The organism is Stutzerimonas kunmingensis, assembly GCF_014764705.1.
In the GTDB taxonomy this organism is placed as follows: Bacteria; Pseudomonadota; Gammaproteobacteria; order Pseudomonadales; family Pseudomonadaceae; genus Stutzerimonas.
In genome coordinates this window covers 1-55,923 of record NZ_JACXXG010000029.1, presented here as the reverse complement: position 1 = coordinate 55,923, position 55,923 = coordinate 1, and the positions used below count along the sequence as shown (strand labels likewise).

Sequence of the window (55,923 nt, the reverse complement as noted above, 5' to 3'; positions counted from 1 at the left end):
TATAACTGAACAGCTCGTTTTGTTTGAGGTCGAGTCCACGCATCGGCTTGGGCTGGCTTCGGCAGAAGAGGATGGCCGCCATTTTGCCAGAGCCACGCGGGCTCTGGCTTTTTTCAACGGCCTGCTAGTCATAACAACGTCTTTGTTCACGGTCATGGTGTTCTTTGACATGGGACAACGAAAACAGTCGCCGGGGGAGTCCTTGATTGCAATCAAGGGTAGGGATGTAGACGCTCACCTACCATCCGCTTACGCCAACCGTACAAGCAGGTAATTCGATGGCTTCCCGTGAAATCTGGTCGCTGGCCGGTATGTTCAGTACCTGGGTCAAGGGCTTTTTCATTCTGCTGATCCTGAGCGTCTGCGCATCGTCGCTGCAGGCCAAAGAATATGCAGCCGAGCAGCAGCGCCTCGACAAGTTCTTCCCCGGCGCAAGCGTCTCTGCAGCTGAGGGCGACTACCAGGTCCGCACGATCACCAAGGGCGACGAGATCCTTGGCTATGCCTTCCAGTCCATCAACGTGGTGGACATCCCCGCCTATTCCGGCAAACCCATCAACATGCAGGTGCTGCTCGACCCTCAGGGCGTGATCGTCGATGCCTACGTGCTCGAGCACCATGAACCGATCCTGCTGATCGGCATCCCCGAAGAAGAGCTGCACGCCTTCAATGCCAAGTACCAGGGTATCCACGTTGACCAGCGCGTGGTTGTCGGCCGTTCGCGGGACGAGAATGCGGTCACCATCGATGCGGTCACTGGTGCCACCGTCACGGTGATGGTGGTCAACGAGATCGTCATGCGCGCGGCGCATGACGTCGCGGTGTCGCTGGGGCTGGTGGAGAGCAAGGCGGGCGTCGCGCAGAAACCGGCCACCGTCCGCGCGGATTATTACGAGCCGGCAACCTGGAGCGAGCTGACCGGCAACGGCGCGATCCGCCGCCTGCACCTGACCAAGGGCGACATCGACGAGGCGTTCAAGGGCACCGAGGGCGAAGGCATCGACGAGGCGGCGGCAGAGGAGGTGCAGGACACTTTCATCGACCTCTACGCCACGCACCTGAACCCACCGACCATCGGTCGCGCCCTGCTCGGCGACGCGCACTACCGCACGCTGATGGACGAGCTCAAGCCAGGCGAGCATGCGGTCGCGGTGATGGGCAGCGGTGAGTACTCGTTCAAGGGCTCGGGTTATGTCCGCGGCGGCATTTTCGATCGGGTCCAGTTGCGCCAGTTCGGCAATGTCATCAGCTTCCGCGACATGGACTTCCAGCGGCTGGACGACGTCTATGCCGAAGGCATGCCCGACTTCAGGGAAATGGCGATCTTCATCGTCCGCGAGCATGCGGCGTTCGATCCCGGTTCACCCTGGACGCTGGAGCTGCTGGTGCGCCGCCAGACCGGCCCGATCAGCGGCATGTTCACCAGCTTCGAGCTGCCCTATCAGATGCCCGAGCAGTACATCGAGCGCCCGCAGCCGACCGCCGAGGAGCTGGCCGCCATCGAAGAGGCCAACCGGCCGATGTGGGTCAACATCTGGTACCAGAAGAGCTTCCAGATCGGCGTGATCCTCGTCGCGCTGGGCCTGCTGACTGTGATCCTGTTCCTGCAGGACAAGCTGACCAAGCACCCGACCTTCCTCAAGCGGCTGCGTCACGGCTATCTGGTGTTCACCGTGGTGTTCATCGGCTGGTACGCGCTGGGGCAGCTGTCGGTGGTCAACGTGCTGACCTTCGTCCATGCGCTGGTTCAGGACTTCCGCTGGGAGTTGTTCCTCACCGATCCGGTGATCTTCATCCTCTGGGTGTTCACCGCGGCGAGCATCCTGCTCTGGGGGCGCGGTGTGTTCTGTGGCTGGCTGTGCCCGTTCGGCGCCCTGCAGGAGTTGATCAACGAGGCGGCGCGCAAGCTGAAGATTCCGCAGTACGACGTGCCTTTCGCGGTGCACGAGCGGCTTTGGGCGATCAAGTACATCGTCCTGCTGGTGCTGTTCGGTATCTCCCTTGAGTCGATGATGATGGCGGAGAAGGCCGCCGAGGTGGAGCCGTTCAAGACCGCGATCACGCTCAAGTTCGACCGCCAGTGGTGGTTTGTGGCGTACGCGGTGGCGCTGCTGGTGGTGAACATCTTCACCCGCAAGGTCTACTGCCGCTACATCTGCCCGCTGGGCGCGGGGCTGGCGATCACCGGTCGCTTCCGCCTGTTCGACTGGCTCAAGCGGCGCAAGGAGTGCGGCAACCCCTGCCAGATCTGCGCCAATGAATGCGAGGTGCAGGCGATTCATCCGGATGGGCACATCAACCACAACGAGTGCCACTACTGTCTGGACTGCCAGATGACCTACCACAACGAGAACAAGTGTCCTCCGTTGGTGAACAAGAACAAGCGCAAGAAGCGCGAGAAGCCGGCCCCGGCCGACGCCAACCTGATTCCCGTCGTTGAAGTCGTTGAACCCTGAGTGCCCGCCGCCGGCGAGTCGCTCGCAACCAACACACCCCTGTGTTTGTGAGTCAAAAGGAGCAACACCCCATGAGTGACAAGAGCAAGAATCCAGAGACCCTGGAAAAGGGCGGCCTGAGTCGCCGCAGCTTCCTCGGCGCCTCCGCGATGACCGGTGCGGCCGTGGCTGCGACGGCCTTCGGCGGCGCGGTGATGACGCGTGAATCCTTTGCCGCCGCCGCCAAGGAAGCACGTTCCAAGATCGAAGTCGGCCCGGGCGAACTGGACGAGTACTACGGCTTCTGGAGCGGCGGCCACCAGGGCGAAGTGCGCGTACTGGGCGTGCCGTCCATGCGCGAGCTGATGCGTATTCCGGTATTCAACGTCGACTCGGCTACCGGCTGGGGTCTGACCAACGAAAGCCGCGCCATCATGGGCGAAAGCGCCAAGTTCCTGAACGGCGACTGCCACCACCCGCATATCTCCATGACCGACGGCAAGTACGACGGCAAGTACCTGTTCATCAACGACAAGGCCAACAGCCGCGTTGCACGTATCCGTCTGGACATCATGAAGTGCGACAAGATGATCACCGTGCCGAACGTGCAAGCGATCCACGGTCTGCGTCTGCAGAAGGTGCCGCACACCAAGTACGTGTTTGCCAACGCCGAGTTCGTCATCCCGCACCCCAACGATGGCAAGGTCTTCGACCTGCAGGATGAAAACAGCTACACCATGTACAACGCCATTGATGCGGAAAGCATGGAAATGGCCTTCCAGGTGATTGTCGACGGCAACCTCGACAACACCGACGCCGACTACACCGGCCGTTTCGCCGCAGCCACCTGCTACAACTCGGAGAAGGCCTTCGATCTGGGCGGCATGATGCGCAACGAGCGCGACTGGGTGGTGGTGTTCGACATCCACGCCATCGAGAAGGCCATCAAGGCCGGCAAGTTCATTACCCTCGGCGATTCCAAGTCTCCGGTGCTCGATGGTCGCAAGAAGGGCGACAAGGACAGCGAATTCACCCGTTACATCCCGGTGCCGAAGAACCCGCACGGCTGCAACACCTCGTCCGACGGCAAGTACTTCATCGCTGCCGGCAAGCTGTCGCCAACCTGCTCGATGATCGCCATCGACAAGCTGCCCGACCTGTTCGCCGGCAAGCTGGCCGATCCACGTGACGTGGTGGTTGGTGAGCCGGAGCTGGGCCTCGGTCCGCTGCACACCACCTTCGACGGTCGCGGCAACGCTTACACCACGCTGTTCATCGACAGCCAGGTGGTCAAGTGGAACATGGAAGAAGCGGTGCGTGCCTACAAGGGCGAGAAGGTCAACTACATCAAGCAGAAGCTCGACGTGCACTACCAGCCGGGCCACCTGCACGCCTCGCTGTGCGAAACCAGCGAAGCCGACGGCAAATGGCTGGTGGCGCTGTCCAAATTCTCCAAGGACCGCTTCCTGCCAACCGGCCCGCTGCACCCGGAAAACGATCAGCTGATCGACATTTCCGGTGACGAGATGAAGTTGGTGCATGACGGCCCGACCTTCGCTGAACCGCATGACTGCATTATGGCCCGCCGCGACCAGATCAAGACCAAGAAGATCTGGGACCGCAACGATCCGTTCTTCGCGCCGACAGTCAAGATGGCCGAGAAAGATGGCATCAACCTGACAGCCGACAACAAGGTCATCCGCGACGGCAACAAGGTGCGCGTGTACATGACCTCCATGGCGCCGGCGTACGGTGTGCAGGAATTCACCGTCAAGCAGGGCGACGAAGTCACCGTGGTCATCACCAACATCGACCAGATCGAAGACGTGTCCCACGGCTTCGTCATGGTCAACCATGGCGTGAGCATGGAGATCAGCCCGCAGCAGACCTCTTCCATCACTTTTGTCGCTGACAAGCCGGGGCTGCACTGGTACTACTGCAGCTGGTTCTGCCACGCGCTGCACATGGAAATGGTCGGCCGCATGATGGTCGAGCCGGCGTAAGCTGCTCCAGCCATCGCCCGTTTGCGGTCGGGCGATGGCATCGCCATTTCGCGAAGGGTTTCGGCATGATGCCGCGACCCTTCCGGCAGCCGCATTTCGCCTGCAAGCTGAAGAAGGTCAAAACGCAGTGTTCAAAGCTCAGGCTGATTTTTTTTCGCGATACCCCGCAGCAGTCACGCTGTTGCTTTTTTTGAGTGGTGCGGCTCAGGCGGCACCACAATCCATCACAACCCTGCCGCTGCAGCCCGACGGTGAAAATCGCTGGCGCCTGCCTGCTGGGGAATATCAGGGTCAGTTCAGCATCGCGCACTCAATGCAGCTGCGTTGCGAGCCGGGTGCCATCATCCGATCCCAGGGCCAGGGCAGCAGCCTGCTCATCAGTGCGCCCGACGTTGTCGTCGAAGGCTGCACGCTGCGCGACTGGGGTTCCGATCTCACCGCGATGGACTCGGCGGTGTTCGTCCTGCCGGCCGCGCCTCGGGTGCTGATTCGAAACAACCGCATGCAGGGGCCGGGCTTCGGCGTTTTCGTCGATGGCGCCGCCGATGTGCAGGTGATCGGCAACGAGATCGACGGCGAAGTGAACATTCGCTCGCAGGATCGCGGCAACGGCATCCACCTGTTTGCGGTAAAAGGCGCACGCATCGTCGGCAATCACGTGCGCAACTCGCGCGACGGCATCTACATCGATACCTCCAACGGCAATCATCTGGAGGCCAATGTCCTCGAGGATCTGCGTTACGGCGTGCACTACATGTTCGCCAACGACAACAGCGTGATCGACAACATCACCCGCCGTACCCGCACTGGTTACGCGTTGATGCAGAGCCGCAAGCTGATCGTCACGGGGAACCGCTCCGAGCAGGATCAGAACTACGGCATCCTGATGAACTACATCACCTATTCGACCATCACCGGCAACTACGTCAGCGACGTGCAGCGTGGCGATACCGGTGGCGACAGCATGATCAGCGGCGGTGAGGGCAAGGCGCTGTTCATCTACAACTCGCTGTTCAACACCATCGAGAACAACCACTTCGAGAAGAGCTCGCTGGGTATCCACCTGACCGCCGGCTCGGAAGACAACCGCATTTCCGGCAACGCCTTCGTCGGCAACCAGCAGCAGGTCAAGTACGTGGCGACCCGTACTCAGGAATGGTCGGTAGACGGTCGTGGCAACTACTGGAGCGACTACCTGGGCTGGGACCGCAATGACGACGGGCTGGGCGATGTCGCCTACGAACCCAACGACAACGTCGATCGCCTGCTCTGGCTGTATCCGCAGGTGCGCCTGCTGATGAACAGCCCGAGCATCGAAGTGCTGCGCTGGGTGCAGCGAGCCTTCCCGGTGGTCAAGTCGCCGGGCGTACAGGACAGCCATCCGCTGATGAAGCTGCCCACTGAAAAACTCCTTACTGACAAGCAGGAACCAACGTCATGAACGCCGTCGAGATCCAGGGCGTAAGCCAGCGTTACGGCAGCATGACCGTGCTGCACGATCTGAATCTGAACCTCGGTGAAGGTGAGGTGCTGGGGTTGTTCGGCCATAACGGTGCGGGCAAGACCACCAGCATGAAGCTGATTCTCGGCCTGCTCGCGCCGAGCGAGGGCCAGGTGAAAGTCCTGGGCCGTGCGCTGAACGATCCGCAGGTGCGTCGCCAGCTTGGCTACCTGCCGGAGAACGTAACCTTCTATCCGCAGTTGAGCGGCCGCGAAACCCTCCGCCATTTCGCGCGCCTGAAGGGCGCCGCGCTGAGCCAGGTGGATGAGCTGCTCGAGCAGGTCGGCCTGGCCCATGCCGCCGATCGCCGGGTGAAAACCTATTCCAAGGGCATGCGCCAGCGTCTCGGCCTGGCCCAGGCGCTGCTTGGCGAACCGAAGTTGCTGCTGCTCGACGAGCCGACCGTGGGCCTCGATCCGATCGCTACCCAGGACCTCTACCTGCTGATCGACCGCCTGCGTCAGCGCGGCACCAGCATCATTCTCTGTTCCCACGTGCTGCCGGGCGTCGAGGCGCACATCAACCGCGCGGCGATCCTCGCCAAGGGCCGCCTGCAGGCCGTCGGTAGCCTGTCGCAACTGCGTGCCGAGGCCGGGCTGCCGGTGCGCATCCGTGCCAGTGGCGTCAGCGAGCGCGACAGCTGGCTGCAGCGTTGGACCGATGCCGGGCACAGCGCCCGCGGTCTCAGCGAATCGAGTCTGGAAGTGGTTGCGGTCAACGGCCACAAGCTGGTGCTGCTGCGCCAGCTGCTGGGTGAGAGCGAGCCGGAGGACATCGAGATCCACCAGCCGTCGCTGGAAGACCTCTATCGCTATTACATGGAGCGCGCCGGTGATGTGCGCGCCCAGGAGGGTCGCGTATGAACCAGGTCTGGAACATCGCCCGCAAGGAACTCAGCGACGGCCTGCGCAACCGTTGGCTGCTCGCCATCAGCCTGCTCTTCGCGGTGCTCGCGGTGGGTATCGCCTGGCTGGGCGCCGCGGCCTCCGGCCAGCTTGGCTTCACCTCGATTCCGGCGACCATAGCCAGCCTGGCCAGTCTGGCCACCTTTCTCATGCCGCTGATCGCGCTGCTGCTGGCCTATGACGCCATCGTCGGCGAGGACGAGGGCGGCACGCTGATGCTGCTGCTGACCTATCCCTTGGGGCGCGGGCAGATCCTGCTCGGCAAGTTCGTCGGCCACGGGCTGATCCTCGCCCTGGCGGTGCTGATCGGCTTCGGCTGCGCGGCGCTGGCCATCGCCGTGCTGGTCGAAGGCGTCGAGCTCGGCATGCTGTTCTGGGCGTTCGGCCGCTTCATGATCTCCTCGACGCTGCTCGGCTGGGTGTTCCTCGCCTTCGCCTACGTGCTCAGCGGCAAGGTCAATGAGAAGTCCAGCGCCGCCGGGCTGGCGCTCGGGGTGTGGTTTCTCTTCGTGCTGGTGTTCGATCTGGTCCTGCTTGCGCTGCTGGTGCTCAGCGAAGGCAAGTTCAACCCGGAACTGCTGCCCTGGCTGCTGCTGCTAAACCCCACCGACATCTACCGCCTGATCAACCTGTCCGGCTTCGAAGGCAGCGGCAGTGCCATGGGTGTGCTGTCGCTGGGCGCCGATCTGCCGGTGCCGACCTCGGTGCTCTGGCTGTGTCTGCTGGCCTGGATCGGCGTGTCGCTGCTGCTGGCGTACGGCATCTTTCGCCGGCGTCTGACCTGAATTCCATGAATCGAAAAGGAAATCCCTCTATGAACGCACTGCATCGCATCGGCGCCGGAACGCTCCTGGCCATGTTGCTCGCCTTCGGCCTGGCCGGCTGCGGCGAGAAGGAGGAGGTCCAGCAATCGCTCGAGCCGGTGGCCTTCCATGACACCGACGAGTGTCACGTCTGCGGCATGATCATCAGCGACTTCCCCGGGCCCAAGGGTCAGGCGGTGGAGAAGGGCAGCGTGAAGAAGTTCTGTTCCACGGCCGAGATGCTCGGCTGGTGGCTGCAGCCGGAGAACCGTCTGCTCGATGCCAGGCTGTATGTACACGATATGGGCCGTAGCGTTTGGGACAAGCCGGATGACAGTCACCTGATCGACGCAACCAGCGCCTACTATGTGATCGGTACGTCGCTCAAGGGCGCCATGGGTGCGTCGCTGGCGACCTTCGCCGAAGAGCAGGCCGCCATGCGCCTCGCCGAGGAACACGGTGGCCGGGTATTGCGTTTCGAACAGATCGATCAGGCGCTGCTGCAGGAAGCAGCGAGCATGCAGCACGGCGGCATGCACGAGCACATGCCCAGCGATACACACAACACACACCAGGGGCACTGAGGCGTACTCAGTGGCCGCAACCAGTCTTCCGACACATTCGAGGTAAGCACAATGATGGGTATCAGCGTCTGGCAACTTCTGATCATTCTTCTGATCGTCGTCATGCTGTTCGGCACCAAGCGCCTGCGCGGCCTGGGCTCCGACCTGGGCAGCGCGATCAGCGGCTTCCGCAAGTCGGTCAGTGATGGCGACAGCGTCACCCAGGCCGAGACGGTCAAGCAGGAAATCAAGTAAACAAAGCGCCCACTTCGCTCGGCCAGCCTCCCCTAACACGGCGCTTGCGCGCTGCCGGGGAGGCGCATGCCCGTCGCCGTTGAGAGCCGCCCAAGCGGCTCAATGCTCGATAATCGTGGCCGTTTCGCACCGCAACGGTGCGTCTGCAGGCGGTCTCCGGGCGCCGACCGTCACTTTCCCGCCGCCTCCGCGAAAATCTGATCGCAATCAAGTCTGTTGATGGCGCCTACCCTGTAGAAAGTAATCCTGGCTCCTGTAAACGGGAGCGATCATTCGTCCGGCGCGCGTTCGTTGTGCTGTCGGACATAGAAAGTCTGGAGGCCCTTCCGTGCAAGTTATCGATCGGCGAAAAGCCCTGAGTGTTCCGCCTATCTGGCGGCTCGCCTTTCGCCCCTTCTTTCTCGCCGGCAGCCTGTTCGCGCTGCTGGCGATTCCGCTCTGGGTCGCCGCGTGGACCGGGCTCTGGCCGGGCTTTCAGCCCACCGGTGGCTGGCTGGCCTGGCACCGTCACGAAATGCTGTTCGGTTTCGCCATGGCAATCGTCGCCGGCTTTCTGCTCACCGCGGTGCAGACCTGGACCGGCCAGACGGCGCCGTCCGGCAATCGCCTGATGGGGTTGGCGATGCTCTGGCTGGCCGCGCGCCTGGGCTGGCTGTTCGGCCTGCCGGCCGCTTGGCTGGCTCCGCTCGACCTGCTGTTCCTGCTGGCGCTGGTCTGGATGATGGCGCGGATGCTCTGGGCCGTACGGCAGAAGCGTAATTACCCGATCGTGGTGGTACTGACGCTGATGTTTGGTGCGGACGTGCTGATCCTGGTCGGCCTGCTGCAGGACAACGATGCGCTGCAGCGCCAGGGCGTGCTCGCCGGGCTGTGGCTGGTCGCGGCGCTGATGGCGCTGATCGGCGGCCGGGTGATTCCGTTCTTCACTCAGCGCGGCCTGGGCAAGGTCGAGGCGGTCAAGCCCTGGGTCTGGCTGGATGTCGCCCTGCTGGTGGGCACCGGGATCGTCGCGCTGCTGCACGCCTTCGGCGTCGCCCTGCAGCCGCATCCGCTGCTGGGCCTGCTGTTCGTCGCCATCGGCGTCGGCCATCTGCTGCGCCTGGCGCGCTGGTACGACCACGGTATCTGGAAGGTCGGCCTGCTCTGGTCGCTGCACCTGGCGATGCTCTGGCTGGTGGTCGCGGCATTCGGCCTGGCGCTCTGGCATTTCGGTCTGCTGGCGCAGTCCAGCCCTTCGCTGCATGCGCTGAGCGTCGGCTCCATGGGCGGATTGATCCTGGCGATGATCGCCCGCGTGACCCTCGGCCACACCGGCCGGCCGCTGCAGTTGCCGGCGGGCATCATTGGCGCCTTCGTGCTGTTCAATCTGGGCACGGCCGCGCGGGTATTCCTCTCCGTCATCTGGCCGGTCGGCGGTCTGTGGCTAGCGGCGGCCTGCTGGGCGGCGGCCTTCGCCCTGTATGTCTGGCGCTACGCGCCGATGCTGGTCGCACCGCGGGTCGACGGCCATCCGGGCTGAGCACCGAATCGTTTCACCGGGGCAGGTGCCCGTCGCGCCTGCTCGTCAATACCAAGCCTTAGAACCGCTGCCGCGAGGCGGCTTGTGACTCGGCGTGCGCCGAGCTCGGAGATGATGATGAAAAGCGAGTTTCAGGATCGTCTGGCTGTCGTCACCGGCGCCAGTTCCGGAATCGGACTGGCGTTGTGCGCGGCCTTGCTGCAGCGCGGTGCTCGGGTGCTGGCGATGTCACGCAGCATCGGCGGTCTCGAACCGCTGCTGGAAACCCACGCCGACCAGCTGCAGTGGCTGAGCGGCGATGTCACCTCGGCTGAAGATCTGGCCCAGCTGGCGCGCCGTGCCGCGCAGATGGGACCGGTGCACTACCTGGTGCCCAACGCCGGTATCGCCGAGCTGGCCGATGGCCTGGACATGGCCGCCTTCGATCGGCAGTGGGCGGTCAATGGCGCCGGTGCGCTGAACACCTTCGCTGCGTTGCGCACCGAGCTGGCCAAGCCGGCCTCGGTGGTCTTCGTCGGCACCTTCCTGATCCGCTCGACCTTCCCCGGGCTGGCGGCCTACATCGCCAGCAAGGCGGCGTTGGCGGCGCAGGCGCGCACGCTGGCGGTGGAGTTCGCGCCGCTGGATGTACGCATCAACATGGTTTCGCCCGGCCCGACCGCCACCGCCATCTGGGGCTCGCTGGGGCTCAACGACGATCAGCTTGAAGCGGTCGCCGAGGGCGTCACCAAGCGTCTGTTGCCGGGGCATTTTCTCGAGTCGGCGGCGGTGGCCAACGTCATCCTGTTCCAGCTGTCCCAGGGCGCGCGCGGCGTGTTCGGTCAGGACTGGGTGGTGGATAACGGTTACACCGTCAGCTGAGGTGTAGTGCATGTGGTTCAAGTGGAAGAACAGCGCGACGCGCCTGGAGCAGGAGCTGAATGCGCTGCAGGCCAGTCACGCCGAACAGGCGGCGCGCGTCGCCGCGTTGGAGCAGCAGCTGCAGGCGGCAGAGGCTGCCAGCCAGCAGCGCCAGCGACAGCTCGACTATTACCGGGGTGTGTCGGAAAGGCTGATTCGCTTCAGCACCTCCGTGGCCCATCTCGGCGAGTCGTTCGAGTTCCTCACCGGGCAGTTGGGCGATAACAAGGCCCGTGCCGGCGAGGTCGCCGCCGCGGCGCTGAGCAACCAGAAGCATTTCGGCGAGCTGCAGGGCAAGGCCGCCGAGATGGAGGACGGCCTCGGCCTGGCCTCGCGCAAGGTCGATACCCTTGCCGAGCGCTCGCAGGAGATCAACGGCATCGTCGATCTCATCAGCGGCATCGCCAGCCAGACCAATCTGCTGGCGCTGAATGCCGCGATCGAGGCGGCGCGTGCCGGCGAGGCCGGGCGTGGTTTCGCAGTTGTCGCCGGGGAGATTCGCAGCCTGGCGGAAAAGACCGCGCTGGCGACCGATGACATCGTGCGCAAGATTGGCGAAGTGCAGGCCGAAATCCGCAATGTGCATGATTACATCCAGCTGCAGGGCGGCCACGCCAAGGGCTTCAGTCGAACCACCGAGGTGGCGGTCGAGGCGATGCGTACGCTCTATCACCTGGCCGGGGCGATGCGTGGCAGCAGCGCCGCGTCTTCCTTCCGTGCCGGCATCGAGCTGGCCAATCTTGACGAGCTGTCACTGAAGTTCGTGGTGTACAACCACCTGCTGAGCGACCAGGCGCAGCCAATTCCGCAGCTGCCGAGCGAGCGCGACTGTCGTTTCGGCCGCTGGTATTACGGCGAGGGCAACCGCGACATCCAGGCGCTGGACTGCTTCCGGCAGATCGAGCGGCCCCACACGGCGGTGCATGCCCAAGGGCAGGCGGCACTCGATGCATTCGCTCAGGACGCCCTGGAAACCGCGCTGCGCCACCTGGGGCAGATGGAGGAAGCAAACCTGGAGGTGATGCGCATCGTCACCGCCGTGGTCGATCAGTACGAGCAAGGGGCGAGTCGCGCGGCCTGAGGTACAGACGCCCGCGTTTTCGCTCGTGATGTCGTTGGTGCAAAAATATTGCGCTTATCGAGCAATACTATTCGTTAGATAACATTTAAAACGCCGCAGACAATGCGCACGCATTCCGTCTGCGCGGCAATCCACCGCGCTCGATATGAACCGATCCCAGGAGGAGCGGCGAGCGGATGCGGCGTGCCGGTCCGTCGACCATTGCCAGCGCTTGCGCTGGCAGATATCGATGTTCGTTCCCTGGCGCCCGCGTCGGCCGCCTGGCGAGCATGAGCGAACTGCACAACAGTCCCGAACCGATTGCCTACAACTACCACGTGGTGCGCCAGTTCACCCTGATGACGCTGGTCTGGGGTGTGCTCGGCATGGGCCTCGGCGTCTTCATCGCTGCTCAGCTGGTGTGGCCGCAGCTGAACTTCGACCTGCCCTGGACCAGCTTCGGCCGGCTGCGACCGATCCACACCAATCTGGTGATCTTCGCCTTCGGTGGCGGCGCGTTGTTCGCCTCGTCCTTCTACATCGTTCAGCGCACCAGCCATGCCCGGCTGATCTCCGATCGGCTGGCGGCGCTGGTGTTTTGGGGCTGGCAGGCAGCCTGCGTGGCAATGCCGATCAGCTACGCGCTGGGCTACACCACGTCCAAGGAATACGCCGAGATGGAGTGGCCGATCGCACTCTGGGTGACGCTGATCTGGGTGCTCTACGCCTATCTGTTCTTCGGCACCATCGCCCGCCGGCGCATCCGCCACATCTACGTCGGCAACTGGTTTTTCGGCGCCTTCATCATCGTCACCGGCATGGTGCACATCATCAACCACGCGCTGGTACCGGTGGGGCCGCTCAAGTCCTACTCGCTGTATTCGGGCGCCACCGATGCGATGGTGCAGTGGTGGTACGGGCACAGCGTGGTGGGCTTCATCCTCTCGGTCGGCTTTCTCGGGATGATGTACTACTTCGTGCCGAAGCAGGCGGGGCGGCCGATCTACTCGTACCGTCTGTCCATCGTGCATTTCTGGGCGATCATCTCGATCTACATCTGGGCCGGCCCGCATCATCTGCACTACACCGCGCTGCCGGACTGGGCGCAGAGCCTGGGTATGGTGATGTCGATCATCCTCTTGGCGCCGAGCTGGGGCGGCATGATCAACGGCATGATGACCCTCTCCGGTGCCTGGCATAAGTTGCGCACCGACCCGATCCTGCGCTTCCTGGTGGTCTCGCTGGCGTTCTACGGCATGTCGACCTTCGAAGGCCCGATGATGGCAATCAAGACGGTCAACGCCCTGTCGCACTACACCGACTGGACCATCGGGCACGTACACGCCGGGGCGCTGGGCTGGGTGGCGATGATCTCCATCGGCTCGCTGTACCACCTGATTCCGCGGCTGTGGGGGCGCGAGCAGATGCACAGCATCGGCCTGATCAATGCGCACTTCTGGCTGGCGACCATCGGCACGGTGCTCTACATCGCCTCGATGTGGGTCAACGGCATCACCCAGGGCCTGATGTGGCGGGCGATCAACGAAGACGGCACGCTGACCTATTCCTTCGTCGAGGCGCTGGAAGCCAGCCATCCTGGCTACATCGTGCGCATGGCCGGCGGCGCCATCTTCGCCAGCGGCATGCTGCTGATGGCGCTGAACACCTGGCTGACCGTGCGCACCCGCCGCGCCGAGCGCCTGCCGCAGGCAGCGCCGCTGCTGGCCAGCTGAACGCCCGGGCAGCTATCTCGCTCAAAACAGGTCCAGGGACGGACCGCTCCACCGCCCGTCGGGCGGCCTCTCCGATTTCGACACAAGCAGGACCAATGCACGACTCTTTCGCCCTCTGGATTCGCTCGTTCCTTCCCGCCCCGCTGAATGCTTCGCCGAAGGAGTGGTTGCGCGCCGCCCTCGGCGTCGCCATCGTCATGCCGCTGGTGTTCTGCAGCGGCTACATGCTGGTCGGCAGTTCGTTGACCCTGCAGATCATGGGGCCAGCCGGCGCCTCGGCGGTGCTGGTGTTCGTCGCCTCGTCCAGCCCGTTCGCCCAGCCATGGGCGGTTCTGGTTGGCAATCTGCTGGCGGCGCTGATCGGCATCAGTCTGGGCATGAGCGGCTTGCCCAGTATCGCCTCGCTGGCGCTGGCGGCTTGCCTGTCGCTGCTCTGTCTGTTCTATCTGCGCTGCCTGCATCCGCCGAGCATCGCGCTGGCGCTGGTGGCGGCGGTGGGCAGCCCGGAGCTGCATCAGCTGGGTTACGCGCTGGTCGGGCCAGTGCTGTTCTATTCGGCGCTCTTGGTGACGGTCGCGCTGGTCTACAACAACCTGACCGGGCATCCCTATCCGAAGCCGCGGCTGAGCCGCGAGAACAGTCATCACACCCGCGACCTGCCGCCGGGCCAGCGCATGAGCTTCACCCATGACGACGTTGACCGGGCGCTGCAGGAATTCGGCGAGTATGTCGACGTCACCCGTGACGACCTCGAACGACTGATCAAGCAGACCGAGAAGCACGCCCTGCGGCGCAGCATGGGCGAGATCACCGCGGCGCACGTGATGTCACGCGATCTGTACTGGCACACGCCGGATACCTTCATCGAGCAGGCCTGGCAGACCCTGCAGGTGCACCGGCTGCGCTCGCTGCCGGTGGTGCAGGGCGACGACCATCGGCTGGTCGGCATCGTCACCCAGGTGGACCTGCTCAAGCACTTCCACCCGCGGCCCGGGCGGCTCAGTTTCGGTCAGCTGAACTTCCTGCGCGGCACCAAGCTACGCGCGATCATGAGTTCGCCAGTAGTCTCGGTGACCGCCGATACGCACATGGTCGAACTGGTTTATCTACTCTCGGATCGCGGCCTGCACTGCCTGCCGGTGGTCGATGAGCAACAGCGGCTGGTCGGCATGATTACCCAGACGGATCTGATCGCCGCGCTGTACCGCAACTGGCTCAAGCAGCTGCCGGACTGAGCGGCCACGAGTCCGGCGCGACGCTCAGATATCGTAGTACCAGCGTGACCAGTCGTAATCGTCGAGGGCTACTTCGCGCAGCAGTTCGACGGCCTTGAGCAACGCGGGCGATTCGCTGGCGCGTGCATGCACCAGGTAGACCGGATAGCTGAACTCCGGCGCCTGCTCCACTCGCTTGAGAACGCCTTCTTCCAAATAGCGCTGGACCACGCGGGTGCGAAAGTAGCCGCGGCCGCCGCATTGCACCAGATACTGCAAGGCCAGCGGCCCGAGGCTGAATGACAGCGCGGCGCGGGTGTATTCGGGCAGCGCCTGGTTATGCTGCTTGCGAAATGCCGGCCCCCAATCCACGTACAGATACGGCGTGGGATTCTGTGCCTGCACCACCTGGATCAGCTTTTCCTCTAGCAGCTGTTCGACCTGCAGACCGGGCAGGTACTCCGGCTGGTGCACCAGCGCAGCGTCGAGCACGCCGAGGTCGAGCTTCTTCTGCAGCTCTTCGCCGCTGCCCACTTCCAGTCGCACGGCGTGGCCCGGCAGCGCTTGCCGCAGCCGCTGGACCCAGGCCAGCATCAGCGGGTTGCACAGGCTCACCTCGGCGCCGAGCGTGAGCAGTTCGCCATAACCGCGTGGCAGCGGCAGGTCGCGCCGCGCGGCCTCCCAGGTCTGCACCAGCTGGCGGGCATAGGCGGCAAAGCGCTCGCCATCGGCCGTCAGCCGCGCCCCGGCGCGATTGCGCACGAACAGCCGGCAGCTCAGCTGGTTTTCCAGGTTCTGTATGCGCGCGGTGACGGCCGTCTGGGTGATGTGCAGGCGCTCGGCCGTGGCGATGAAGCTGCCGCTGCGAATGATCTCGAGAAAGGTGCGGGCGAGATCAATATCCATGGTCGACCTTAAATGCAGTGAACGTGACGGTACCGATGATTGTAGGGGGTTGTGACCGTCGTGGGGGCGCCCACCTTGAATCGGTGGGCGATCCGCTCACGATCAGTGCGAGGTGCCTTCGGCGAACTCGATCTTGTTGCCGACGTTGTACTTGCCGGAGGGCTTGTTCATCGGGATGCGTTTAACCTCCTCCAGCGTCTTGGCGTCGTAGACGAGCAGGGCGCCGTCGGTGTCCCAGACGCTGAGCAGGGCGTAGCGGCCGTCGTTGGTGAACTCGACGTGGGCGGCGTTCTTGCCCGGCATCGGGCGCAGGGTGTGGGCGACTTCCAGGGTCTGCTTGTCGATGAGGTGCACGGCGTCGTTGTTCGGGCCGAAGAACACGTCGGTCCAGGCGTAGGGCGAGTTGGCTTGGCTGCGCATGAAGAAGCCTGGGCCTTCGGTGGGAATCTCCTTGATCAGCTTCCAGGTTTCCAGGTCCAGCACCGAGATCAGCCCCTTACTGACGTTGGGCGTGGCGAACACCCACTTGCCGTCGCGTTTCCAGTAGATACCCGAGCCCAGGTGCGGCATGCCTGGCAGCGGGATATCGGTGACCGCCTTGCCGGTATCCAGGTCGATCACCTGGCCGCCGTGGGCCTTGCGCGAGGTGGCCAGCAGGTGGCGGTAGTCGGGGGTGAAGGAGAAGTCGTCGAGGAAGTCGGCGGCCTCGATGCGCCGGGGTTCGAAGGTCGGCTCGCCGGCGTAGGAGAGCTCCCAGGCCTCTTTCACGTCCTTCAGCGCGACCACGAAGCTGTCGCGCGGCGGAGCGGTGTATACGGCGCTGACCCGTGACGGCGTGCCATCCTGGCCGACGGTGGGGATGTGCTTGACCAGCGACAGGTCGCGGGCATCGAGCAGCACCAGATTGCCCGGCAGGTAGTTGCCCACCAGCACCCAGCGGCCATCGTTGCTGACCGCCAGGTTGCGCGTGTTCAGCCCGGCGCGAACCTCGGCGATCATGCTCAGGTTGTGCAGGTCGTAGACGCTGACCCAGCCGTCGCGGGAGGCGAAGTAGACGAAGCGACCGTCCGGCGAGAACTTCGGCCCGCCGTGCAGGGCGAAGTGCGACTGGAAGTTGGCCAGTTCCTCGAAACGGTCACCATCCAGCACCCGCACATGGTGATTGCCGGCTTCCACCACGACAAACAGGTTGAGCGGATCGGCGGCGTGCTGCGGGGTCGTCGGCAGCGTGGCGACGTCCTTGAGAATGCGGTGGCTGGCACGGATGTCGGCGTCGCTCCAGGTCGGCGGCACGGCTGAGGGCTGGTACAGATAGTCGACCAGCCCGGCGATCTGCGCGTCGTTCAGCACCTGGGAGTAGGCGCCCATCTGGCTCGCCGGGCGACCGTCGCGGATCACCGCCTGGGCTTCGGCCGGCTTGATGCGGCTGAGGCTTTCCGGCAGCAGCGCGGGGCCGGCGCCGCCGAGCCGGTTGACGCCATGGCAGCTCTGGCAGTGCTGTTCGTACAGCGCCTGACTGTCGGCTGGCTGGGTCGCCGCGGCAGCCCGCGGAATGGCCAGGTCGAGGGCAACGAAGGTGGCCGCCGGCAGCGCGGCTGCCAGCAGCAGGGCGGGTATCAGTTGCATAAGGCCTCCGTTTGCGGGGCTGGATCACCGTGCAGCCGCGCCGGGTGCTGGACCTGGCGCTCGGCGAACAGGCCGACCACCCGGCCGATCACGGTCAGGGTCGGCGGCGTGAGGTGCTGCTCGTCGGCCATGCTTGGCAGCTGGCGCAGCGTGCAGCGCACCACCTGCTGGTTCTCGCGGGTGCCGTTGCCGATCAGCGCGGCGGGGGTATCCACCGGCAGGCCGGCGGAGATCAGGTTGCGCGAGATCTCGCCGAGGCTGGCCAGGCCCATGTAGAACACCAGCGTCTGCCCGCCCTGAGCCAGGGCGTCCCAGGGCAGGTGCAGCTCGCCGTTGGTCTGCAGGTGGCCGGTGATGAACTGGCAGGAATGGGCCAGATCGCGGTGGGTCAGCGGGATGCCGGCATAGGCGCTGCAGCCGGCCGCAGCGGTGATGCCCGGTACTACCTGGCAGTCGATACCGCGCTGCAGAAGGAATTCCAGTTCCTCGGCACCGCGGCCGAAGATGAACGGGTCGCCGCCCTTGAGTCGCACCACGCGCTTGTTCTGCAGCGCCAGGTCGGCCAGCAGCTGGTTGATCTCCGGCTGCGGCAGGCTGTGGTAGCCACTGGTCTTGCCGACGTAATGGCGGCTGCAGTCGGCCGGCAGCAACGCCATCAACCCGTCGCTGACCAGGCGGTCGTAGACCACCGCGTCGGCCTGTTGCAACAGGCTCCAGGCACGCAGGGTGAGCAGGCCGGGGTCGCCCGGTCCGGCGCCGACCAGAGCGACTTCGCCAGGGGCGAACGCGGCGCTCAGCGAGGCGGGAAATGTGAGTGGCTGGTCCATGCGGTGCTCCTGAATTCTCATCGGGCTTACGGAGTGCGTTGCTGCGGCGCTTGGTCGGCCGCTCGATCGGTCAGATGGCGATGCTGGGAATGCGCTCGGCGGCGGACAGGCCGATCTCCTCGTCGGAGAGGTAGCAGCCCGGGTCTTCGGCCCACAGATCGCCCTGCGCCCAGGCGCGGGTACGGGTGTTGCCGTTGCAGATCGCCAGCCAGCGGCAGTCGGCACAGCGACCGCCGACCGCGCGCGGATGCTGGCGCAGCTCCTGCAGCAGCGGCGCCGGCTCGTTCAGCCAGATGTCGCTGAAGCGTTGGCGGCGCACGTTGCCGACGGTGTGCTGCCACCAGTAGGTGTCTGGGTGCACGTCGCCGATGTTGTCGATGTTGGCGATGCCGCTGCCGGAGGCGTTGCCGCCCCAGGCGCGCAGCATGCCTTCCAGGCGGTCGCGATGCTCAGGCAGGCGCTCCTCGACCCACTGCAGCAGCAGGACCGCATCGGCGTCGTTGTTGCCGCTGACGAAATCGGTCTCGCGGCCGTGCTGGACGTCGTCCCAGGCCTGCTCGAAGAGCTGACGCATGGCGTCGCGGGTCATCTGGTGATGGGCGTCTGCCTTGCTGCTGCGCTTGCCGCGGCCGCTGTAGTTGAGGTGCGAGAGGTAGAACTTCTGCACGTCGTGTTCGCGCATCAGCGCCAGCAGGGCCGGCAGCTGCGGGTAGTTGTTCTGCGTCAGGGTAGTGCGCAGGCCGACGCGGATATCGCGCTGGCGGCACAGGTCGATGGCATGCATGGAGGCGGCGAAGCTGCCCTTGAGCTGGCGCCATTCGTCATGCACTGCCTCCAGGCCGTCGATGCTGATGCCGACGTAGTCGAACTGCGCCGCGGCGATACGCTCGATGTTGCTCTCGTCGATCAGCGTGCCGTTGGTGGACAGTGCAACGAAGAAACCCTTGTCACGGGCGTAATCGGCCAGCTGGAAGATGTCGGCTCGCAGCAGCGGTTCGCCGCCGGAGAGTATCAGCACGCGCACACCGGCCTCGTGCAGATCGTCGATCACCTTCAGCGCCTCGGCGGTATCCAGTTCGTCGCGGAACTCGCTGTCGGCGGAGGTCGCGTAACAGTGCTTGCAGGTCAGGTTGCAGCGCCTGAGCAGGTTCCAGATCACCACGGGTGGGCGCTTGCCGCTGGCGCTGCGGGCACCGAGCACCTTGGTGGCCGGTTGGGCCAGGGCGCGCAGGTAATGGCTGATTCTCAACATGGGGCGGCTCCGCTTCGGCAGCGTATCTCACCGGGCGCGCCGTCTCGGGCGCCCGTTCCTTGAGCAGCAGGATCAACGAGCGGGGTAGGGCTGGCCTTGATCGGAAACAATAAAAGTCGCGGGGCGTGGCTGACCGCATCGTCAGCTTCTTGCGGCGGTGTACCGTTGGTCAGAGCAGGGTCAGCAGCACGCCGAGCACCAGGACCAGCGGCCAGGCGAGCAGCAGCAGACGCCACGCCCGCGGAGCGTGGCGCAGCTCCATGAAGCCGTCGGTGATCAGCCAGGCCTTGCCGAACGCCGTGAGCAGAACGGCACCAGCCAATGCCAGCGTGGCGCCGGCATTGCCCAGCAGCACGGTGGAAACCGACAGCAGTGCCAGGCCGAGCCAGCAGGCCACCAGAATCTTCGAAGCAGACATGACTTACCTCAGCACGTAGACCAGCGGGAACAGCAGCACCCAGACCATATCCACCATGTGCCAGTAGAGCACTCCGGACTCCAGGCCGCTGTGCTCATCCGGCCCGTAGGCGCCGCGGCGGCAGCGCATGGCCAGCCAGCCGAGGATCACCATGCCCAGCAGCACATGCAGGAAATGAAAGCCCGTCAGAATCCAGTACAGGGTGAAGAAGGTGTTGTGTTCCATGCCCAGGCCGAGCCCGGCCAGGTGGCTGTACTCGTTGAGCTTGAGCACCACGTAGACGCAGGATGAGCCCAGCGCGGCGAGCAGCAACAGCGTCGCGCGCCCGGACCGGGCCTCGCGCACCTGTTCCACCGCCAGGGCGGCGAACAGGCCTGAGGTCAGCAGGCTCAGGGTCAGCGCCAGGCCGATGGAGCTGTCCAGCGCCGCGCGGCTCTCGCTGAACAGCTGCGGATTGAGCATCTGCGTGGCGGCGAACGCCAGGATCAGGATGGCGAAGACGGTCAGCTCGGCGAGGATGAAGAACCACATCGCCAGATCGCCCGGCAGGCGCCGGGACAGTTGGCTGGTGGCTTCAGGCGAAGTGGACATCGACCACATCCATCAGCGCGGCGACCGTCTGCGGGTCATCCGACAGCGGCTCGGCGAGGCACGCCAGGCAGGCCTGACGCGGCGTCATGCCGGAGCGAATCATCCGCGCGGTGAAGATCAGCAGGCGGGTCGAGGCGACTTCCTCCAGATCATGCTGCTCCAACCGGCGCAGCGCCTGGCCGAGCTTGACCACCTGGGCGGCGAGTTCGTCATCCACCTGCGCCTCGTTGGCGACGATGCGCACCTCCTCGGCGGCCGGCGGGTAATCGAAGCGCATCGCCACGAAACGCTGGCGGGTGCTCGGCTTCATGCCCTTGAGCAGGTTCTGGTAACCGGGGTTGTAGGACACCACCAGCATGAAGCCCGGCGGCGCCTTGAGCGCCTCGCCGGTGCGCTCGATGAACAGCTCGCGGCGGTCGTCGGCCAGCGGGTGCAGTACCACGGCGGTGTCCTGTCGCGCCTCGACCACCTCGTCCAGGTAGCAGATTCCGCCTTCCCGTACCGCACGGGTCAGCGGGCCGTCCTGCCACCAGGTGCCTTGGGCGCCGATCAGGTGACGGCCGACCAGATCGGCGGCGGAGAGGTCGTCATGGCAGGCCACGGTGTACAGCGGCAGATTGAGCCGATGCGCCATGTGCTGCACGAAGCGGGTCTTGCCGCAGCCGGTCGGGCCCTTGATCAGCACCGGCATGCCGTGCTGCCAGGCCTGCTGGAACAGCTGCTCCTCGTTGCCCAGCGGTTGGTAGAAGGGCGCGTCAGGCGTGCCGGCGGCAGTCGGGATTTCAATCGCATTCACAGGCAAGTACCTCACGGCAGCAGTTGGTTATTTCCATCGCCAAGCTACCGGCCCCACCGACCCCTCTCAAGCCATCCGCCGGCAAAGCTTGATTGCGATCAAGTCCCGCACCTGATGCCAACCAATCGAAGCCGATTCCAGACGTTTCGACCCGTTACGCCCGCGACAAGGCGTCACGCTGAGGGGGTGCCGGGGGCTCTCTTGATTGTCGTCAAGCGCTTAGTCAGTTCCCCTCTCCTAGGATGCAATCGCACCAAATAAGTCCCCGGGAACTGCCGCACCGCCGTCACTAGCAGGAATCGCATGAAGCGATTCAGAGGAGATATCAGTATGAGCAAACCACTACTGGCAGGCTTCATCGCCGGCTTTTCGATGCTCGGTCTGGCCGTTGCCCAGGCCGCAGCGAACCCCGAGACCGCTGAGGCGGCCTACAAGGGGCAGGCGTCGGCGGTCGATCCGGCTAGCGCTCAGGTTGTGCATTCGCCGGGTGCGCCAGATCTGACGAGCGCCGAGTTCGAGCAGGCCAAGGAAATCTACTTCCAGCGCTGCGCCGGCTGTCACGGTGTGCTGCGCAAGGGCGCGACCGGCAAGCCGCTGACGCCTGACATCACCCAGGAGCGTGGCCAGGCCTATCTGGAAGCGCTGATCACCTATGGTTCGCCTGCCGGTATGCCGAACTGGGGGACGTCCAACGCGCTGACCAAGGACCAGATCACGCTGATGGCCAAGTACATCCAGCACACTCCGCCGACCCCGCCCGAGTGGGGGATGAAGGAGATGAAGAATTCCTGGAATGTGCTGGTCAAGCCGGAAGATCGGCCGAAAAAGCAGATGAACAAGCTGAACTTGCCGAACCTGTTCTCCGTCACCCTGCGTGACGACGGCAAGATCGCCCTCGTCGACGGTGACAGCAAGAAGATCGTCAAGACCATCGACACCGGTTATGCAGTGCATATCTCGCGCATGTCCGCTTCGGGTCGTTACCTGCTGGTCATCGGTCGCGATGCCAAAATCGACATGATCGACCTGTGGGGCAAGGAGCCGGTCAAGGTCGCTGAAATCAAGGTCGGCATCGAGGCCCGCTCGGTTGAAACTTCGAAGTACAAGGGCTACGAGGACAAGTACGTGATCGCCGGCGACTACTGGCCGCCACAGTTCACCATCATGGATGGCGAGACCCTCGAGCCGCTGCAGATCGTCTCCACCCGCGGCATGACCGTCGGTACCCAGGAATACCACCCGGAACCGCGCGTCGCGGCGATCATCGCCTCCCACGAACATCCCGAGTTCATCGTCAACGTCAAGGAGACCGGCAAGGTCCTGCTGGTCAACTACGAAGACATCAACAACCTGACCACCACAATGATCGGCACCGCACCGTTCCTGCATGACGGCGGCTGGGACGTGAGCCACCGCTACTTCATGACGGCAGCGAACAACTCCAACAAAGTTGCGGTGATCGACTCGAAAGAGCGCAAGATGGCCGCGCTGGTCGATGTCGGCAAGATTCCGCACCCAGGCCGTGGCGCCAACTTCGTGCATCCGAAATTCGGACCGGTATGGGCAACCAGCCACCTGGGCGACGAGACCATCTCGCTGATTGGTACCGACCCGGACAAGCATCCGAAGAACGCCTGGAAAGTGGTCGAGACTCTGAAGGGCCAAGGTGGCGGTTCGCTGTTCATCAAGACCCATCCGAAGTCCAAGCACCTTTACCTGGATACCACCTTCCACCCGGACGCCAAGATCAGCCAGTCCGCTGCGGTCTTCGACATTAGCAATCTGGAGGGCGGCTACAAGGTGCTGCCCATCGGCGAGTGGTCCGGCCTGAAAGGCGGCGCCCAGCGCGTGGTGCAGCCGGAGTACAATGAGGCGGGCGACGAAGTCTGGTTCTCGGTCTGGAATGGTCAGGAAGAGGAGTCCGCGATTGTTGTCGTAGATGACAAGACGCTAGAACTCAAAACAGTGATCAAGGACAAAAGGTTGATTACCCCAACCGGTAAATTTAACGTCCACAACACTCAGTACGACGTTTACTGAGTCCACCTGGGGGCGGGCCTCAAGATCCGCCCCCGATTAGCCTTGAGGAAGTACTCATGAAAAAAATTCTGCTCCCATTGCTCGCCCTTGGCGGCGCGCTGGCCCTGCAGCCGGCGTTCGCACAGGACGGCGAAGCGCTGTTCAAGAGCAAGCCTTGCGCCGCGTGCCACAGCATCGATGCCAAGCTGGTAGGCCCGGCATTCAAGGAAGTCGCCGCCAAGTACGCAGGGCAGGACGGCGCTGCCGATCTGCTGGCCGGCCACATCAAGAACGGCAGCCAGGGTGTCTGGGGTCCGATCCCGATGCCGCCAAACCCAGTAACCGAAGAAGAAGCCAAGATCCTCGCCGAGTGGGTTCTTAGCCAGAAGTAACACCCCAGGAGGACGTCATGATTCAGTCCCGCCAAGTAGTATCGCGTTTGGGGCTCGCCCTGGCGTCCTTCCTCCTGATTCCCCTTGCCCTGGCCGCAGCACCTACTGCCGAACGCCAGGCGAAGCTCGACCATCTGCTGCTTCAGGACTGTGGCTCCTGCCATGGCCTGCGCATGACTGGCGGCCTCGGCCCCGCGCTGACCCGCGAGGCGCTCGCTGGCAAACCCCGCGACAGTCTCATTGCTACCGTTACCCACGGCCGCCCCGGCACCGCCATGCCCGGCTGGAATGCGCTGCTCGACGAGCAGGACATCGCCTGGCTGGTCGACCGCCTTCTGGAAGGATATCCCAAGCCATGATTCGTCCTTTTCTGCTGCTGGCTGCGGCCGGCCTGCTTGCGGCCTGCGCGCAGCAACCGCTGCGCGGTACCGGTGACCTAGGCGTGGTGGTGGAGCGCGCCACCGGCAGCCTGCAGATCATCGAGAGCAGCAACCAGAGCCAGCTCGCCCGCATCGAGGGCCTGGGCGACCTGTCCCATGCTTCGGTGGTGTTTTCCCGCGATCAGCGCTACGCCTACGTATTCGGCCGCGACGGCGGGCTGACCAAGGTCGACCTGCTGCGCCAGCGCATCGATCGTCGCGTCATCCAGGGTGGCAACAGCATCGGTGGCGCTATCAGCCAGGACGGCACGCTGATCGCGGTCGGCAACTACGAGCCGGGCGGGGTGAAGGTATTCGATGCCAAGACCCTGGAGCTGGTCGCCGACATACCGGCGACGCCGCTGGCCGACGGCAGCCGCAATTCGCGGGTGGTCGGCGTGATCGACGTGCCCGGCCGGCGCTTCATCTACAGCCTGTTCGATACCGATGAAACCTGGCTGCTGGATTTCAGCCAGGGCAACGAGCCGCAGATCACCCGTTTCGAGGGTATCGGCCGCCAACCCTACGATGCGCTGCTGACTCCTGAAGGGCGCTATTACATCGCCGGCCTGTTCGGCGAGGACGGCATGGCCAAGATCGACCTCTGGCATCCCGAGCGTGGTGTCGAGCGCATTCTCGATGGTTACGGCCGCGGCCGGCAGAAACTGCCGGTGTACAAGATGCCGCACCTGGAAGGCTGGACCGTGGCCGGCAACCAGACCTTTGTCCCCGCCGTCGGCCAGCATCGTGTGCTGGTGATGGATTCCGAGAAGTGGCAGCAGACCGACGCCATCGACGTTGCCGGTCAGCCGATCTTCGTCATGGCACGACCTGACGCGCGGCAGATCTGGGTCAACTTCGCCCACCCCGACAACGGCAAGGTCCAGGTCATCGACAGCGAGACCCACGAGGTCATCGCCGATCTGGAACCGGGCCCGGCCGTGCTGCACATGGAGTTCACCGCCCGCGGCGATCAGCTCTGGCTGTCGGTGCGCGATGGCGAGGAAATCCAGGTCTGGGACCCCTACACCCTGAAGCTGCTCAAGCGACTGCCTGCGCAGAGTCCGAGCGGCATCTTCTTCAGCAGCCGCGCCCACGAGACGGGGTTGTGACATGCAGATCGACGCCCTCAGTCGCCGCCTGATCGACCGCTACCAGCACGGCATGCCGCTGTGCGCCGAGCCCTACCGTGCCATGGCCGACGAGCTTGGCTGCAGCGAGGACGAGGTGCTCGCCTGTCTCGAACATCTGCACGAGGGCGGTGGCCTGTCGCGCATCGGCCCGGTGTTCGAGCACAGCCGTGCCGGCGCCAGCACGCTGGTCGCGCTGGCCGTGCCCGCGGCGCGGCTGGAGCAGATCGCGGCGCGCATCAATGCGTTTCCCGAGGTCAACCACAACTACCTGCGCGAGCATCGCTACAACCTCTGGTTCGTGCTGACCGGGCCAGATCGGCCACACATCGACCGGCTGCTGGCCGAGATCGAGGCGGACACCGGCCTGGTGCCGCTCGACCTGCCGATGCAGCAGGCCTTTCGCATCGACCTCGGCTTCCCGCTGGGAGATCCATCATGACCGGTTGTCTTAATGATCTGCAGGCGCTGCAGCTGCGCCGCCTGCTCGAGGGCGGCCTGCCGCTGGCCGCGCGGCCTTACCAGCGGCTCGCAGAACAGATCGGCAGCGTCGAGGCGCAGGTCCTCGAACAGATTCAACGCTGGCAGGAAGAAGGCCTGTTCCGCCGCTTCGGCCTGGTGCTCAAGCACCGCGCGCTGGGCTTTCGCGCCAACGCCATGCTGGTGATGGACATCCCCGACGCGCAGATCGACGAAGTCGGTCGACGTCTTGGCCAGGCTGCCGGAGTCAATCTCTGTTACCAGCGCCCGCGGCGTCTGCCGCACTGGCCCTACAACCTGTTCTGCATGGTCCATGGCCGCGAGCGCGACCAGGTCTGCCAGCTGATCGAGCGCCTGCTGGCGGACAACGGTCTGAGCGATGTACCGCATCAGCTGCTGTTCAGCACGCGGGCCTTCAAGCAGTGCGGTGGCCGTTTTGCACCGCCGCTGCTCGAGGTCGCCAATGGATGAATTCGACCGGCTGTTGATCAATCGTCTACAGCATGGCCTGCCGCTGGTGCGCCACCCCTGGGAAGCGCTGGCGGAGGAGCTGGGCAGCACGTCCGAGGACCTGCGCGAGCGGGTCCAGGCATTGCTCGACGACGGCACGCTGACCCGTTTCGGGCCAATGTTCGACATCGACCGGCTTGGCGGCGCCTTCACCCTGGCCGCGCTGTCGGTGCCGGAGGCGCGCTTCGACGATGTTGCCGCGCAGCTGGAGGCGATGCCCGAAGTGGCACACAACTACCGCCGCGAACACCGCTGGAACATGTGGTTCGTGCTCGGTTGCGAGACCCCGCAGGGCATCGCCGAGAGCATCGCGCGCATCGAGGCCAAGACCGGCCTGGCGGTGCTGAATCTGCCGAAAGAGGAAACCTTCCATGTCGGTTTGCACTTCCCCGTCTGACGATGGCCTGACCCGCCGCCTGATCGAGCTGACCGAGGCCGGGCTGCCGCTGGTGACCGATCCCTGGGCCTGGCTCGCCGGGGAGCTGGGCATCGACGTCGACGCCACCCTGGCGCTGCTGCAGCGGCTGCAGGCGGACGGCGCGATCCGGCGTATCGCGGCGATACCCAACCACTACCGCCTCGGCTACCGGCACAACGGCATGACCGTGTGGGACGTCGACGACGCCGAGATCGCGCGACTGGGTGCGCTGATCGGTGCCCAGCCTTTCGTCAGTCACTGCTATCGCCGACCACGGCAGGAAGGCTGGCCATACAACCTGTTCGCCATGGTGCATGGGCGTGATGCCAGTGATATCGAGGCCTACCGCAACCAGATTCGTGCGCTGCTGGGCAACGCCTGCCGGGCCAACGAGATGCTGGTGTCCAGCCGCATCCTGAAGAAGACCGGCCTGCGCCTGGCGACTCAACGCCGCGCCTGAATCTCGGCCTGCCGGCGCCCATCGGGGTGTTGGCAGTGCCTGCGTGCGATCGCCGCGCGGGCCACTCATATAGCCACGGTCACGCCGCCGAAAATTCAGGCCAGTGACCCGCAGCGCGCTGCAGCCCCCGTGGCGTCTGGCTTTGCGCTCCTCCTGCAGGGTCTCCAGAAAGCCCTACTGCCACGTTCAGGTTTTTCTTGATTGCCATCAAGCAGGTTTCGATAGCCCCCTTCTTAAACTGGCCACGCCAAGCCATGAGGAGGCGACCATGTCCGAGACCTTCACCAAAGGAATGGCCAGGAATATCTACTTCGGAGGAAGCGTGTTCTTCTTCCTGGTGTTCCTCGGTCTTACCTACCACACAGAGCAGACTTTCCCCGAACGCACGAACGAATCGGAAATGACCGAAGCGGTAGTACGCGGCAAGGCAGTCTGGGAAAACAATAACTGCATCGGCTGCCACAGCCTGCTCGGTGAAGGCGCTTACTTCGCGCCGGAGTTGGGCAACGTGTTCGTCCGTCGTGGTGGTGAAGAGGCCTTCAAGCCCTTCCTGCACGCCTGGATGAAGGCCCAGCCACTCGGCGCCCCCGGTCGTCGTGCGATGCCCCAGTTCAATCTGACCGAACAGCAAGTTGACGATATGGCGGAGTTCCTCAAGTGGACTTCGAAGATCGATACCAACAACTGGCCGCCAAACAGGGAGGGTTGATTGATGGACGTCTTTGTTTCCGATTTCACTGGAGGGGCCACGAGATGAGCATCATCAATCCGCATCTCAAATTCCAATCGCAGGCCGTTGCCAAACCCTACTTCGTGTTTGCACTGATCCTGTTCGTCGGTCAGATCCTGTTCGGTCTGATCATGGGGCTGCAGTACGTCATCGGTGACTTCCTGTTCCCGCTGCTGCCCTTCAACGTGGCACGGATGGTTCACACCAACCTGCTGATCGTCTGGTTGCTGTTCGGCTTCATGGGTGCCGCCTACTACCTCATTCCCGAGGAAGCGGACCGCGAACTGCACAGTCCGAAACTGGCCATCATCCTGTTCTGGGTGTTCGCCGCGGCCGGCGTGCTGACCATTCTCGGTTATCTCTTCGTGCCCTATGCCGGGCTGGCGGAAATGACCAAGAACGAACTGCTGCCAACCATGGGGCGCGAGTTCCTCGAGCAGCCGACGATCACCAAGATCGGCATCGTGGTGGTGGCCCTGGGCTTCCTCTACAACGTCGGCATGACCATGCTCAAGGGTCGCAAGACCGTGGTCAGCACGGTGATGATGACCGGCCTGATCGGCCTCGCGGTGTTCTTCCTGTTCTCCTTCTACAACCCCGAGAACCTGGCACGCGACAAGTACTACTGGTGGTTCGTCGTGCACCTGTGGGTGGAAGGCGTGTGGGAACTGATCATGGGTTCGATGCTGGCCTTCGTCCTGATCAAGATCACCGGCGTGGACCGCGAAGTGGTCGAGAAGTGGCTGTACGTGATCATCGCCATGGCTCTGATCACCGGCATCATCGGTACGGGTCACCACTTCTTCTGGATCGGCGCACCGACCGTGTGGCTGTGGCTGGGCTCGATCTTCTCCGCCCTGGAACCGCTGCCGTTCTTCGCCATGGTGCTGTTCTCGCTGAACATGGTTAACCGTCGTCGCCGCGAGCATCCGAACAAGGCCGCTTCGCTGTGGGCCATCGGCACCACCGTGACTGCATTCCTCGGTGCCGGCGTGTGGGGCTTCCTGCACACCCTGGCTCCGGTGAACTACTACACCCACGGTTCGCAGCTGACTGCCGCACACGGCCACCTGGCCTTCTACGGTGCCTACGCGATGATCGTGATGACCATGATCAGCTACGCCATGCCGCGTCTGCGTGGCCTGGGCGAAGCACCGGATGCACGTGCTCAGCGCATCGAAGTCTGGGGCTTCTGGCTGATGACCATCTCCATGGTCGCGATCACCCTGTTCCTCACCGCAGCCGGCGTGGTGCAGGTGTGGCTGCAGCGGATCCCTGCCGATGGCGCTGCCATGTCGTTCATGAACACCGCTGACCAGCTGGCCATCTTCTTCTGGCTGCGTCTGATCGCCGGGGTGTTCTTCCTGATCGGCCTGGTCTGCTACCTGTACAGCTTCCGCCAGCGCGGTCGGGTACCGGTCGTAGCAGCTGCCGCCGCGGCCTGAGACGAGTCGCAATGAGGATCGACGGCCCGACTGGTAACAGCGGGCCGTTTTGCTTTTTCAGTGCCTGCACGGAGTAACCGCCATGGCCTTTACCATCGAAGTGGAAGAGTGGGTCGGTAGTGTCTGGCACCGCTTCATCACCCGTCGCGCCAACCCGGATTTTCCGGAAGCACGGGTCGATCTCGAGAGCATGCAGCGGCCGCTGTCGCTGCTGTTCCGCGCCATGGGTGGCGCCAGCGGTGTCGGCGTCGAAGCCGCCAGCGCGCGTGACATGCTCGTGCGGCGCAACCTGCTGCAGCAGGTCGCCGGCACCTGCAAGCAACTGCCGGTGGCCTGGTGCGACGCCAGTAACCTGCGGTTGCCGCAGAGCCTGGCGGTCTATCCGGAAACCTCGCTGAACCAGGATCTGTATCGCTGGCTGGCGCTGCTCGCCGCGCAGGCCGGGCCGATGCGCCACTGGGCGCGCGACAACCAGCGCTGGACGCAGGCAATCCTTGAACATTTTCCGGCCATGCGCCCGCGCTATCAGCGCTTGGTCGAAGCCCATCTGCAGCTGCGCCCGGACCCGAGCCAGCTGCCCAAGGCCGAGGCCGCGCTGGAAGCGGCGCTGTGCCAGGCCCTGCGCGAGCCGGGCAGCGTCAGCCAGTTTCCACGCAGCGAGCGCGCGCCCTGGCCGCTGCCGCTGTGGCTGTATCCGGCGGACAATCTTGGTGAACCCCAGGCCGCCCAGCGCGCCGAAGAGGGTGAGGGCAATCTGGAAACCCCACCCGGCGGCGAATCGCGCCAGCGCAAGCGCGCCCGGCGGGTGGGCGAGAGCTCCAGCAAGGGTGGCCTGCTGCTGTTCCGTCTGGAGAACCTGTTCAGCTGGTCCGAGCACATCGAGCTGGACCGCTGCGGCGACGACACCGAGGACCTGGACGCAGCCCGTGTCGCCGAGGATCTCGACGAGCTGGCGCTGTCCCGTCAGCGTATGCGCCAGGGCGGCGGACTGAAGCTGGACCTGGACCTGCCGGCCGCGGATTTCGACGATGTGCCGCTGGGCGAAGGCATCAAGCTGCCCGAGTGGGACTATCGCAAGCAGTGCCTGCAGAAGGATTTCGTCAACCTGCAGCTGATGCTGCCACGCGGCGCCGAGGCCAAGCCGTTGCCGCTGCACCTGTCGCCCCTGGCGCGGCGCCTGCGCCGGCAGTTCGAGCACTTGCGCAACGACCGCCAGTGGCTGCGTCAGCAACCCCAGGGTTCCGAACTGGACATGCAGGCCTGGCTCGATTTTCACGTCGAGCGGCAGAACGGCCAGTGCGCCGAACGCGGCCTGTTCATGGAACAACGGCAGAATCGCCGCGACCTGGCCTGCCTGCTGCTGGCCGACCTGTCCATGTCCACCGACGCGCATCTGGACAACGAGCACCGAGTGATCGATGTGGTCATCGACAGCCTGCTGCTGTTCGGCGAAGCACTGTCGGCGGTGGGCGATCCCTTTGCGCTGTACGGCTTCTCCTCGCTGCGTCGCCAGCAGGTGCGCATGCAGGAGCTGAAGAGCTTCCGCCAGCCCTATGGCGATGAAACCCGCGGCCGTATCCAGGCGCTCAAGCCCGGCTATTACACCCGCATGGGTGCGGCCATCCGCCAGGCCACCGAGCTGCTTGGCAACTGCAAGCAGCGGCGCAAGCTGTTGCTGCTGGTCACCGACGGCAAGCCGAACGATCTGGACCTCTATGAAGGCCGCTACGGCGTCGAAGATACCCGCCAGGCCGTCATGGAAGCGCGCAAGCAGGGTCTGCTGCCGTTCTGCATCACCATCGACCGCGAGGCCGGTGATTATCTGCCGTACATGTTCGGCGCCAACGGCTACACCCTGATCAAGGAGCCGCAACAGCTGCCGTTCCGCCTGCCGCAGCTGTACAAGCAGCTGACCCAGTCGTGATCGCAAAGAGAGATGCACGATGTGCGTCGTATCGGAACGCTGGCGCCGTAGCGGGTGATCATCGCCTTCGCGAAGCGTATCGCCGCTCGGCCGGTCTGCAGCCCTACTGCAGCGAGGGCTGATGGGGTTGAGCGAACTTGGGGCGGCTAATCGAGCCTCGCCCCGTGCGCAAACCATCCTCCAACATTGGCCATGCGTTATTTCTGCTCGGCCACATCAGGGCTCAAGGGGTAGTGGCGGCGGCGCCATGACTGCATCTGAGCTCCCTTTGCCAGTCGTTCAGCAATATGGGTAAGGGTTTCCGCAATGGGTTTTTGACCGTTGAGCATCGGCTCCATCCGCGGCGTGACCAGCGCCCAGAAGCGCTTCATCTCTGGGATGTCCGGCATGATTTCGCCCGCCTGTGCCGAGGCATAGGTGTGCGCTATCAGCGGGTCGTGACGCAGACGCTCCATCAGCGCCAGGTTGGCCACTGCGCCCAGAGGCTTTTCTGCGTGGATCCGCGCCAGGCCATCAGGGCTGGTCAGGTAGTCCTCAATGAAGCGATGGGCCGCGGCCTTGTTCGGGCTGTTGCTGTTGATCGCAGCAGCGAGTACGCCAACAAACGGCTTGCCTTTGCGTGCTGGGTCGGCGGTGGGAATGTCGGCGATGCCGAAGCGGATATCGGCCTGACGTACTTCGTTCCAGGCCCAGGGGCCGTTGATGATCATCGCCGTACGTCCCGCCTTGAAGCCCTCCATCATGCTCTGGTAAGTAGCGCCGGAGTCCAAGGTCTGGTTGTCGAGCAAGCGCTTGATCGACTCCATGCCCTCGATGGCGCCGGGGGTGTTCAGGCCGATGTCAGAAAGGTCGTAGATGCCGTTCGTTTTCTTCAGGCTGTAGCCGCCGCTGCCGGCGATGATCGGCCAGGAGAAGTAGAGGTTGCGGTAGTCCCATTCGATGGCGCGCTTGCCCTCGGCACGTAGTCTCCGGTCCAGCGCCTCGACCTCCGCCAGGCTGCTGGGTGGCTCGGGCACAAGGTCGCGGTTATAGATCAGGCCGACCACCTCGGTCGCCAGCGGATAACCGTAGTAATGATTGCCGACGGTCATCGCTTCCCAGGCGAAGGCTGGTGCACGCGCCAGGGCTTCCGGACTGGGGGTGACCGGCGCGAGCAGGCCATTGTTGATCCAGGAACCAAAACGATCATGGGCAAAGATGACGATGTCCGGCCCCTTGCTGGTCGTCGCCAGCCGGTCGAACTGGACGGCGAGATCCTCGGGGGTGGCGACGGTGACTGGAATGCCGCTGGCTTTGCTGAAGTCCTGGCCGATTTCGCCCAAGGCGTTGTAGCCCTTGTCCTGGTTGATCCAGATCTTCAGGGCATCGCGCTCCAGCGCCAATGCGGGAGTGTTGAGAAGTATGGTCAGGAGGATCAAGGCAGATCTTATAGTTGTCATCGCTGCATCCTGCGTTGTGTCGGGGCGTCCGAGCCGCCCCGTGTGCGGTCACTTGATCTGGATGCGCTCCAGCAGATACCCCTTGGCGCCGCTGTCACCCACTCGCGTCGCTTCGTCGGCCAGACGCAGCGCGCGTTCGAGGTCCTTCTGCGCCAGTGCCGCATCGATCGCCTGGCGGTAGTACGCCGAGGTCTCCGGCAGCACCGTCGGCGCCGGCGCGGCGGGCAGTTCGTTGCCCATCTCCTGGCCGATGCTGTAGCCCGGTACGTAGCCCTTGGCGGTCGAGCCGGCGGCGCTGTCGGGGATCATCACCAGCCGGATCATGCCTACTGGCGAGTGCTTCGCCACCGGGTCGGGGATGCTCGGCGGCTCGTTGCCCAGCGCCTTGGCGTAGGCCTTGGCCGGGTGCTGCAGCACGGTCTGGCCGGCCATTTGCGCGTCGCTGGTGTAGAGGATCAGGTAGCGCTCGTTGCCCGGGTGCTCGGGCTGGGAGCGATCGATGCGAATGCGCGCATCGAGGCTGTCGCCCTTGAGCCCGGTCGGCGGTACGTAGGCGAAGTCGTCACCATCCAGCAGGCGGGTCGGACGCATGCGGCTGTCGAGCAGCATGGCGTTGGGCGCCAGCACGCTACTGCCGGCCTGGCTGTAGAGGCGGATCTCGAATGATGGACCGCCAGCTGGCAGCGTGAAGGCGCGCAAGAAGCTCTTGCCGGTTTCGAAGTTGTAGGCCGGCGCCTGTGTGTCGATCAGAACGTCGCCGGTGAAACCGGCCTCGAGTGGCTGGAAGGGCAGCTGGTCGATACTGCTGCAGCAGGTCGGGGCGGCTGCCAGCGCATCACGCGCCTGCTCGACCGAATGTTGCAGCGGCGCCGGGGTAGCAGTGAGGGCGTCGACCCGGCGCAACGGCTCGCTGCTGCAGCCGGCAACCGTCAGGGCGGCTAGCCCGGCGGCAAGAAATAACATCCGATGCATGGTGGTTCTCCGAACAAAAAATGCCCCGACCTGCCAGCGTCGGGGCAAAGGCACCGTCTGGACGGTGGGAGCGGAAGGGGAGCCGTCGCGGTCGGTCCGCGACGGCACTTAAACGTTGCGGCTTACCACCAGGCTTCGGCCTGCACGCCGAAGGTCAGGCCGTCGTCGTCGCCGGCATCGATGGACTCGCTGGCCGCCTGGTAACGGCCGCCGTCCCATTTGGCGTAGGTGGCGAACACGCGGATCTGCGGGCGCGCCCAGAAGCTGTTGCCGGCCGACCACTGCTGGGCGAGGGTGAGCTTCTTCAGGTCGCGGCTGCGTTCGCCGTCGGCCTGCGGATCGACGCGGTCGTAACCGAACTCCAGCGCGGTGCTCATCACGTCGCTCCACTTGTACACCGGGCGCACGCCGAAGCTGGCCCAGGTCTGCCCGGAGTCGTTGTCGAAGTCGCGGTCCTCGTAGATCTGCACGTACATCATCTCGATGTTGTCGCTCAGGCCCACCACGCCCTGGTTGACCAGGCGGAACATCTTGCCGTCGCTGTTACCGGTGCTGTTGCGCCCGCTGCTGCCGATGATGCCGTCGGTGCCGTATTGCAGGGCGAGCTTGTTGTAGCCGCCGAACCAGTCGCTCTGGGTGTGCTCAAGGGTGACCAGATGACCCTTCTGGTCCTCGTAGCCGGGGTCGCGTTCTTGCTCGTCGGTGAGGTTGGCCTTGCCGTAGTCGTAGCCGATTTCCAGCTTGCCGCCCGGGTTGACGTCGATCTCGGCGAGGCGGAAGTCGAGGGTGTCGTTGGCCAGGTTGGTGCCGGTGCCCGAGCCCTGATAGACCCAGTCGCCGTCAGTGTTGCGGATCCACGCCACGCTGGCCTTGGCGAAGCCCAGGTCGATGTCCTCGATACCGGCGCCGGGGCCGGAGACGTCCCAGTAGTAGTAGTCGTTGATGTGCACGTCGTGGCGCTTGTAGTAGCGCTTGCCGGCCCAGATCGCCGCGCCCGGCAGGCTCGGGATGAGGTTCTTGCCGACCACGTTGAACTGGCGGATGGAGGTGGTGCCGGCCTCGTCGAAGGGGTTGTTCTCGCCGCCGTCGGTATCGGTGCCGCCGGCTTCCCAGTCGTTACCCTGGTCGGAGCGGTAGGCGATCATGCTGTCGACGTAGAAGCTGCGGTTGCCTTCGCTCCACACCTCCTGGCCGAGGCCGATCTCGGCGTAGGTTTCGCATTCGTTGCCCAGACGATATTTCGCCGGAGCGCCGGCGGCCTGGAAGCAGGCCTGGTCGCCGCCGCCGGCCGTGGCGCCGACGCCCGAACGCAGATAGCCGTGGAAATCGACCGCCATGGCCGGGCCGCCGACCAGCAGGGCGGCAAGCAGGCAGGCGGGTTTGAGGACGAACAGGGGGTGCACGGTGTGCTTCATGACGAGGTCCTTGTTTTTCTTGTTAATGCCGAATCGATCACGCCGTCGCTGCCAGCCAGGGGCGGCGCAGCTCGGTGGCAGAAGCTTCGGGGAAAGGGCAGGGGGCGGCATCCTCCCGGCAGCGGATTTTGTTGGCGCAGGGTGAGGGCGTACCAGGGATGAGAACGGCGTAATCCCCGGGGCAGGGATGAGACGGGAGGGGCGCAGATGATTGCCAGGGGCCTTCGGCCTGGCCACTACGCCGCCTGCAACGGGGCGGGGGAGGTTGGTGACGGGGGCGCGCAGGGGCAGCCTGCGGGTGCCGGTCGAAGACCCGGCCGGCGTTCATCCTCGTCTGGCGGCCCTGCCGTCGGATACCCGAACAAGCACAAGAACCGGAGTATTGCGATGAGCCACATCCTACGTGCCGCCGTATTGGCGGCGATCCTGCTGCCGTTCCCCGCCCTCGCTGACCAGGCCGGCAAGAGCCCGGCCGGCGTGCGCTACCACGGCGGCGACGAAATCATCCTCCAGGGCTTCCACTGGAACGTCGTCCGCGAAGCGCCCAACGACTGGTACAACATCCTTCGCCAGCAGGCCTCGACGATCGCCGCCGACGGCTTCTCGGCAATCTGGATGCCGGTGCCCTGGCGTGACTTCTCCAGCTGGACCGACGGCGGCAAGTCCGGCGGCGGCGAAGGCTACTTCTGGCACGACTTCAACAAGAACGGCCGCTACGGCAGCGACGCCCAGCTGCGCCAGGCCGCCGGCGCACTCGGTGGCGCCGGGGTGAAGGTGCTCTACGATGTGGTGCCCAATCACATGAACCGCGGCTACCCGGACAAGGAGATCAACCTGCCGGCCGGCCAGGGCTTCTGGCGCAACGACTGCGCCGACCCGGGCAACTACCCCAACGACTGCGACGACGGTGACCGCTTCATCGGCGGCGAGTCGGACCTGAACACCGGCCATCCGCAGGTCTATGGCATGTTCCGCGACGAGCTCGCCAACCTGCGCAGCGGCTACGGCGCCGGCGGCTTCCGCTTCGATTTCGTCCGCGGCTTCGCCCCGGAGCGGGTCAACAGCTGGATGACCGACAGTGCCGACAACAGCTTCTGCGTCGGCGAGCTGTGGAAAGGCCCTTCTGAATATCCCAGCTGGGACTGGCGCAACACGGCGAGCTGGCAGCAGATCATCAAGGACTGGTCCGATCGGGCCAAGTGCCCGGTGTTCGACTTCGCCCTCAAGGAGCGCATGCAGAACGGCTCGGTCGCCGACTGGAAGAACGGCCTTAACGGCAACCCGGACCCGCGCTGGCGCGAGGTGGCGGTGACCTTCGTCGACAACCACGACACCGGCTACTCGCCCGGACAGAACGGCGGGCAGCACCACTGGGCGCTGCAGGACGGGCTGATTCGCCAGGCCTACGCCTACATCCTCACCAGTCCCGGCACTCCGGTGGTCTACTGGTCGCACATGTACGACTGGGGCTACGGCGACTTCATCCGCCAGCTGATCCAGGTGCGTCGCGCCGCTGGTGTGCGTGCCGATTCGGCGATCAGCTTCCACAGCGGCTACAGCGGCCTGGTCGCTACCGTCAGCGGCAGCCAGCAGACCCTGGTGGTGGCGCTCAACTCCGATCTGGCCAACCCCGGCCAGGTCGCCAGCGGCAGCTTCAGCGAGGCGGTCAACGCCAGCAACGGCGAGGTGCGCGTCTGGCGCAGCGGTAGCGGCGATGGCGGCGGGAATGACGGCGGCGAGGGAGGTCTGGTCAATGTGAACTTCCGCTGCGACAACGGTGTGACGCAGATGGGCGACAGCGTCTACGCGGTGGGCAACGTCAGCCAGCTCGGCAACTGGAGCCCGGCCTCCGCGGTGCGGCTGACCGACACCAGCAGCTATCCGACCTGGAAGGGCAGCATCGCCCTGCCAGCCGGCCAGAACGTGGAATGGAAGTGCCTGATCCGCAACGAGGCGGACGCGACGCTGGTGCGTCAGTGGCAATCGGGCGGCAACAACCAGGTCCAGGCCGCCGCCGGCGCGAGCACCAGCGGCTCGTTCTGACGACACGCCCGCCCGGCCTCGGCTACGCCTACGCCGGGCGGCTCCTCCCGACCCAGGGTGGGCAGGGAGGAGGCCGGCGACGGGCCGGGCCGCCGATGCTGGCACGACAACCATAAAAGCCTTCGCGCTGCGCTGTCGTATCAGGAGCTGTTCATGTTGGCCCAGACCCGCTCGACCCCTTTCCGGCTTGGCTTCCTGGCCCGGCTGTACCTGCTGATCGCCGCGCTGGTGGCCTTGCTGATGCTGGTAGCCGGCACCAGCTTGGTTGCCATCGGCCTCCTGCAAGGCAATGCCGAGCAAATCTCGTCGACCGCGTCGCGTCTGCTGGTCAGCGAGAGCTTCTTCGGTACGTTGCAGAGCCTGACGCAGAACCTTTCCGACGCCCTGGCAGAGGACCGGCCTGACCAGCTCGACGGCTATGTCGGCCGGCATCGCACGCTGCAGGACCAAGCCCTCGAGCTGTTCGCCCAGCTGGAGCGGGTGACGCCGGCACACGCCGAGACCAAGCAGCGTCTGGCGGCCCTGTTGCCGGAGCTCGACCGCCGCAGCCTGGCGCTGATCGATGCGCAGCGCGACCTGCTCGCGCGCGTGGGGCGCAACGCCGTCGCGCTGCGCGATCTGCAGCTGCAGTTCTCGCGGCTCAAGCAGGACCTGCTGCAGGCGCAGTTCGTGACTGGCGACGAGCTGGTCGCCTATTCCATCAAGCAGTTCATCATCCCGCTCGAGCAGGTCGAGGCGCTGCTGTTCGATGCCATCGGCGTGTCTTCGATCAAGGCACTCGATGAAGCCGGTGCGCAGATCGCGCAGCGGCTGCCGGCCCTGCAGAAGAAGCTGGACAACGTTCTCCTCGATCTGGAACCGCACCAGGACAGCCGTACCGATTACGCGCACAGCTTCCAGGCGCCGTTTGCCGCCATCGAGCAGCAACTGGCTGTGCCCGGCAATGGCGCGGTGGCGCAGTACTACGCCTGGCTGTCCGACCAGCAGGCCAACCGCGAGCAGAAACTGCAGCTCGGTCACCTGCAGCACCAGGCACGCGAGGACATCGGCACGCTCATCGCCAGCGCCCAGCGGGCCAGCGACAGGCAACTGGGCCTGGCCGCGCAGACCTATCGTCAGGGTGTGGCCGGCCTCTTGGCGATGGCCGGGCTGTCGATCGCGGTGGCGCTGGCCATGGGCCTGTGGCTGGGGCGTACCATGCGCATGGCCCTGGCGGCCGTCAGCGGCAGCCTGCAGCACCTGGCCGACGGTGATCTGCGCGGCGGCTGCGAGTACCAGCGCGCAGACGAGTTCGGGCGTGTCGGTGATTGGGTCAACCGGGTCGCCGGTAGTCTGCGCGACGCACTGGCCCAGCTCGGGCGCAACGCCGACGAACAGGACCAGATTGCCCGCCGCAATGCCCAGGCCTGCAGCCAGGCGCGTGCCGGGCTGGAGAAACAACGCAGCAGCATCGGGGCGCTCGCCGTCAGTCTGGCCGAACTGGAGACCAGTTTTGGCGAGGTGGCGCAGCATGCCGGCGAGACGGCCACGCGGGTCGGCAGTGTCGAGGCACTGACCCTGCAGGGCAGCCAGCGGATGGCCGCGACCCGCATCGGCACGCAAGCCCTGGCCGAGCAGCTGGAAACCAGCGTGGCCGAGATCGCCAACGTGGAGGCGGTGAGCGAGCAGATCGGGCAGATTCTCGATGTGATCCGTGCGATTGCCGAGCAGACCAACCTGCTGGCGCTCAATGCAGCCATCGAAGCGGCGCGCGCTGGTGATCAGGGACGTGGCTTCGCGGTGGTCGCCGACGAGGTGCGCGGCCTGGCCCGGCGCACGGCGCAATCGACCGGCGAGATCCAGCAACGCATCGAACGCCTGGCCCAGGGCATCGGCTCGGCGGTGCGTTCGGTGGAGGCCAGTCGCGCGCAGATGCAGGGCACCCTCGATCAGGTCGGGCAGGCCGACCGGCTGATGCAGGAAATCCGCAGCCAGGTCGAGCACATCGCCGCCATGTCGCGGGAAATCGATTCGGCCACCGGCCAGCAACGGCTCGCCGCCGAAGAAGTGTCGCGCGGCATGCATGCGATCGATGCCGCGGCCGAGCTGCACATGGACAGCGTCGTGGCGATCAGCGACAGCAGCGAACGCCAGGCGCGCATGTCCGCCGAGCAGCAGGCGCTCTGCGCGCGTTACCGCACCTGAACGCGACCGGGCGGCGGCGATGGCCCGGTCGTCCCCGTCTGGCCTAGGCCCGCGGGACCTGCCAGCCGATGGCCTGCGCTTCGGCGCGGCGCAGCTCGTCGAGCAGGGCGGCGCGTTGCGGGGCCCGCTCGTGGGCCAGGGCGTCGGCGGCGAGCAGGTCGGCATGGCGTGCGCCAACCGTTTCCCGGAGCCAGGCCAGGCGCTGCAGGGTTTGCGGCGTGCAGGTCTGGCCGTCGAGATCGTCGGCCAGGTCGAGGCGATGCGAGCGCCAGGCCTCGCGCAGGTAGAGCGCCTCGGCCGAGCCGGCAAGGGCGGTGCGCCAGCTGTCGATCAGCCGGTCCAGCCGTTCGAGCACGGCCGGACTGGCGCCGCGGTCGGCCAGCTCGGCCCGCCAGCGCCGGTAGCGGTCCAGGGCGATCGCCTTCTCCAGGCGGAACGCCGCCAGCGCACGGGCGCTGCCGAGTGCCTCCTGGCCGAGCAGCCAGGCGAAGAACTGCCGCGTTTCGAAACGCTCGACCGGGTGGAAGCCTGGGCAGGCAAGGCCATCGCTGTTGAACTCGCGCAGCGGATCGAAGCGGTACAGGTAGCCGAAGTCGAACAGCCGGATGCGGCCGTCGTCGAGCACGTTGCCGGGGCACAGGTCCCACTCGAACAGGCCGGCGGAGGCGAGCGTGATGACGCAGTCGAACAGGTCTGCCAGGCGCGTTTCATCCCAGTCGCCGACGACCTCGCCGTCGATCCAGGGCGACAGCAGCACGCCGTGACGAAAACTCGCATAGCAGGTGTCGACGATTCCGGCGAGCGGCTCGGCCAGCTCGGGCCGGGCCTTCAGCGCGCGCAGGTCGGCGCGCCGCTGGACCTCGTTGAGAAACGAGGTCTGGCCATCGGCGTTCTGCACCAGGCAGCGCTCGCGGGCGCGCTTGAGCGTCCAGCTACGGCCGGCCGCTTCGATCCGGTAGACGTGGGCGGTGAGCCCGCCGGACAGCGTGCGACTGACATAGGGTTCGCTGCCGTCGGTGGCGACCAGCGTGGCCAGCGGCAACGGGCAGTCCTGCGGCTGGCCGACTTGCAGTTCCGCTCCGCTGGCGACAAAGGCCAGCTGCGCCTGCTGGCGCGGGTTCAGGGTTGCGTTCATTGCGGGCTCCAGGCAGGGGGCGGCTGCGTCCCGGGCTGCGGCCCGGGGCGGGCGATTCAGGGGGTGAGCGATGCACCGGCCTGCACGACGACGATGCGGTCGTCGCCCAGCGTGCGGGCGAAGGCATAGGGCTGGCCGGACGACAGCAGTCGATGCGTACCCGCGCCGATCGCCGGATGGCGCGCGCGGAACTGGCCTACCCGCTGCCAGTAATCGATCAGACCGGCGATCTCCGGGCGCTCGTGTTCGTCCCAGTTCATCGGGCTGCGCGTGCCCTGGAAGGGGTCCGAACCTGTGGGCCCGAAGGCGCGGGCGCTTTCGTCGCCGTAGTAGATCTGCACCGCGCCAGGCGCCAGCAACAGGGCGGCGGCGAGGCCGCGTTGGCGCGCCAGGTCGCCCTTGGCCAGCTGGTTGAACAGCGCGGTGTCGTGGGACGAGGCGTAGCTCAGCAGGTTGTGGCCGGGCGTCGCGGACAGGCGCCTGGCGTAGTCGGCGTAGCTGGGTTCGGCGGCGGCCAGGCAATCACTGGCAGCCACGGCCTGCCCCTGAAAGTCGAAGTTGATCAGCGCATCGAAGCCCTGGTCGAGATAGTCGCTGGCTTCTGGGCCGTGGCCGAACACTTCGCCGACCATCCAGAACGGCTCGTCGGCCATGGGATCGTCCGGGTTGGCGCGCGCCCAGTCAGCACGCGCGCGCTCGGCAGCGGTGCGCAATTCGGCCCAGGTCGATGGCTCGACGTGCTTGACGGTGTCAGCACGGAAACCATCGACACCGTATTCGCGGACCCAGAGTGTCAGCCATTCGATCAGGTAGTCGCGCACGCGATAGCCCTCGCGCGGCTCGGCACGGGTCTGCGCCTTGCGCGCGAGAAACTCGGGCAGCGCGACGACCGCCTCAGATTCGGTGCGGAAATCCGGCAGAAAGGCCAGCGAGCCCTTGATCGGATCAACCGTGGCGCTGGGCGGCGTGTCATAGTCGGCGATGCCGGCGCGCACCCAGTCGCGGCCCCACCAGGCAGACCAGCTCGGGTGCTCATAGTCCACCAGGTTGTGGTAGGCGTGCAGATTTTCGTGGGCTTCCGGCTGCCAGGTGCTCCACTGCTCGGGCAGGTAGTCGGCCATGCCGTCGCGCAGGGCGCCGAAACCCTGTTGCTGCATGTCCTGCAGGGTCGAATAGCCAGGATGGTTCATCACCACATCGAAGAGCACGCGAATGCCACGAGCATGGGCCGCGCTGATGAGGGCGCGCAGGTCGTTGTCGTCGCCCATGTTGGCGTCGAGTTGGGTGAAATCCAGCGCGTAATAACCGTGGTAGCCGTAGTGGCGGAAGTCGCCGCCATCGCCGCCGCCGACCCAGCCATGGATCTGCTCGTAGGGCGCTGTGATCCACAGCGCATCGACACCGAGGCTGGCGATATGGTCGAGCCGTTCGGTCAGCCCCTTGAGGTCGCCGCCGTGGAAGGTGCCGATCTCGTCGGCGCCGTCTGGCTCGCGACCATAGCTACGGTCGTTGCTCGGGTCGCCGTTGGCGAAACGGTCGGTGAGCACGAAATACACCGTGGCGTTGCGCCAGTCGCGCGGTGCCGGTTTGGCCGGCTCGGCAGCTTCGAGCAGCAAGAGGCCGTCGCTGCCGGCGGCGGGTTGCAGTGTCACCTGGCCGTTGCGCACGACCGCCGTGGCTCCGGACAGCGCGTCGCGCAGGGTCTGGCCATCGCGGAACACGTCGCCAACCGCCACGTTCACCGCGCCGCCGTCCCAGACCCGGCAGGCCGGCGCAGCCGCCTTCGGCTCGGCGGCCTTGACTGGCAGCAGACGCAGCGCCGCTGAGGCGCCGGTCTCGACGATCAAGCGATAGCGTCCGGCCTCGGGCACTTCGTAGCGGTAGGCGCTGTCTTTGCCAAGCGGCTGACGACGGAACGGCGCGAGCGCGGTGTTTTCGACGCCTGCTTGCGGCATCACCAGGTGCAGCCGACCCGGTTTGAGTTCCAGCACCGTGTCGTAGCGATCGGCTGCCAGGGCGTTCCAGTTCGGTGACAGCGGCTGGTCGTTCAGGCGAACGCTCAGTTCGGGAGCGGCGAGGCTGGACAAGGGCAGGGCGAGGCCGAACAGTAGCGGCAGGGCGGATAACCAGTGGGCTCGCATCAAATGTGGCTCCATTATGCTTTTTCGCTACATTTGACCGCGCGTTGGCAGCCGGGTATAGGCGTAAACCCGAGGCTGATGGCGTATTTTGTGCCGTTGCGACGGCTGATCTACGCCCCGCTTCTACGCCCTCCGCCCCCTCGGGGAGGAGGATGCACATGGCACGGGACGCGCCGAGGATGGAACGACTGTCAGAGCCTCAGGCCGGCAGCAGGTGGAACAACTAATAAGAAGCCACGAGGAAAGCGAAGCATGAACAAGAAATTCTGGTGTATCGCCACTGTCGGCCTGGCGGCCACCTTCAGCCTGCCGCTGCCGGCGCTGGCAGCGATCGAAGAAGGCAAGCTGGTCGTCTGGATCAACGGCGACAAGGGCTACAAGGGCCTGGCAGAGGTTGGCAAGCGGTTCGCCGCCGAGACCGGTATTCCCGTGGAAGTGGCCCACCCGGACAGCGCCACCGACAAGTTCCAGCAGGCAGCGGCCACCGGCAACGGCCCGGACATCTTCATCTGGGCCCATGACCGCATCGGCGAATGGGCCAAGAGCGGCCTGCTCACCCCCGTCACCCCCAGCGCCGAGACCAAGTCGGGCATCGCCGACTTCGCCTGGCAGGCGGTGACCTACGACAACAAGCTGTGGGGTTACCCGATCTCGGTGGAAACCATCGGCCTGATCTACAACAAGGCCCTGGTCGACACCCCGCCGAAGAGCTTCGACGACGTCCTGGCGCTGAACGAGAAGCTCGCCCCGCAGGGCAAGCGCGCCATTCTCTGGGACTACAACAACACCTACTTCACCTGGCCGCTGCTGTCGGCCAAGGGCGGCTACGTGTTCGAGCAGACCGACGGCGGCTACGACGTCAAATCCACCGGGGTGAACAACGCCGGCGCCAAGGCCGGCGCGCAGGTGCTGCGCGATCTGATCGACAAGGGCGTGATGCCCAAGGGCGCGGATTACAGCGTGGCCGAAGCGGCCTTCAACAAGGGTGACTCGGCGATGATGATCAGCGGCCCCTGGGCCTGGTCGAACATCGAGAAAAGCGGCATCGACTTCGGCGTGGCACCGATCCCTGCGGTCGATGGCGAGCCGAGCAAGCCCTTTGTCGGTGTCGCCGCGGCGCTGCTCAATGCGGCCAGCCCGAACAAGGACCTGGCCGTGGAATTCCTCGAGAACTACCTGCTGCAGGTCGAGGGTCTGAAGACGGTGAATGCCGACGTGCCGCTGGGCGCCGTGGCCAATACCGCCTACATGGAAGAGCTGTCTGCCAACCCGCACATCAAGGCGACATTCGAGAACGCCCAGATGGGCGAGCCGATGCCCAACGTGCCGGAGATGGGGGCGTTCTGGTCGGCCATGGCTGCCGCGCTGACCAACATCTCTTCCGGTCGACAGGATGTCGACGCCGCCCTGGACGATGCCGCCAAGCGCATCACCCGTTGAACCGCTCGCCGGCCGCCTGTACAGGCGCGCCGGCAGACTAAGCTCCGTTCATAAAGGTTCTTCTCCCGTGAATGCCCGTGCCGAGTTGCCCAGCCCTGCCATGACCCGTTCGACTTCCCGGGGCCTGCCCCGCTCCCTGACCACCGGCCTGCGCTGGCTGCTTTGGCTGGCCTTCAACGCCTTCGCGCTGTATCTGGTGGTCGCGCTCTACGTCCAGAAGCAGATGGCCTTCGCTCTGCTCGGGCTGGTGGTCACCGGCATCGCCAGCTATCTGTTCATCAACCGGCGCATGTACGCGCAGCGCTACATCTTCCCGTCGGTGGCGGGCATGCTGGTTTTCGTGATCTTTCCACTGCTCTATACGGTGGGCATTGGCTTCACCAACTACAGTGGCACCAATCTGCTGAGTCAGGCCCAGGTCGAGCAATATCACCTGAGCCAGACCTACCTGGCTGGCGAGCGCTTCCGCTTCAGTCTGCACCCGAGCCCGGAGGGCGAGCGCCTGCGCATCGACAAGGGCGAGCAGGGCGTGTTCGTCAGCCCGCCGTTGACCGGCGAGCCGGACGCCGAATCGCCGCTGCTCCTGCAGCCGGCCGAAAGCGTCGAGGGGCTGGGCGATGCGCTGGCGTTGCGCGAGGTGATCCAGCGGCGCAAGGCCCTGGAGAAATGGGTGATGCAGGTGCCGGATGGCAGCCTGCTGCGCCTGTACGGATTGCGTGAAGTCGCCGCCGTGCAACCCGTCTATCGTCAGGATGGCCCCGGCGTTCTGGTGAACACCCGCAGCGGCGCGCGGCTGACCGCCGACATGGAGCGCGGCTTCTATGTCGACGAGGCGGGCAAGGCGGTGCCACCGGGCTTTACCGTGTTCACCGGCTTCGCCAACTTTTCCCGGGTTCTGACCGAACCGAGCATCCGCGAACCCTTCATGCAGATATTCGCCTGGACCTTCGCCTTCGCCGGCCTCACGGTGGTCTTCACCCTCGCCGTTGGCCTGGTGCTGGCCAGCCTGCTGCAATGGGAGCTGGTGCGCGGCAAGGCGTTCTACCGGCTGATGCTGATCCTGCCGTATGCGGTGCCGGCATTCATTTCCATCCTGGTGTTCCGCGGCCTGTTCAACCAGAACTTCGGCGAGATCAACCTGCTGCTCGACAGTCTGTTCGGCATGCGCCCGGACTGGTTCAGTGATCCGGCCCTGGCGCGCACGATGATCCTCATCGTCAATACCTGGCTCGGTTACCCCTACATGCTGCTGCTGTGCATGGGGCTCCTGCAGGCCATCCCGCGGGATCAGTACGAGGCTTCGGCCATCGACGGCGCCAGTCCGCTGGACAACCTGCTGCGCATCACCCTGCCGCAGCTGATCAAGCCGCTGATGCCGCTGCTGATCGCAAGCTTCGCATTCAACTTCAACAACTTCGTGCTCATCACCCTGTTGACCCGCGGTGGCCCGGACATCATCGGTGCGACCACCCCGGCCGGCACCACGGACCTGCTGGTGAGCTACACTTACCGCATCGCCTTCCAGGATTCCGGGCAGGACTTTGCCTTGGCCGCGGCGATTGCCACGATGATCTTCCTGCTGGTGGGCGCCATGGCGCTGCTCAACCTCAAACTCTCGAAAGTGAAGGTATAAGGAGACCCACATGGCCATGGTGCAACCCAGATCCGCCCGTTACCGGCTGTGGGCAACCCACGCGGCGCTGCTGGCGTTCGTTGCGGTGATCCTCTTTCCGCTGCTGATGGTGATCTCGATTTCCTTCCGCGAAGGCAACTTCGCCACCGGCAGCCTGTTCCCCGAGAGCCCGACCCTGGAGCACTGGTCGCTGGCTCTCGGCATCCCCTACACCCATGACGACGGCAGCGTCACCCAGCCGCCGTTCCCGGTGCTGTTGTGGCTGTGGAATTCGGTGAAGATCGCGCTGGCCAGCTCGGTGCTGATCCTGCTCCTGTCGACCACCAGCGCCTACGCCTTCGCGCGCATGCGTTTCGGCGGCAAGGCGCCGATCCTGAAGAGCATGCTGATCTTTCAGATGTTCCCGCCGGTGCTCTCGCTGGTGGCCATCTACGCGCTGTTCGACCAGCTCGGCCAGCACGTCAGCTGGCTCGGGGTGAACAGCCACGGCGCGGTGATCGTCGCCTCGCTGGGCGGCATGGCGCTGCATATCTGGACCATCAAGGGCTACTTCGAAAGCATCGATGCGTCGCTTGAGGAAGCCGCCATCGTCGACGGTGCGACCACCTGGCAGGCGTTCTTCCATATCCTGCTGCCGATGAGCGTGCCGATCCTGGCGGTGGTGTTCATCCTGGCGTTTATCACCAGCGTCACCGAATATCCGATCGCCTCGGTGCTGCTGATGGATGTCGACAAGCTGACCCTCTCGGTCGGTGCGCAGCAGTACCTCTATCCGCAGAACTACCTGTGGGGTGATTTTGCTGCGGCGGCGGTTCTGTCTGGACTGCCCATCACGGCGGTGTTCCTCTACTGCCAGAAGTGGATCGTCGGCGGCCTCACGGCGGGCGGTGTGAAGGGCTGAGGAAACGTAGCGAAACAGGGCGCGAGACCGGGGAGCGGGAACCATGCGAGCCGGTGCGCCAGGCCACGAGAAAAACAACAATAAGAACGAAAACAGGGAGCCGTCCATGAATGCCTCGATGCCAGCTTTGCTGCCGCTGATCCCCACCAAGCTGGCGATCCCCATGCTGCCGCCGGGCCTGCTCGAACGCCCGCGCCTGGACGAGTGGCAGCTGCGCCTGCCGCAGGTACGTCTGGCCGTGCTGCACGCGGCCAGCGGCTTCGGCAAGACCACTCTGGCGGCGCAGTGGGCGCGGGCTTTCGATGGCCGCGTCGCCTGGCTGCAGCTGCATGCCAGCGACAATCTGGCGCTGCAGTTCGGCCGCTACCTGACCCAGACGCTGGATCGCCAGCTCGATGCCGGTTGCCCGCTGTCCGCTGCGCTCGCCGAGCAGGGGCAGGTGTCGCTGGATGCGCTGTTCACCCAGCTGCTGGCCGAGCTGCCGGGCGAGCACGAGGCAATTCTCATCGTGCTCGACGAGTTCGAGGTCCTGCACGAGCGCGAGCTGATTGCCGGGCTGCGTTTCTTCCTGCGCCACATGCCCTGCTGGATGACCTTGCTGGTGTGCAGCCGTCGCCTGCCGGAACTGGGCGTCGCCGAGCTGCGGGTCAAGCATCAGCTGCTGCTGCTCAATGCCCGTCAGCTGGCCTTCGAGGACGACGAGGTGCAGGCCTTGCTGCAGCTGGGCGTGCCGGTGAACATCAACCGCGAGCAGGTCGAACGGCTCAACCGGCGCATCGGTGGCTGGCCCTGCGCACTGCAGCTGGCGCTGCAGGAAGTGCAGACCAGCCGCGGCATGGACCTGTTTCTGGAGAACCTGCTGATCGGCCACCCCGACATCCGCGACTACATGCGCGAACAGGTAATCGAGGGCCTGCCCGAAGACCTGCGTGGTTTTCTCGAAGCCACCTGCCTGCTCGACCGCTTCGATGCCGCGCTGGCCGACCGCCTCACCGAAGCCTGCCACGGTCGCGAGATGCTCGAACGGCTCGAGCGTGGCGGCCTGTTCATCCAACCGCTGGACAGCCTGCGCCGCTGGTACAGCTACCATCCATTGTTCGCCGTGTTCCTGCAGGGCGAGCTGCGCACCCTCCAGCCGCAGCGGCTCAACCAGTTGCATCTGCGTGCCGCCGAAGCGCTGCTGGCCGAGAATCTGCCCGAGGAGGCCGCACGCCACGCGGTGCAGGCAGGCGATCCGCAGCAGGTCGCCGAAATACTCCAGCGCCACGGGCGCGCCTTCTACCGCCAGGGCCAGCTCGGGCTGCTGCAGCAATCCCTGGAAACCCTGCCGGAAACCGTGATTGCCGGCTCGCCGCTGCTCACCCTGCTGCAAGCCTGGGTGTCGCAGAATTCCTATCAGTTCGATCACGTCGAGCGCTGGTTCAAGGCCGCCGAGCTGGCCCTGCAGCGCAGCTGCTCCGAGCAGGACTGGGCGCGCATCGTCTGCGAATTCAATGCGGTGCGCGCGCAGGTGGCGATGAACCAGGGCGACGAGCAGCGCGCCATCGCCCTGGCCCAGGAGGCGCTGACCTGCGAGCCGCTGATCATGCGCACCTCGCGCGTGGCGGCGATGTCCGGGCTGGCCGAGGTGCACTTCGTTCAGGGCGCACTGCCACAGGCGCAGAAGCAGTACGAGGAAGCCGAGCGCCGTGCTCGCGAGATCAATGCCTCGCACCTGGTGGTCTGGAGCCTCGGCCAACTGTCGGAGATCGCCATCGCCCAGGGGCATCTGCAGAAGGCCTACACCCTGCAGGAACGGGCCATCCAGTACATCGAACAGCAGCATCTGCGTGCCACGCCCATTGCCGAGTTCATCTATCGGGTGCGCGGCCAGGTGCTGCTGGAGTGGCATCAGCTGGACGCCGCCGAGCAATGCGCGCTGCAGGGCATCCAGATTCTCGACGAGCTTGGCGACCAGCGCTGGCGCCTGCAGAGCCACACGTTGCTGGCCGGCGTCGCCTACGCCCGCGGCCAGCAGAGCGCTTGTGCCGATTACATCAGTCAGATGCAGGCGATGCTCGCCGATGATCGCTACCACATCGACTGGCTGGCCAACGCCCACGCGGTGATGCTTGCCTACTGGGATTCCAGCCAGGATCGCGAGGCGATTCGTCAATGGCTGATCAGCGCGCCACCGGTCAGCGCCGGCGCCAACCACTTTTCCCAGCTCAACGCACGCAACCACGCGCGCGCCCATGTGACGCTCGGCCAGCTGGACAGCGCGCTGCCAATCCTGCGCCAGCTGCTGACCGACGCCGAACGCCACGGCCTGGTGATGGATCGCAACCGCAACCACATCCTCCTGGCGCAGCTGCACTGGTTGCGCGAAGAGCGCCAGCAGGCACTCGATCACCTGCAACGGGCGATGACCCTGGCCAGCGGCAGCGGTGCCATCGGCAGCTTCCTGCGGGTTGGCAAGCCGATCATCGGCATGCTCAAGAGCCTGCTGCATGAGCGCACCCTCGACGAGCCGGAAGCCCAGCGCGCCACGCGGCTGATCCAGCTGGCGCAGCAGCAGCGCGACTTCAGCCGCGCCATCCGCATCACCCTCGATGAAGCGGTGATCCAGGACATCATCAACCGCCCCGACGTACCGGAGCTGATTCGCCGTTCACCGCTGACCCGGCGCGAATGGCAGGTGCTGAGCCTGATCCATGCCGGGCAGTCCAACGAGCAGATCGCCGATCACCTCAACGTCGCGCCCACCACCATCAAGACGCACATCCGCAGCCTCTATCAGAAGCTCAACATCACCCATCGCAGCGAAGCGGTGCAGCTGGCACGCGACCTGCTGAGCAAGATTCAGGGCGACTAGGCCCGCTCGCCGCCGCCGATGCGAGCGGCTATGCTCGCGGCCGTACAGCACAACAGGGATGTGGCGGATGATGAAGACCAACCAGCGAGCCAGCTGTTACGCGCATGGCGCAGCACAGTACGGCGGAGGCCGCCCATGAGCCTGACACGCGTGCTGCTTCTCGCCGCCGTCCTGGGCCTTGGCTACAAGCTATGGAGCGGCCATCAGCAGGAGGCATTGCTCCAGGCAAGCACGACAAGCAGCCCTTCGGGGTTTATCCCGGTGGCGATGCCCGGTGGTGCACGCCCGGGTGTGGTGATGGTTTTCGCACCGGTCAACTGCCCTTCTGATGAAGCGCGGCGGGCCGACGAGCTGGCGGCCGGGCTGTCCCGTATGGGCATCGCGGTGCAACGCTCCAGTCACTTCACTACCGAGACGAACAACCCCAACGCCGAGCAGCAGGCGCAGCTCCAGCGCACAGTCGCGGTGCTAAACGGTGGCATTCCCGCCGTGTTCTTCAATGGCATGGGCAAGGCCAACCCCACTCTGGACGAGGTAGTGGCCCAGGTTCGCGCGCCGCACTGAACTCACCGGCAATGCGCCGATAGCGCTTGGACTGCAGGACCTCGCTCAGCCCTTCCACTGCGTCTGGGCGAAGGCGGGCAGGGCGTTGGCGCGCTGCGACGCTGAGGCCAGATGCGGAGAGGCGCCGTCCGGCGCCAGCGTGTCGGGCAGGGTGAGGCGGGCGAAGTCGTAGGCGACCACCGCGCTGATATCCACCTGGCTCATGCGCTCGCCGAGCAAGGGCCGCTCGCCGCGCTCGGCCTGGTGCGCATCCAGCAATGCCAGCGCGCCGCGCGCCTGGTCCTCGCAATGGCGATACCAGTCGTCCCAGACCAGTCCTTCTGGCCGCCGATCGCGTTCGTAGTAGGCCGCCACGGTTTTCTCGCAGGCACCGACGGCGAAGGCCAGCAGGTTCATCGCCTCGCTGCGCTGGGGGCCGGACAGCGGCAGCAGTGCGCGCTCGGCGCCCGCCTGCTGATCGAAATAATCGAGAATGGCGTTGCTGTCGATCAGCACCTGGCCATCGTCCAGCACCAGCGCCGGCAAGCGACCCAGCGGCGAGTATCCGCGAATCTTCAGACTATCCGTCAGGACGCTGAGCGGTTCGTTGGTGAATGGTACGTCCAACAGATGCAGGCTGACGCCGACGCGGCGGACGAAAGGCGACATGTAGCGACCGATCAGTTTCACAGGCAGTGCTCCAGAGGCGATTGGACGGTGCATCAACCCTAGTCGAGCCCGCCGGTGGATGCGAAGGCGCCGGGCCGAACCGTCCATCGCCTCGCCCGCTCGCCGCCGGGCGGGGGAGGAGGAGCGCAGCGCCAGGCTGTGGCACCCTCGGGCCTTCAGAGATGGAGGCGTTGCCATGGCGATGAGCGAGAAGCAGAAGATGCTGGCCGGCGAGCTGTACTACCCCGGTGACCCGGAGATCCTCGCCGATCAGGCCGCTGCCAAGGCCTGGATGGTGCGCTACAACGCGGCGCTCGCGGCCTCGCCGGACGAGCGTCGGGCGCTGCTGGCCGGGCGGCTGGCTGCGGTCGGTGCCGGCGCGGTGATCCGCCCGCCGTTCCACTGCGACTACGGCTACAACATCCACCTGGGCGAGGGCGCCTTCCTCAACTTCAACTGCGTGATTCTCGATGTGGTCGAGGTGCATATCGGCGCCGGCGCGCAGATCGGCCCGGCGGTGCAGCTCTACACCGCCGACCATCCGCGTGATCCCGAGGCGCGCCGCTCGGGCGTGGAGTTCGGCCGGCCGATCCATATCGGCCGCGACGTCTGGGTCGGTGGTGGGGCGATCATCCTGCCGGGCGTGACGGTGGGCGACGATGCGGTGATCGGCGCCGGCAGCGTGGTCACCCGTGACGTGCCGGCCGGCGCCACGGTGGTCGGCAACCCGGCGCGAATGCGCTGACCGGCTCGCTGTCGCCGTCTACGCCCTCGGCCAGCGGGCGGTCTACGCCCGGCCCTTACGCCTGCAACAGCCCGCCGCCGGAGGATGTTGCGACCGGATGCCGCACCTAGAGTGGCCACATCTTCACTGGTCACTCATAGGTAACGTGGCATGTCCGAGCAACTTCAGAATTGGTGGCGCGGCGGGGTGATCTATCAGGTCTACCCACGTAGTTTCTTCGACAGCAACGGCGACGGCGTGGGCGACCTGCCCGGCGTGCTGCACAAGCTGGACTACATTGCCAGCCTCAACGTCGACGCCATCTGGCTGTCGCCCTTCTTCACTTCGCCGATGAAGGATTTTGGCTACGACGTCGCCGACTACCGCGGCGTCGATCCGCTGTTCGGCACCCTCGACGACTTCGTCCGGCTAGTCGAAGCCTGTCATGAGCGCGGCATGCGTGTGCTGATCGATCAGGTGCTCAACCATTCTTCCGACCAGCATCAGTGGTTCGTCGAAAGCCGTTCCAGCCGCGACAACGACAAGGCCGACTGGTACGTATGGGCCGATCCGAAGCCGGACGGCACTGTGCCGAACAACTGGCTGTCGGTGTTCGGGGGTCCGGCCTGGAGCTGGGACAGCCGGCGCCGGCAGTACTACCTGCACAACTTCCTCTCCAGCCAGCCGGACCTGAATTTCCACTGCCCGGCCGTGCAGGATCAGGTGCTCGACGACATGGAATTCTGGCTCAAGCTGGGCGTGGACGGTTTCCGCCTGGATGCCGCGAACTTCTACTTCCACGATGCCGAACTGCGCGACAACCCGCCGAATACCGAGATTCGCGAAGGCAGCATCGGTGTGCGTATCGACAACCCTTACGCCTACCAGCGCCACATCTACGACAAGACACGGCCGGAAAACATGGATTTCATCCGTCGTCTGCGTGCCCTGCTGCAGCGCTACCCCGGCGCCTCCTCGGTGGCCGAGATCGGCTGCGACGAGTCGCTGCGCACCATGGCCGCCTACACCAGCGGCGGCGATACGCTGCACATGGCGTATTCCTTCGACCTGCTCACCGAGCAGTGCAGCCCGGCCTATATCCGCCACACCGTGGAAGGCATCGAGCGCGAACTGGCGGACGGTTGGTCGTGCTGGTCCATGGGCAACCACGACGTGGTCCGGGTGATGACGCGCTGGGCGCTCAATGGCCGACCCGACCCGGAGCGTGGCCGGTTGCTGATGGCACTGCTGTTGTCCCTGCGCGGCAGTGTCTGCCTCTATCAGGGCGAGGAGCTGGGCCTGCCGGAAGCGGAACTGCGCTACGAAGATCTGGTCGATCCGTACGGCATTACCTTCTGGCCGGAATTCAAGGGCCGCGACGGTTGCCGCACGCCGATGCCGTGGCAGAGCGAGGCGCATCATGCCGGCTTTACCGGGAGCCAGCCGTGGTTGCCGGTGGATGACTCGCACCGCTCGCTTTCCGTGGCGGCGCAGGAAGCCGATCCGCACTCGATGCTCAACTGCTACCGGCGCTTCCTCGGCTGGCGGCGCGAGCAGCGTCTGCTGATCGAGGGTGACATCCGCATGGTCTACCATGACGACGCCTTGCTGGTGTTCGAGCGCCGGCTCGGGGGGGAGGTCTGGCTGTGCCTGTTCAACCTCGGCGATCTGCCGCGCAGCTACGAATTGCCGGGGCAGGCGGTGCCGCTGGTGGACGTGCCGGCGAGTTTCGCCGAATACGATGGGCAATGGGCGCGCCTGCCGGCCCATGGTTTCGGCTATGTGCGTCTCGAGGGTTGAGGGAGATCCGGCAGCGGTGGGGTTGGCCCGCCGCTGCACCAGATAACGAGAGCTTGGCGGCATCCAACGGAGAACAACAACGATGGCCAGTGTCACGCTGCGCGACATCTGCAAGAGCTACGACGGTACGCCGATCACCCGGCATATCGATCTGGATATCGAAGACGGTGAGTTCGTCGTCTTCGTCGGCCCATCCGGTTGCGGCAAGTCCACGCTGCTGCGACTGATCGCCGGGCTGGAGGACATCACCTCGGGCGATCTGCTGATCGGCGACCAGCGGGTCAATGACCTGCCGCCCAAGGATCGTTCGGTTGGCATGGTGTTCCAGTCCTACGCGCTCTACCCGCACATGACGGTAGCGGAGAACATGGCCTTCGGCCTCAAGCTCGCCAGCGTCGACAAGCGCGAGATCGCGCGCCGCGTCGAGGCGGTCGCGGAAATCCTGCAGCTCGACAAGCTGCTCGAACGCAAACCCAAGGACCTTTCCGGTGGCCAGCGCCAGCGCGTCGCCATCGGCCGCACCATGGTCCGCGAGCCGAAGGTGTTCCTGTTCGACGAACCCCTGTCGAACCTCGACGCCTTCCTCCGCGTGCAGATGCGTATCGAGATCGCCCGTCTGCACCAGCGCATCCGCTCCACCATGATCTACGTGACTCACGACCAGGTCGAAGCCATGACCCTGGCTGACAAGATCGTCGTGCTCAACGCCGGCGAAATCGCCCAGGTCGGCCAACCGCTGCACCTGTACCACTATCCGCAGAACCGTTTCGTTGCCGGCTTCCTCGGCTCGCCGCAGATGAACTTCGTCGAGGTGCGCGCCATCTCCGCCAGCCCGGAAGCCGTCACCGTGGAACTGCCCAGCGGCTATCCACTGACCCTGCCGGTGGATGGCAGCGCCGTCAGCGCTGGCGACCCGCTCACCCTCGGCATCCGCCCCGAACACTTCGTCATGCCGGACGAAGCCGACTTCACCTTCCACGGCCAGATCACCGTGGCCGAACGGCTGGGCCAGTACAACCTGCTCTACCTCACCCTGGAGCGCCTGCAGGACGTCATCACCCTCTGCGTCGACGGCAATCTGCGTGTCACCGAAGGCGAAACCTTCGCCGCCGGGCTAAAAGCCGACAAATGCCACCTGTTCCGTGAAAACGGCGACGCCTGCGCCCGGCACTATCGGGAGCCGGCGATTTATGGGTGAGTGAAACCGCACCGTTGGACTGGCGGCAGGGTTCTGCTAGGCCAGCTTTAATTGCGCCTGATCGAGTGCGGTAAAACGGCTCCTTCAGGCTGCTCAGTGCCGGCGTCATACAGAGACGCACGGTCCGCCTGATTGGTGACGCTAGAACCGTTGCCGTGGCGTTTGCTCGGTCGCGTCAGAGGCCAGGGGCTCATCTGTCGGCCAAGGCCAGGTTTACACCGAGACCGGCAAATGATGCCGCGAAGCCCCTGCGCAGCAAGGCCTGAACGCGCTGCGATTCGATGACCGCCTTGCGAAGGGCGTGCGCCAGCACGCCGTAGACAGTAAAGATGGCGAATGTCATCAGCATGAAAGTCGCGCTGAGAACGAGCAGCTGCCCAAGCTCATCGCCGGCGCCCGGCCGGATGAATTGCGGCAGGAAGGCCAGGAAAAAAATGGTCAGTTTCGGATTCAGCAGATTGACCAGCAGCGCCTTCGCAACCAATGATCGAACCCTGAGTGGTTCACTATCGCCACCCACCGCCAGCGCAGAGCGGTCACGCCAGGTCGCGTAGGCGAGATAGAGCAGGTAGGCGGCACCTGCATAGCGCAGAGTCTCGAAGACCAGCGCACTGGAATGCAGGATCGCCGCGACACCGAGAATGGTCGCCAGCAGATGCGGCAGAATCCCGAGCGTACAGGCTGTCGCGGCCAGAATACCGGCGCGACGGCCGTGCATCAGCGCCGTCGAAACCGTATATATCACCCCCGCGCCGGGCATCAGCACGACGACCAGGCAGGTAATCAGATATTCGAGGCTGGGCATTTGGGCTCCTTGATAAGGGGCTGATCGACTGAACCAGCATAGAGCATTGACGGGCACCGCCCCAACCGGGCGCTTACCGCATTGCATGGCTCGTCGAAGGCCGCTGCTGTGAAGTTTCGAGATCTGAGCGCTGGGCTCCGTTGCCCCGCGAGAACCGCGGTAATCTGGTACTTCGCGTCGGTTATGACGTATTCGCTCGGAGACAGTGAGGTAGGAATGCAGCTCAGAAGATCCTCTCGATTGTTCATCGTGGATGCTGATGGACGCCTTTTACTTTTCTTGTACAAAGACGAGCGCGAAGCGCCCTTCTGGGCGACCGCCGGGGGCGAGCTAAAACCTGGCGAAAGCTACGCCGATGCAGCAGCAAGGGAGCTGTATGAGGAGACCGGCCTAACGCTTCACGTCGGAAAGCTGCTGAAAGAACGAGATGAGGTATATGCCGTAGCACGCTCGACACCGGCGCGCTGGCTGGAGAAGTACTTCCTCGTCGAGTGCCCGGCGGACACGAGCGTATTCGCGGCAGAATGGACCGAAGAAGAAAAGAGCACCATTCAGAAATGGAAGTGGTGGAGCTTGAACGAAATGCAAGACCAGGCCGCACCCCTATTCAAGCCTGAGTGGCTGCCTGAACTTCTGGGCGCTCTCTTAAGTGATCGTCAGTGCAGCGTAAGCGTTCATTCCAAGACATCCTGCCATCCCGCTGACTTCCGCCCTAGAGTGACCTCGCATTCAACAACGCGAGGTTATTTCCATGAGAAAACACCGCACCGCAGAACAGTGGCAAGTCCTAATC

General features: G+C 65.0%; 49 protein-coding genes. 35 read left to right on the top strand and 14 right to left on the bottom strand.

What is annotated here, in order from left to right:
- The 13 genes from IEG05_RS23370 to IEG05_RS18430 form a co-directional block, all read left to right on the top strand.
- A partial coding sequence (locus IEG05_RS23370; RefSeq protein ID WP_224742891.1) for a hypothetical protein occupies positions 1–274 on the top strand: 274 nt, incomplete at its 5' end.
- A 4-nt stretch (positions 275–278) separates the two neighbouring features.
- A complete protein-coding gene (nosR, locus tag IEG05_RS18485; RefSeq protein WP_191122504.1) occupies positions 279–2,456 on the top strand; it encodes a transcriptional regulator NosR in 2,178 nt (725 codons plus the stop codon).
- Between the two features lie 71 nt (positions 2,457–2,527).
- A complete protein-coding gene (gene nosZ, locus IEG05_RS18480; protein WP_191122503.1) occupies positions 2,528–4,438 on the top strand; it encodes a TAT-dependent nitrous-oxide reductase in 1,911 nt (636 codons plus the stop codon).
- A 127-nt stretch (positions 4,439–4,565) separates the two neighbouring features.
- Positions 4,566–5,879, top strand: a complete 1,314-nt coding sequence (locus tag IEG05_RS18475) for a nitrous oxide reductase family maturation protein NosD (protein WP_191122502.1) — start codon at positions 4,566–4,568, stop codon at positions 5,877–5,879.
- Positions 5,876–6,802: an ABC transporter ATP-binding protein gene (locus IEG05_RS18470; protein WP_046621482.1), complete on the top strand. Its 927-nt coding sequence runs from the start codon at positions 5,876–5,878 to the stop codon at positions 6,800–6,802. The genes IEG05_RS18475 and IEG05_RS18470 overlap by 4 nt, the downstream gene beginning before the upstream one ends.
- A complete protein-coding gene (locus IEG05_RS18465; protein ID WP_046621485.1) occupies positions 6,799–7,629 on the top strand; it encodes an ABC transporter permease in 831 nt (276 codons plus the stop codon). Before IEG05_RS18470 ends, IEG05_RS18465 begins: the two co-directional genes overlap by 4 nt.
- A gap of 29 nt (positions 7,630–7,658) precedes the next feature.
- A complete protein-coding gene (locus tag IEG05_RS18460; protein WP_046621488.1) occupies positions 7,659–8,231 on the top strand; it encodes a nitrous oxide reductase accessory protein NosL in 573 nt (190 codons plus the stop codon).
- Positions 8,232–8,282: 51 nt separating this feature from the next.
- A complete protein-coding gene (gene tatA, locus IEG05_RS18455) occupies positions 8,283–8,465 on the top strand; it encodes a twin-arginine translocase TatA/TatE family subunit (protein WP_014819159.1) in 183 nt (60 codons plus the stop codon).
- A 328-nt stretch (positions 8,466–8,793) separates the two neighbouring features.
- Positions 8,794–9,984: an NnrS family protein gene (locus tag IEG05_RS18450; protein ID WP_041016033.1), complete on the top strand. Its 1,191-nt coding sequence runs from the start codon at positions 8,794–8,796 to the stop codon at positions 9,982–9,984.
- Positions 9,985–10,101: 117 nt separating this feature from the next.
- Positions 10,102–10,845: an SDR family NAD(P)-dependent oxidoreductase gene (locus tag IEG05_RS18445; RefSeq protein ID WP_041016082.1), complete on the top strand. Its 744-nt coding sequence runs from the start codon at positions 10,102–10,104 to the stop codon at positions 10,843–10,845.
- Positions 10,846–10,855: 10 nt separating this feature from the next.
- Positions 10,856–11,965 carry a methyl-accepting chemotaxis protein gene (locus IEG05_RS18440; RefSeq protein WP_191122501.1) on the top strand — a complete coding sequence of 370 codons (1,110 nt, stop codon included), beginning with the start codon at positions 10,856–10,858 and terminating at the stop codon, positions 11,963–11,965.
- Between the two features lie 269 nt (positions 11,966–12,234).
- A complete protein-coding gene (ccoN, locus tag IEG05_RS18435) occupies positions 12,235–13,677 on the top strand; it encodes a cytochrome-c oxidase, cbb3-type subunit I (protein ID WP_046621493.1) in 1,443 nt (480 codons plus the stop codon).
- Positions 13,678–13,772: 95 nt separating this feature from the next.
- Positions 13,773–14,912: an HPP family protein gene (locus IEG05_RS18430; RefSeq protein ID WP_191122500.1), complete on the top strand. Its 1,140-nt coding sequence runs from the start codon at positions 13,773–13,775 to the stop codon at positions 14,910–14,912.
- Positions 14,913–14,936: 24 nt separating this feature from the next.
- Here IEG05_RS18430 and IEG05_RS18425 read toward each other — a convergent pair whose 3' ends face one another.
- From IEG05_RS18425 to IEG05_RS18395, 7 genes are all read right to left on the bottom strand, one after another.
- Positions 14,937–15,797, bottom strand: coding sequence for a LysR family transcriptional regulator (locus tag IEG05_RS18425; protein WP_014819165.1), 861 nt, complete (start codon positions 15,795–15,797; stop codon positions 14,937–14,939).
- 102 nt (positions 15,798–15,899) lie between these two features.
- Positions 15,900–17,423, bottom strand: coding sequence for a nitrite reductase (locus tag IEG05_RS18420; RefSeq protein ID WP_046621499.1), 1,524 nt, complete (start codon positions 17,421–17,423; stop codon positions 15,900–15,902).
- Entirely contained in the window at positions 17,414–18,250 is an 837-nt protein-coding gene (gene cobA / locus IEG05_RS18415; RefSeq protein ID WP_046621502.1) for a uroporphyrinogen-III C-methyltransferase, read from the bottom strand. The genes IEG05_RS18420 and cobA overlap by 10 nt, the downstream gene beginning before the upstream one ends.
- 70 nt (positions 18,251–18,320) lie before the next feature.
- On the bottom strand, positions 18,321–19,502 hold the full coding sequence (gene nirJ / locus IEG05_RS18410; RefSeq protein WP_014819168.1) for a heme d1 biosynthesis radical SAM protein NirJ: 1,182 nt from the start codon (positions 19,500–19,502) through the stop codon (positions 18,321–18,323).
- Positions 19,503–19,671: 169 nt separating this feature from the next.
- Positions 19,672–19,920, bottom strand: a complete 249-nt coding sequence (locus IEG05_RS18405) for a cytochrome C oxidase subunit IV family protein (RefSeq protein ID WP_014819169.1) — start codon at positions 19,918–19,920, stop codon at positions 19,672–19,674.
- A gap of 3 nt (positions 19,921–19,923) precedes the next feature.
- Positions 19,924–20,511 carry a cytochrome c oxidase subunit 3 gene (locus IEG05_RS18400; protein WP_045665494.1) on the bottom strand — a complete coding sequence of 196 codons (588 nt, stop codon included), beginning with the start codon at positions 20,509–20,511 and terminating at the stop codon, positions 19,924–19,926.
- Complete coding sequence (locus IEG05_RS18395; protein ID WP_014819171.1) at positions 20,495–21,307, bottom strand: CbbQ/NirQ/NorQ/GpvN family protein; 813 nt, start codon at positions 21,305–21,307, stop codon at positions 20,495–20,497. The genes IEG05_RS18400 and IEG05_RS18395 overlap by 17 nt, the downstream gene beginning before the upstream one ends.
- A 324-nt stretch (positions 21,308–21,631) precedes the next feature.
- Here IEG05_RS18395 and IEG05_RS18390 point away from each other — a divergent pair, with 324 nt between their 5' ends.
- The 11 genes from IEG05_RS18390 to IEG05_RS18340 all read left to right on the top strand — a co-directional run bounded on the left by IEG05_RS18390 (position 21,632) and on the right by IEG05_RS18340 (position 31,234).
- Entirely contained in the window at positions 21,632–23,347 is a 1,716-nt protein-coding gene (locus IEG05_RS18390; protein ID WP_096780428.1) for a nitrite reductase, read from the top strand.
- Positions 23,348–23,403: 56 nt separating this feature from the next.
- The gene (locus IEG05_RS18385; RefSeq protein WP_041016043.1) at positions 23,404–23,718 is read left to right on the top strand and encodes a c-type cytochrome; all 315 of its coding nucleotides are present in this window, start codon (positions 23,404–23,406) and stop codon (positions 23,716–23,718) included.
- A 17-nt stretch (positions 23,719–23,735) separates the two neighbouring features.
- Entirely contained in the window at positions 23,736–24,077 is a 342-nt protein-coding gene (locus tag IEG05_RS18380; protein ID WP_041016044.1) for a c-type cytochrome, read from the top strand.
- Positions 24,074–25,249 carry a cytochrome D1 domain-containing protein gene (locus tag IEG05_RS18375; RefSeq protein ID WP_046621506.1) on the top strand — a complete coding sequence of 392 codons (1,176 nt, stop codon included), beginning with the start codon at positions 24,074–24,076 and terminating at the stop codon, positions 25,247–25,249. Before IEG05_RS18380 ends, IEG05_RS18375 begins: the two co-directional genes overlap by 4 nt.
- A gap of 1 nt (position 25,250) precedes the next feature.
- Positions 25,251–25,709, top strand: coding sequence for an Lrp/AsnC family transcriptional regulator (locus IEG05_RS18370; RefSeq protein WP_046621510.1), 459 nt, complete (start codon positions 25,251–25,253; stop codon positions 25,707–25,709).
- Positions 25,706–26,218, top strand: a complete 513-nt coding sequence (gene ahbB / locus IEG05_RS18365; RefSeq protein ID WP_046621512.1) for a siroheme decarboxylase subunit beta — start codon at positions 25,706–25,708, stop codon at positions 26,216–26,218. The genes IEG05_RS18370 and ahbB (IEG05_RS18365) overlap by 4 nt, the downstream gene beginning before the upstream one ends.
- A complete protein-coding gene (locus tag IEG05_RS18360; protein WP_044315382.1) occupies positions 26,211–26,654 on the top strand; it encodes an Lrp/AsnC family transcriptional regulator in 444 nt (147 codons plus the stop codon). The genes ahbB (IEG05_RS18365) and IEG05_RS18360 overlap by 8 nt, the downstream gene beginning before the upstream one ends.
- Positions 26,629–27,135, top strand: coding sequence for a siroheme decarboxylase subunit beta (gene ahbB, locus IEG05_RS18355; RefSeq protein WP_044315383.1), 507 nt, complete (start codon positions 26,629–26,631; stop codon positions 27,133–27,135). Before IEG05_RS18360 ends, ahbB (IEG05_RS18355) begins: the two co-directional genes overlap by 26 nt.
- A 268-nt stretch (positions 27,136–27,403) precedes the next feature.
- Positions 27,404–27,844: a c-type cytochrome gene (locus IEG05_RS18350; RefSeq protein ID WP_014819180.1), complete on the top strand. Its 441-nt coding sequence runs from the start codon at positions 27,404–27,406 to the stop codon at positions 27,842–27,844.
- 44 nt (positions 27,845–27,888) lie between these two features.
- A complete protein-coding gene (locus tag IEG05_RS18345; RefSeq protein WP_014819181.1) occupies positions 27,889–29,310 on the top strand; it encodes a cbb3-type cytochrome c oxidase subunit I in 1,422 nt (473 codons plus the stop codon).
- An 82-nt stretch (positions 29,311–29,392) separates the two neighbouring features.
- The gene (locus IEG05_RS18340; RefSeq protein WP_044315384.1) at positions 29,393–31,234 is read left to right on the top strand and encodes a nitric oxide reductase activation protein NorD; all 1,842 of its coding nucleotides are present in this window, start codon (positions 29,393–29,395) and stop codon (positions 31,232–31,234) included.
- Positions 31,235–31,431: 197 nt separating this feature from the next.
- On the opposite strand, the gene malE (IEG05_RS18335) is transcribed toward IEG05_RS18340, so the two are convergent.
- The 3 genes from malE (IEG05_RS18335) to IEG05_RS18325 all read right to left on the bottom strand — a co-directional run bounded on the left by malE (IEG05_RS18335) (position 31,432) and on the right by IEG05_RS18325 (position 35,060).
- The gene (gene malE, locus IEG05_RS18335) at positions 31,432–32,673 is read right to left on the bottom strand and encodes a maltose/maltodextrin ABC transporter substrate-binding protein MalE (protein WP_046621518.1); all 1,242 of its coding nucleotides are present in this window, start codon (positions 32,671–32,673) and stop codon (positions 31,432–31,434) included.
- Positions 32,674–32,721: 48 nt separating this feature from the next.
- Positions 32,722–33,645, bottom strand: a complete 924-nt coding sequence (locus IEG05_RS18330) for a MalM family protein (RefSeq protein ID WP_125896809.1) — start codon at positions 33,643–33,645, stop codon at positions 32,722–32,724.
- A gap of 122 nt (positions 33,646–33,767) precedes the next feature.
- Positions 33,768–35,060, bottom strand: a complete 1,293-nt coding sequence (locus tag IEG05_RS18325; RefSeq protein ID WP_191122499.1) for a maltoporin — start codon at positions 35,058–35,060, stop codon at positions 33,768–33,770.
- A 387-nt stretch (positions 35,061–35,447) separates the two neighbouring features.
- Here IEG05_RS18325 and mta point away from each other — a divergent pair, with 387 nt between their 5' ends.
- Entirely contained in the window at positions 35,448–37,103 is a 1,656-nt protein-coding gene (mta, locus tag IEG05_RS18320; RefSeq protein WP_191122498.1) for a glucan 1,4-alpha-maltotetraohydrolase, read from the top strand.
- A gap of 153 nt (positions 37,104–37,256) precedes the next feature.
- On the top strand, positions 37,257–39,287 hold the full coding sequence (locus IEG05_RS18315) for a methyl-accepting chemotaxis protein (RefSeq protein ID WP_191122497.1): 2,031 nt from the start codon (positions 37,257–37,259) through the stop codon (positions 39,285–39,287).
- A gap of 43 nt (positions 39,288–39,330) precedes the next feature.
- Here IEG05_RS18315 and IEG05_RS18310 read toward each other — a convergent pair whose 3' ends face one another.
- Together IEG05_RS18310 and IEG05_RS18305 are read right to left on the bottom strand one after the other, a co-directional pair.
- Positions 39,331–40,422 carry a protein kinase family protein gene (locus IEG05_RS18310; protein WP_046621532.1) on the bottom strand — a complete coding sequence of 364 codons (1,092 nt, stop codon included), beginning with the start codon at positions 40,420–40,422 and terminating at the stop codon, positions 39,331–39,333.
- A 56-nt stretch (positions 40,423–40,478) separates the two neighbouring features.
- Positions 40,479–42,563 (bottom strand): alpha-amylase, encoded by a 2,085-nt coding sequence (locus IEG05_RS18305; RefSeq protein WP_191122496.1) that lies wholly within the window; start codon positions 42,561–42,563, stop codon positions 40,479–40,481.
- A gap of 252 nt (positions 42,564–42,815) precedes the next feature.
- On the opposite strand from IEG05_RS18305, the gene malE (IEG05_RS18300) reads away from it, so the two are divergent.
- From malE (IEG05_RS18300) to IEG05_RS18280, 5 genes are all read left to right on the top strand, one after another.
- Positions 42,816–44,003 carry a maltose/maltodextrin ABC transporter substrate-binding protein MalE gene (malE, locus tag IEG05_RS18300; RefSeq protein WP_046621538.1) on the top strand — a complete coding sequence of 396 codons (1,188 nt, stop codon included), beginning with the start codon at positions 42,816–42,818 and terminating at the stop codon, positions 44,001–44,003.
- A 67-nt stretch (positions 44,004–44,070) separates the two neighbouring features.
- The gene (gene malF, locus IEG05_RS18295) at positions 44,071–45,636 is read left to right on the top strand and encodes a maltose ABC transporter permease MalF (RefSeq protein WP_191122495.1); all 1,566 of its coding nucleotides are present in this window, start codon (positions 44,071–44,073) and stop codon (positions 45,634–45,636) included.
- Between the two features lie 10 nt (positions 45,637–45,646).
- Entirely contained in the window at positions 45,647–46,537 is an 891-nt protein-coding gene (gene malG, locus IEG05_RS18290; RefSeq protein ID WP_041016053.1) for a maltose ABC transporter permease MalG, read from the top strand.
- Between the two features lie 106 nt (positions 46,538–46,643).
- Positions 46,644–49,391 (top strand): HTH-type transcriptional regulator MalT, encoded by a 2,748-nt coding sequence (malT, locus tag IEG05_RS18285; RefSeq protein ID WP_046621543.1) that lies wholly within the window; start codon positions 46,644–46,646, stop codon positions 49,389–49,391.
- A 135-nt stretch (positions 49,392–49,526) separates the two neighbouring features.
- A complete protein-coding gene (locus IEG05_RS18280; RefSeq protein WP_046621545.1) occupies positions 49,527–49,955 on the top strand; it encodes a hypothetical protein in 429 nt (142 codons plus the stop codon).
- Between the two features lie 45 nt (positions 49,956–50,000).
- On the opposite strand, the gene IEG05_RS18275 is transcribed toward IEG05_RS18280, so the two are convergent.
- Positions 50,001–50,624, bottom strand: a complete 624-nt coding sequence (locus tag IEG05_RS18275; RefSeq protein WP_191122494.1) for a glutathione S-transferase family protein — start codon at positions 50,622–50,624, stop codon at positions 50,001–50,003.
- Positions 50,625–50,799: 175 nt separating this feature from the next.
- On the opposite strand from IEG05_RS18275, the gene IEG05_RS18270 reads away from it, so the two are divergent.
- From IEG05_RS18270 to malK, 3 genes are all read left to right on the top strand, one after another.
- On the top strand, positions 50,800–51,348 hold the full coding sequence (locus IEG05_RS18270) for a sugar O-acetyltransferase (RefSeq protein ID WP_046621549.1): 549 nt from the start codon (positions 50,800–50,802) through the stop codon (positions 51,346–51,348).
- A 150-nt stretch (positions 51,349–51,498) separates the two neighbouring features.
- Positions 51,499–53,127 carry an alpha-glucosidase gene (locus IEG05_RS18265; protein WP_191122493.1) on the top strand — a complete coding sequence of 543 codons (1,629 nt, stop codon included), beginning with the start codon at positions 51,499–51,501 and terminating at the stop codon, positions 53,125–53,127.
- Between the two features lie 82 nt (positions 53,128–53,209).
- Positions 53,210–54,325 (top strand): maltose/maltodextrin ABC transporter ATP-binding protein MalK, encoded by a 1,116-nt coding sequence (malK, locus tag IEG05_RS18260; RefSeq protein WP_191122492.1) that lies wholly within the window; start codon positions 53,210–53,212, stop codon positions 54,323–54,325.
- A gap of 190 nt (positions 54,326–54,515) precedes the next feature.
- Here malK and IEG05_RS18255 read toward each other — a convergent pair whose 3' ends face one another.
- Positions 54,516–55,130, bottom strand: a complete 615-nt coding sequence (locus IEG05_RS18255; RefSeq protein WP_191122491.1) for a LysE family translocator — start codon at positions 55,128–55,130, stop codon at positions 54,516–54,518.
- A 249-nt stretch (positions 55,131–55,379) separates the two neighbouring features.
- On the opposite strand from IEG05_RS18255, the gene IEG05_RS18250 reads away from it, so the two are divergent.
- Positions 55,380–55,923: NUDIX hydrolase (locus tag IEG05_RS18250; RefSeq protein WP_336509762.1), on the top strand; the 544-nt coding region annotated here is incomplete at its 3' end.

Bases quoted from the DNA above. Each gene is read 5' to 3' on its own strand.
- nosR (WP_191122504.1), top strand. From the start codon at position 279: ATGGCTTCCCGTGAAATCTGGTCGCTGGCCGGTATGTTCAGTACCTGG.
- IEG05_RS18330 (WP_125896809.1), bottom strand. From the start codon at position 33,645: ATGCATCGGATGTTATTTCTTGCCGCCGGGCTAGCCGCCCTGACGGTT.
- IEG05_RS18385 (WP_041016043.1), top strand. From the start codon at position 23,404: ATGAAAAAAATTCTGCTCCCATTGCTCGCCCTTGGCGGCGCGCTGGCC.
- cobA (WP_046621502.1), bottom strand. From the start codon at position 18,250: ATGGACCAGCCACTCACATTTCCCGCCTCGCTGAGCGCCGCGTTCGCC.
- IEG05_RS18460 (WP_046621488.1), top strand. From the start codon at position 7,659: ATGAACGCACTGCATCGCATCGGCGCCGGAACGCTCCTGGCCATGTTG.
- IEG05_RS18255 (WP_191122491.1), bottom strand. From the start codon at position 55,130: ATGCCCAGCCTCGAATATCTGATTACCTGCCTGGTCGTCGTGCTGATG.
- ccoN (WP_046621493.1), top strand. From the start codon at position 12,235: ATGAGCGAACTGCACAACAGTCCCGAACCGATTGCCTACAACTACCAC.
- IEG05_RS18375 (WP_046621506.1), top strand. From the start codon at position 24,074: ATGATTCGTCCTTTTCTGCTGCTGGCTGCGGCCGGCCTGCTTGCGGCC.
- ahbB (WP_044315383.1), top strand. From the start codon at position 26,629: ATGTCGGTTTGCACTTCCCCGTCTGACGATGGCCTGACCCGCCGCCTG.
- malE (WP_046621538.1), top strand. From the start codon at position 42,816: ATGAACAAGAAATTCTGGTGTATCGCCACTGTCGGCCTGGCGGCCACC.
- IEG05_RS18445 (WP_041016082.1), top strand. From the start codon at position 10,102: ATGAAAAGCGAGTTTCAGGATCGTCTGGCTGTCGTCACCGGCGCCAGT.
- IEG05_RS18315 (WP_191122497.1), top strand. From the start codon at position 37,257: ATGTTGGCCCAGACCCGCTCGACCCCTTTCCGGCTTGGCTTCCTGGCC.
- IEG05_RS18440 (WP_191122501.1), top strand. From the start codon at position 10,856: ATGTGGTTCAAGTGGAAGAACAGCGCGACGCGCCTGGAGCAGGAGCTG.
- IEG05_RS18420 (WP_046621499.1), bottom strand. From the start codon at position 17,423: ATGCAACTGATACCCGCCCTGCTGCTGGCAGCCGCGCTGCCGGCGGCC.
- IEG05_RS18430 (WP_191122500.1), top strand. From the start codon at position 13,773: ATGCACGACTCTTTCGCCCTCTGGATTCGCTCGTTCCTTCCCGCCCCG.
- IEG05_RS18360 (WP_044315382.1), top strand. From the start codon at position 26,211: ATGGATGAATTCGACCGGCTGTTGATCAATCGTCTACAGCATGGCCTG.
- IEG05_RS18350 (WP_014819180.1), top strand. From the start codon at position 27,404: ATGTCCGAGACCTTCACCAAAGGAATGGCCAGGAATATCTACTTCGGA.
- IEG05_RS18310 (WP_046621532.1), bottom strand. From the start codon at position 40,422: ATGAACGCAACCCTGAACCCGCGCCAGCAGGCGCAGCTGGCCTTTGTC.
- IEG05_RS18305 (WP_191122496.1), bottom strand. From the start codon at position 42,563: ATGCGAGCCCACTGGTTATCCGCCCTGCCGCTACTGTTCGGCCTCGCC.
- malK (WP_191122492.1), top strand. From the start codon at position 53,210: ATGGCCAGTGTCACGCTGCGCGACATCTGCAAGAGCTACGACGGTACG.
- IEG05_RS18465 (WP_046621485.1), top strand. From the start codon at position 6,799: ATGAACCAGGTCTGGAACATCGCCCGCAAGGAACTCAGCGACGGCCTG.
- nosZ (WP_191122503.1), top strand. From the start codon at position 2,528: ATGAGTGACAAGAGCAAGAATCCAGAGACCCTGGAAAAGGGCGGCCTG.
- ahbB (WP_046621512.1), top strand. From the start codon at position 25,706: ATGACCGGTTGTCTTAATGATCTGCAGGCGCTGCAGCTGCGCCGCCTG.
- IEG05_RS18370 (WP_046621510.1), top strand. From the start codon at position 25,251: ATGCAGATCGACGCCCTCAGTCGCCGCCTGATCGACCGCTACCAGCAC.
- IEG05_RS18265 (WP_191122493.1), top strand. From the start codon at position 51,499: ATGTCCGAGCAACTTCAGAATTGGTGGCGCGGCGGGGTGATCTATCAG.
- IEG05_RS18400 (WP_045665494.1), bottom strand. From the start codon at position 20,511: ATGTCCACTTCGCCTGAAGCCACCAGCCAACTGTCCCGGCGCCTGCCG.
- IEG05_RS18425 (WP_014819165.1), bottom strand. From the start codon at position 15,797: ATGGATATTGATCTCGCCCGCACCTTTCTCGAGATCATTCGCAGCGGC.
- malE (WP_046621518.1), bottom strand. From the start codon at position 32,673: ATGACAACTATAAGATCTGCCTTGATCCTCCTGACCATACTTCTCAAC.
- IEG05_RS18405 (WP_014819169.1), bottom strand. From the start codon at position 19,920: ATGTCTGCTTCGAAGATTCTGGTGGCCTGCTGGCTCGGCCTGGCACTG.
- IEG05_RS18470 (WP_046621482.1), top strand. From the start codon at position 5,876: ATGAACGCCGTCGAGATCCAGGGCGTAAGCCAGCGTTACGGCAGCATG.
- IEG05_RS18345 (WP_014819181.1), top strand. From the start codon at position 27,889: ATGAGCATCATCAATCCGCATCTCAAATTCCAATCGCAGGCCGTTGCC.
- malT (WP_046621543.1), top strand. From the start codon at position 46,644: ATGAATGCCTCGATGCCAGCTTTGCTGCCGCTGATCCCCACCAAGCTG.
- nirJ (WP_014819168.1), bottom strand. From the start codon at position 19,502: ATGTTGAGAATCAGCCATTACCTGCGCGCCCTGGCCCAACCGGCCACC.
- IEG05_RS18270 (WP_046621549.1), top strand. From the start codon at position 50,800: ATGGCGATGAGCGAGAAGCAGAAGATGCTGGCCGGCGAGCTGTACTAC.
- IEG05_RS18325 (WP_191122499.1), bottom strand. From the start codon at position 35,060: ATGAAGCACACCGTGCACCCCCTGTTCGTCCTCAAACCCGCCTGCCTG.
- IEG05_RS18380 (WP_041016044.1), top strand. From the start codon at position 23,736: ATGATTCAGTCCCGCCAAGTAGTATCGCGTTTGGGGCTCGCCCTGGCG.
- mta (WP_191122498.1), top strand. From the start codon at position 35,448: ATGAGCCACATCCTACGTGCCGCCGTATTGGCGGCGATCCTGCTGCCG.
- IEG05_RS18340 (WP_044315384.1), top strand. From the start codon at position 29,393: ATGGCCTTTACCATCGAAGTGGAAGAGTGGGTCGGTAGTGTCTGGCAC.
- tatA (WP_014819159.1), top strand. From the start codon at position 8,283: ATGATGGGTATCAGCGTCTGGCAACTTCTGATCATTCTTCTGATCGTC.
- IEG05_RS18280 (WP_046621545.1), top strand. From the start codon at position 49,527: ATGAGCCTGACACGCGTGCTGCTTCTCGCCGCCGTCCTGGGCCTTGGC.
- malG (WP_041016053.1), top strand. From the start codon at position 45,647: ATGGCCATGGTGCAACCCAGATCCGCCCGTTACCGGCTGTGGGCAACC.